Here is a 55,868-nt window from a genome sequence, read left to right on the forward strand (position 1 = left end):
CGAACCCCTGCTCGGTCACAGGCCGGGCCAGATACGCCACCCGCCCCTCGGCCACCCACTGCCGCGCCGTCTCCACCAGCTCACGCATCTGCGCCGCCCCATCCCTCATGCGAGCTCACTCCCCGCAAAGCACCAGGTCAACGGCACGCTGCGGCCTCACAACCCACCCTAAGCACCACCCCCATCCCTCCCCACCCCCCAAACCCACAGACCCATCCCCACCTCCCTCGTACAGACCACCGGACATCACCGGCGTCCACGGCGGTGCAGGCGCTCAAACCTGGGTCGCCGCGGGTGTGACCACGCGCAGGTCGTCGGTGCATGCCAGGGCGAGCCACGCGCTCATGTAGGGCCCACGAAAGGGAAATGCCTGGACCGGCGCCGCGGCCAGAGGCCGCAGGGTACCGCTCCGGCCGGCTGCGTGGGACAGGTTTGCGGGGAGGCGCGAGGCGCGCGACCATGGAGCTTCCGGGTGTGGTGGTGATCGGGGTGGGCGGGGAATGTCACGACGTGACGTGAAGGCAGCAGCGGCTGATCTTCAGCTGAAGGTCGTACTTCAGGGGACCAGGCCGCCCCTGTGGCGGCGGCTCGTCATGCCGTCCGACGCGTCGCTCGGCACTCTGCACGAGGCCATCCAGCTCGCTTTCGGCTGGAGCGACGATCATCTGCACGTCTTCGCCGACGAGTTCGGCCGCAGGTACGGCACCTTCGGATCAGACAGTGCGGACGAGGACGCGGCGGCGCTCGGCGACGTCTTCACCGAGGACGGAGCGCGGCTGCGCTACACCTACGACTTCGGGGACGACTGGGAACATCGGATCACCCTGGAGCGGACGTTGCCGCGTCCGCCGGGCATGCAGCGCGCGGTGCGGTGTACCGGCGGGCGTCGCGCCGACGTGCCGGGCGAGGATATCGGCGGCGTATGGGGACTGGCGGAGGTGCTGGACCTCCTGGGCGATCCCGACGGGGCCGAGCACGAGCTGCACGGAGAGCTCATCACCGGTCTGAGCGAGCGTGGTTACAACCCGTCCGCCTTCGACCAGGACGAGATCACCCGGCGGCTCGCGCGACTGGTGCCGGACACCGTGTCCGGCACGGGAAAGCCGTCGCGCCGGGGCCTGGCCGGGAGCACCCTCGGCCGGCGGCCCGCGGCCGAGGAGGTGACCGGATGCGCGTGCGGCCGGTGCGGGACCGGAGACCTGTTCGAGTTCGATTTCGAGGACCTGGACGAGGATGCCCCTCCGCTGCGCCCGGTCACCCTGGCCCCGCGCGAGGAGCTCGTCGAGGCCGCGCTGGAAGTGCCGCTGTTCGATGCGGCGCGGCGGCTCTCCTCCTGGTGTGCCGAGGGACGGCAGATCACTGCCGGCAAGGTACTGCGGCCCGCGGCCGCCCGTGCGGTGACGGAAGAACTCGAACTGTGGAAGCTGGCCGACAGCGGCTCGATGTGGGCCGATGAGCAATCACGGGCAGCCGCGTTGAAGTCGTTGCGCAGCGCCGCGGATGTGCCGGTGCTTGACGAGCCGTGGCGGCTCGCCCTGGACGGGGGGCTGATCACACTCAGTGGGAACCGTGCGTGGGGCGGCGATGCCGACGACTTCGCCGGCGAGGACTTGCTTGAGTTCTGGTCGGGCACGCTGAGTCGGCTGCTGGAGGAGATCACGGAGACCGGGGTGCTGAACGGCCTGCCCGGCACCCTGGACGCGGTGATCGGCGGGAACCTCGCCGACGGCGGCCTGGACGAGCTGACGGCCGAGATCACCGACGGCCTGGTCGGCCTGCTGTACGACGTCCCGGACGGCGACTGGCTCGACATGGACGACGTACTCGGCCGGGCCCGCGCGGACTACCGGGGCGGCGGGGAGTTCGCGCTCGTCGAGGCGCTCTTCACCACGTCCTTCCGGGAGCTGGGGGAGGGGCTCGCGCGCTGGGGCGCGGTGGAGTACGCACCAGGCGACCGCGAGGGTGCCACCCCGGTCGAGCTGCTGCGTGCCGTGATGAACGCCATGGGGGGCAGAGAGCCGAAGGCCTTGGAGGACCTGCCGGGCGGGCCGGGCCCGGACGGCGGGCGTGCGGCCCGGATGCGGCTCACCCCGCTGGGCCGCTACGGAGTGCGCGCCCACCTGATGGAATACGGCGTCCCCGCTCCGCTGCTGGGCGAGTACGCCGAAGCGGACGCGGACACCTTGCTCACCGGCATCCTGAGCTACCCTCCCGACGCCATGCGGCAGGAGGTGGACGGCTGGCTGGAGCGCCGGAGCGCGGCCGACGCCGCGGTGTCGCTGCTCGACGCCTGCGCGGGGGAGGGACCCGAGGCGGCTGCGAAGCGGAGCATCGCCCAGTTGGTGCTCGCCGACTTCGACGACCCGCGTGCACTGAAGGTGCTGCACAAGGCGGCCGCCGCCACGACCGAGGGATGCCGACAGGTGGCCGCGGCGACGCTGGGGACGCACCCCCGGGCCGGTGAGCGGATGGAGCCGCCGGTCGACAGGGACCGGGTGGAATCGAGCGCGCTCTGGCTGATGATCGACGGTCTCTCGGTCTTCGCCGGGGTGGTGGACAGCGAGGAGCTGGCCCAGGTCCTCCGCGAGAATCGCCTGATGACGGCCGAGGCGCTCGAACAGCGGGTGGACGACCTGTGGAGGGTGGTGCACCCGGCCACCGCGCGGGTCCTCGCCGAACTGGGCGAGGGTCTGCGCGGAGTCGACAAGCGGCTGGCCAAACGGATGCGTGTGGCCGCCAACAAAGCCCGCTCCCGCTCGTGAGGGGGAAGGGGGCGGTGGACTGAGGTGGTTGTGGTGGGGCCGGGTAGTGGGTGGAGGCCCGGACAGGCAGCGGGAAAGCGGCAGGAAAGCGGCAGGACGGAACGCACAGTGGCACGGATCGCCGTACAAGAGCCGGGATCGCGCGCGAGGACCGCGCCGCCGCCGGCTGCACCGGAAGCGGTCGCCTTCGCGCGGGGGCTCCTCGACGACGGCTGGTCGGCGGTGTTCCTGCCCGGTGAGCCGGCCCGGCTGGGGCGGCTGCTGCTGTGGAGGCCCACGGGGGCGAGCGCGCCGGACGCTTCGCCCGGTGCCGCCGCCAGTGCTGCTGCTGCCGCCGCTACCGCTGCCGCCGTCGGCGTCGAGAGCCAGTCGGCGGAACTCGCGCTCCCGCACGGCCGTGGAGCGCGGCGGCGCAGCGTCAAGGGATACGTGCTGCCCGTTCCCGTCGCCGTATCCGCCCTGCTCACATCGGCGCCACCGGATCCCTCCGGCGCCGGCTGGCAGGCCGCCACCCGCCTCGCGCTGCGGCTGCTCGCAGACGGCCGGCTCCACCCCTCCCTCACCCCCGAGGGCTACGACACCTGGCAGGCGGGCCCCTTCACCGCCGCGCAGCGCCAGGCGCTCGACGCCCTTGCCGCCGCCTTCCCGCCGCACGCCCACTGCCTGCCCGTACCAGGCCCCGCCCCGGTGCGGATCGCCGAACCGGCCACGCTCGTACGCCAGTTCTGTGACGCCGTCGCGGACGCCCTGGTCCGCACCCCGGCCACGCCGCTCGCCCTGGGCGCAATGCCCTACGCCCGGCACGAGACGCGCGCCGTACCCGCCTTGCGCGAATGGGCCGAGGAGACATCCGCCGCGCTCACCGCCGAGGTCGGCGTCTCGCTGCGCGTCGAGGTACCCGCGGGCCGGCGCACGCAGTTCCGGGCCGTGCTCCAGCTGCACACCGCGGCCGATCCGGCGCTCGTCGTCGAGGCCGCTCGCCTGTGGGACGAGCCGGTCGAGGTCGAGCGGCTCCTCGGCCCGAAGGCCGAGACCGAGACGCTGCTGGCCCTGCGCCGGGGCGCCCGCGCCTGGCCGCCCCTGACGCGGCTGCTGCGGGACGCGGCCCCCGACCAGCTCCGGCTCACCGACGAAGAGGCCTTCGAACTCCTGGGGGATGCCACCGACGCGCTGGGCGCGGTCGGGATCGCCGTGCACTGGCCGCGCGAACTGGTCAAGGCGCTCACCGCCACCGCCGAGATCGGGCAGCGCACCGCCCCCGGCTCCAGCGCGGGCGGCGGCCTCCTGGACGCCGACGCGCTCCTCGACTTCCGCTGGCAGGTCTCCCTCGGCGGCGAGCCGCTCACCGAGGCCGAGATGGACGCCCTCGCCGAGGCCCGCCGCCCGCTCATCCGGCTGCGTGACCAGTGGGTGGTCGCCGACCCCAAGCTGGTGGCCCGTGCCAAACGCCGCCGGATGGAACCGCTCACGCCCATGGAGGCGCTCGGCGCCGCGCTGACCGGCGAGGCGGAGCGCGGCGGCGAGACCTTCCGCTGCGAGGCGGTCGGCGCGCTCGGCGAACTCGCCGCCCGTATCCGCGACCCCGAGACCCGAACCCCCGTCGAACAGCCCGCCGCCCTCAAGGCCACACTGCGCGACTATCAGAAGCGCGGCCTCGCCTGGCTGGCCCAGATGTCCGAACTGGGCCTCGGCGGCTGCCTCGCCGACGACATGGGTCTCGGCAAGACCATCACCCTCCTCGCCCTCCACCTGCACCGCCAGAGCGCCCGCACGACGGCCGGGCCCACCCTCGTCGTCTGCCCCGCCTCACTGCTCGGCAACTGGCAGCGCGAGGCGGAGAGGTTCGCGCCCTCCACCCCCGTACGCCGCTACCACGGCGGCGGCCGCCACCTGGACGGCCTCGCCCACGACGAGATCGTCCTGGTCACCTACGGGGTGCTGCGCCGCGACCGCGCGGTGCTCGCCGAGACCGACTGGTCACTGGTGGCCGCCGACGAGGCCCAGCACGTCAAGAACCCCTATGCCGTCACCGCCCGCGAGCTGCGCGCCCTGCCCGCCCGCGCCCGCGTCGCGCTCACCGGCACCCCCGTGGAGAACAACCTCTCCGAACTGTGGGCGCTGCTCGACTGGACCACCCCCGGCCTGCTCGGCTCGCTCACCGCCTTCCGGGACCGGCACGCCCGCCCCGTCGAAGCGGGCGAGGACCCCGAGGCGGCGGCTCGTCTCTCGCGCCTCGTACGCCCCTTCCTGCTGCGCCGCAAGAAGTCCGACCCGGGCATCGCGCCCGAGCTGCCGCCCAAGACCGAGACCGACCGCATCGTGTCCCTCACGGCGGAACAGACCAGCCTGTACGAGGCGGTGGTCCGCGAGACCATGGAGAAGATCGGGCAGTCCGAGGGCATCGCCCGGCGCGGACTGGTCCTGAAGCTGCTCACCGCGCTGAAGCAGATCTGCAACCACCCCGCCCATTACCTGCGCCAGTCCACGCCGCTGACCGGCCGTTCCGGCAAGCTCGAACTGCTCGACGAACTCCTGGACACCATCACCGCCGAGGGCGAGTCGGTGCTGGTCTTCACCCAGTACAAGCAGATGGCGACCCTCCTGGAACGGCATCTCGCCGAGCGCGGCACCCCCACCCTCTTCCTGCACGGCGGCACTCCCGTCGCCCGCCGCGAAGAGCTGGTCGAGCGCTTCCAGTCCGGCGAGGTCCCGGTCTTCCTGCTCTCCCTGAAGGCGGCGGGCACCGGACTCAACCTCACCCGCGCCACCCATGTCGTGCACTACGACCGCTGGTGGAACCCGGCCGTCGAGGACCAGGCCACCGACCGCGCCTACCGCATCGGCCAGGACCGGCCGGTCCAGGTCCACAAACTCATCGCCGAGGGAACCGTGGAGGACAAGGTGGCCCGCCTCCTCGAATCCAAGCGGGCGCTCGCCGACGCCGTCGTCGGCTCCGGCGAAGCCGCCCTGACCGAACTGTCCGACGCCGATCTCGCCGAACTCGTTGCCCTGGGGAGGCAATCGTGACCCCTTCGCCCGCTGGACGGCCCTCCGTACCCGGCCGCGGCCGGCGTGCCTTCGCCGCCACATGGTGGGGCCAGGCCTGGGTCGCCGCCCTGGAGGACTCCACCCTGGACGCCGGCCGCCTCTCGCGCGGCCGCACCTACGCCCGCAAGGGCCTGGTCGGCGCGACCATCGTTGCCCCCGGCCAGGTCAAGGCCCCCGTCCAGGGCAGCCGCCCGCGCCCCTATCGCTCCTCGGTCCACCTGCCCGTACTGACCGACGCGCAGTGGGACACCCTCTTCGACACCATCGCGGCCCGCGCCGGACATCTCGCCGCGCTCCTCGACAGCGAGATGCCCGCCGAACTCGTCGACGACGCCCGGGAAGCGGGTGTACCGCTGCTGCCCCGGCCCACCGAGCTCGACCCCGAATGCTCCTGCCCTGACTGGGGCTACCCCTGCAAGCACGCTGCCGCACTCTGCTACGCCATCGCCGCCACCATCGACGCCGACCCGTTCGTCCTCTTCGCGCTGCGCGGCCGTACCCGCGAGGAGGTCTTCACCCAGCTGCGCGCTCGCCGCACGAAAACCCAGAACAGGGCGGCCTCACCAGCCGGCATCCCGGCCGCCGCCGCGTACGCCCGCTGGACCGCACACGCCCGTCAGCTCCCCGAACTCCAGGACCTCCCCGGCCCCGTCCCTCTCACAGCCGCGCTGCCCGTCGCCCCGCCACCCGAAAGCGGCCTGACCGCAGCCGACCTGGAGCGGCTCATGACCGACACCGCAGCACGGGCCGCGAGGCTCCTCGCCGGCGACACCACCAGCCTGCACCTGACCGTGCGACAGGACGCGGTACGGATCGCCGCGGGCCTGCCCGGACCGCAGTGGCCGCGCACCCTGATCCAGGGCACAGGAGCCAACCCGAACGAGCTCACCCGCCTCACTCGCGCCTGGCAGCACGGCGGCCCCACCGGCATCGTGGTCGCCGAGCAGCCCAGCACCCCTGCCCCCGCGGCGATGGCGGCCGCCCGTACCGCCCTTGCCGAAGCCCTCGCCGAGATGACCGACGGCCCCGTCCTCCTCAAGGCGTGGCGCAACCGCCTCACCCTCGCCGACCGGGACATTCAGCTGCGTCTGGGCCCCGACGCCCGCTGGTACCCCTACCTCCAACACGACGACGACTGGTGGCCCGCCGGCCCACCCGACCCGGACCCGGTCGCCGCCCTCACCACGGTCTGGCGGCAGACCGGAGGCTGACCTGAGGCCGTCATGCATCTGGAACGCAGTGAAAATGCAATCACCGCCTGGAGGTCACCGTGGGTACGCAGACGATTGGGTTCGCGGTGTCGGACGCGGACCGGGCGGCACTGGATGAGCTGGTCGAATACTTCGGTGGCGGGAACAGGTCGGCGTACCTCCGGGCCACGATAAAGATCATGAAGTCGGTGAAGCTGGCCGAGGAACTGCGGGAGGTCCAGGCTTACGGAGAGCGGAAGCTCGCGGAGCAGGGTGCCTCGCTGGCTGACGTCACGGCCATCACCCGCCGGGTCCTGAAGGGGCGGGAATGAGCGAGCCCGTACCGGTCGTCTACGACGTCAACGTCCTGGTGGGCGCGGCGGCCGGTGGCAACAGCCCCTTCCGTTCCTGGCCCTCGCCTCCGCCCACGTCGGGCAATCCGTTCGGTGGACGGCATGCGCCGGCACCGCCGCCGCTGACGATTCCGGCCAGTCGCGGCGACATGTGACGGGCCGTAGAAGGGTCAGGGGTTGGGCAGGCCCGCGGCGTCGAAGCGGCGCATCAGGGAGGGCTTGCCGCGGTGCGTTTCGCGCAGTGCGCCGGCGCGCTGGTCGAAGGCGGTGCCGGTGTCCGCGCGGGCGTGGATCTCTCGCAGGTCGGTGAGCAGGGTGACCGCGATGTCATAGGGGCCGGCCTTCTTCTCCGCGATCAACTTGTCAACGTCCTGCCATGCCTGTTCGGTGTCCTGGGCGAGCCGGTCCAGGTGTGCGTCCCGGGCCCGCGAGATGCCCAGGGCCCGCGCACGCGCGGCGGCGGCCTTGACTTCCGCTTCCTGTCGGGTGCGTTCGGCGCGGTGCAGGTGGGCGGCGTCCAACAGTTGGGCGGCGGTGCGGCGCTCGGCGCCGGCGGGCGGGCCGGGCAGGTGGGCGGCGCGGTAGCGGGCGAGGAGCTGTGGGCCGGGCTGCGGTGCGGTGCCGAGGGCGGCGTCCACGAGCAGGCTGTCCTTCTCCTCGGCGGGAAGCGCATGGATGAACGCGGCCAGGGCCTTGCGGTCCACGGCCGTCTGCGGGGCGGGGGCGGCGGCCTGGGCGGCGACGGTCAGAAGGTCGGGGTCCACGCGCAGGAAGTCGGCCAGGGCGCGCTGCGACCCGGTGAGTTCGCCGAGCCCGGCCGGTACCGGGGGCTCGGTCTCCCGGGCGTACTCCTCGTCTTCGTCCTCGGCCGGCTCCCACATGCCCAGAGCGGCGAGCCAGGCCAGATACAGGCCGCGTAGATCACCGGCCGCGAGTTCGGCGCGCAGTCCGATGAACGCGGACAGCGAGAAGGAGGACTCGAAGTCCCACTCGCCGCCGTCCTCGCCGGACAGCTGGAAGTCGAGGAGAGTGTGCCCGGAGCGGGTCCACACGCTCAGTGACTCCTCCAGGGCGTAGGGGGCGGCCGCCGTGGCGGGGAGGAGGGCGGCGGGCAGGCGCAGGACCAGACGGCGGCTGCCCCAGTTCGCGTAGTAGAGGTGGGCGTCGTAGAGCCGCTCGACCATCTTGGTCGTATCGCCCCGGAAGTCGCCCCACTGGTACTCGTTGCTGAAGCTCGTCGCCGTGATGTGGGCCCGTGTGGACAGGGCCCGCACCTGCGTCAGCTCGTCCTCGCTCAAGGGCCGGTCGACGGCCAGGAACTCGTAGTACTGATACTCGCTCACGGTCCCATACCCTACCGCCGCGGCGGGTGTGGTCGCATGGGGGGATGAACGAGGAGAGCGCCCCGACCGGGCTGGCAGGGCTGGTGGACGGCCTGCGCAGGGACCGGCGGCGCGGGCCGTACGCCGGCCATGGGGAGTACGTCCACACCGCGTGGGCCGTGCACGAGGCAGCCGGGCACCTGCTGGAGGCCGGACGGGCCGCCGAGGCCGCACCACAGCTCCGCAAGGCCGTCGACCGGATCACGGCCGCGCTGATGTACCTCGACGACTCCTCCGGCATGGCCGGGGACGCCCTGCGCGCCCTGACCCCGCTCTACGGGAAGGCCCTCGCCGCGGCCCCGCCCAAGAACCCCGCACCGCTCGCGAACTGGATCGCCAAGACCACCTTCGACGGACCCGGCTGGCCCGACATCCGCCTGGCCGACTTCCACGCCGCCCTCGGCCCGGCGGGTACCGCCCGGCTGGCCGCCCTCGTGGAGGAACGCGCCGCCACCCTCGCGGCCACCGAACGCTTCGGCCTCGGCTTCCACGTCCAGGACCTGCGCGAACAGCTCGCCGCGCTCTCCGGCGACACCGACGCCTACATCGCCGTGGTCGCCCGCTCCCTGACCAACCCCGGCCAGTACGGCAAGATCGTCCAGGCCCTGTGCGAGGCCGCCCGGAGTGCGGAAGCGCTCGACTGGGCACGCCGGGGCATCGAAGCCCACGCCACCAACCCGTACCTGCCGCCGCTGCGCGACCAGCTCGTCGCCCTCCTCATCGCCGACGGCCGGCGCGACGAGGCCCTGGCCGTGCGCCAGGACGCCTTCACCCGCACCCCCGTGCACAAGGCCTTCGTGTCCCTGGCCACCACCGCCGCCCGGCTGGACAGCCCCGAGACCGTCACCTGGGCCCTCGGTCACCTGAGGGAACGCCTCGCGGCCGACCCCGCCCACTCCTCCCCCCTCGTCCGCGAACTCATCGCCTGCCTCCGCGAGGTGGGTGATGCCGACGCGGCCTGGCAGGCCGCCACCACACACCTGCCGGACCTGTCGAAGTACACCCTCCAGGAGCTCATCGAGGAGCGCCGCACCACCCACCCCGCAGACGTGATCGGCCCCTACCGGCGACTGATCGACCTCTACCTCGCGGAGGGCGGCAACAAGTACCGCTACCAGTACGCCGCACGCCACCTGAAAGCTTTGCGCACCGTGCACCGCGAACTCGGCAACGAACCGGAGTTCACCGGCTACCTGGACGCCCTGCGGGCCGAACACAAGCGCAAGACCAGCTTCATCGCCCGCCTCGACCAGGCAGGCCTTGGCTGACCGAGGGGCAGGGCGTGACGTCCTCGGAGTTGGAAGGTGAGCGCGGTGACGGGCCCAGGAGCCGCGAGGGCCGAGGCACAGCACATGGCGTCGCCGGCGTCCGGGCCCGGCGGGTGGCCCTGAGACGGGACTCCGAGGGGCGGGCCGACAGGTCCCGCCCAGGACCGGCGGCCCGTGCGCCCCGCTCGGCGGATCAGTTCCCGCCGCGATCCGGGCCGCTGCTCAGCCCAGGCGAGAGACGAACGCCTGCCAGGCGTGGTGGCCGAAACCGATCACGGGCCCGGCGGGCCGCTTGCTGTCGCGGACGGGAACGACGCCGGGGAGGTTGTCGGCGACCTCGACGCACTCTCCCTGCCCGCCGCTGTAGCTGCTGACGCGCCACGCTGCTCCGGTGAGGTCAGGGAGGGGGGAGTGGGTCTGGCTCATGGTCGGTGCTCCTTGGCGATGCGGCGGATCAGCCCGAGCGATTCCGGGGGTGGCAGCGCGGAGATGCGAGCGTCATCGAAGAGTGCCCGGTACTGGGCGACTTCGGACTCCTGTTCCATCCAGATATTGCCCGTGGGCGTCTCCGTCAGTACCAGGTTCTGCGCCGAAACCCGTGGAAAGCTCATCAGCAGGTACGGGCCGAACATACCCGAGTGGGCGCCGCGCGAGTACGGGAGCACCTGGACGGTGACATTGGGCTGCTCGGCCATTTCCGCGAGGTGCTCCAACTGGTCGTGCATGACCTGGGGCCCGCCGACCTGCTGGTGCAACACTCCCTCGGCAAGGACGGCCCAGAGCTCCAACTGCCTCTCACCTGTGAGCCGCTCCTGCCGGGCCAGCCGCACCCGTACGAACTGCTCGACTTCCTCAGCGCTCTGCCAGGCCCGCGAGGCGACGGTTACGGCTCGCCCGTACTCCGCCGTCTGGAGGAGACCCGGCATGAGCTGGACCTGGAAGGTCCTGATGCTGTCGCAGATGTCCTCCATCTCGATGTAGTCGCGGTAGGTGTCGGCGAGTACAGGCCCGTACTCATGCCACCACCCTTCGCGGCGGCGCCGGTTGGCTCGCTGGGCCAGGGCGCCCAACCGCTCCCGGATCCCCGCATCGCCCACCGCGTACGCGTCCATGAGCGCGACGAGGTCTGGCGTCCGGACTGGGACATGGCCGTTCTCGATGCGGCTGATCTTGCCGCCGGTGCAGTCGAGGGCCTTCGCGGCTGCGGCGGTGGTGAGGCCCGCCGCCTCGCGCAGGCGCCGGAGTTCGTCGCCGAGCTGGCGCCCGAGCACGGTGGATGGCTTCACGTTCGGCATAGGTAACTCCCTATCAGAACCGTGCGCTTGGCGTTCGCCAGCTACTCGTATGAGTGAATCCCGCCGTCATGCGACATTCAATATTGCATCAATCGCATCTGCACGCCACGCTTCTCGTGGCCGATCCCAATCGCTCGGCCTGCAACGGGACTTGATCGACAGTCATCGACCCCCAGGGGGCTGCTGTGACCACACTCGACGACGTTTCCTTCCGCTTGCCCCGCCGTGCCCGGAGCGTGCCCAGGGCCCGCGCGGCACTGCACGCCGTACTCGGAGGCTGGGGCGCGGGCGACGACCTGCTCGACACCGCAGAACTCGTACTCTCCGAGCTCGTCACCAACGCCCTGCGCGTACGGGTACCCGCCGACCGCCAGGTCGGCGTACGCATCGCCCACTCATCCACCGACGGACTGCTCCGCCTGGAGGTGAGCGACGCCGGGTCCGGCCGGCCGGAGCTCACCCACCCCGCCACCGAAGACGAACACGGCCGCGGCCTCCACGTAGTCGACGCGCTCAGCCACCGCTGGGGCGTCAGCCCCCGCCCCGGCGGCATCGGCAAAACGGTCTGGTCGGAACTGAAGGCCCCCGCGCTCGACCCCGCACCCCCGGCCAGGCATCTCGCGGCGATCGCCATCCGAGCCGGTCAGCACGTCCGCGCCTGGGGAGCCTGGCACACGGTCCGCAGCGTGGCCACGCTCCGCCACACCACAGGCAGCCTGACGGTCACCCTCACCCTGGCCGACGGCCCCCCACTCCGCCTCCCCGCGGCAGAACCTGTCGCCGTCCGGGGGCTCCCGTAGAGTGAAACGAACCGCAGGCAAGGAGGCGTCACAGTGGCCGGCCCAGCCCAGCACCCCATCCCCGTCCGCCGCGGCCACCTGCGCGAGGCCGCCGAGCGCATCGAGCGGGCCACGGGCATGCGCGTGGAGATCATCGGCGGCACCCTCGTGATGTCCCCGAGCCCGAGCGGCAAGCACGCCGGCATCGTCATCGACCTGCGCGACGCGATCCGCCCAGGCCTCTCCACCGCCTACGAGGCGTACGAGAACGTCTCCATCCCCATGCCCGACGACCCCGACGACTACTCGACCCCGGACCTGACCATCGGACCCCGCGCCTTCAAAGAGGACGACGGCTGGCTCCTGGACGCCGACGCCATCGCGCTGGCAGTCGAGGTCATCTCCCCGAGCGAGCGCCTGAAAGGCATCAACGAGAAGACCGCCTGGTACGCGGCCGCCCGCGTCCCCCGCCTCCTCCAGATCGACCCCCGCACGGGCACGTGGTCCCTCTTCACCCGCCCCTCGGAGGACGAATACAAGGCCGTCACCCACGGCAAGTACGGCGACCCCGTCCCCCTCCCTACCGTCCTCGGCGGCAACCTCCCCACCTCCGACCTCCCCCAATACGGCCCACCCCCGGTCCGCTGACGGTGAACTTGTTCCAGTCCCCGTCATATGCGCCGATGACTGCACTTACGGTGAGCAGATCAACGGGCGGTACCCGTGACAGACGGGCTGATTGCTCCCGGTGTGGGAAGCGTCAGTTGACTCGGCGGTTGCCGGGAGGAACTTCGCTCCGGTGCATACCTACGACGACGGAGCCGGGACCCTCCGAGGACAGACTTCTCCGAATCAGTTCAATGACGTGATCCGAGCCGGTGCCGCGCGTGCCGATCCACCCATCCCTGAGCAGTGTGGTGAAGGTGGTGTTGTTCAGATATCGGGGGATTGACTGCTCGACGATGCGTGTCCCACCGGATGGCCCCTCGGCCTCGGGGCGCTGAAGCAGTTCCCAGAAGTGCTCTCGCGTGAGGTACATGCCAGGGATGAGCGCGGCGGAGTTCATCATGAAGGGAGTGGTTCGGCAAAGCTTGACCATGCTCGGCGTGGTGACCAGGCGCGGATCTCCGACCGCCTCGGGGGCGTGGCTCATACTCCACCACGCGTCCTCGGCCTCACAGTCGGCATCCACGGCCTCCATCCGCTTCAGCTCACGCTCGCCAGTGCCGTCGTGCCAGTAGACCCAGCGGCTCCCGCTCTGGCGCATGCGCTTGTATTGGACCACTGCCACGCTGTGCGCGTACTCGTTGACGTAGATCATGTCGACGCCCATCACGGACTCCGCGTTAGTGCGATTGGCGTTGAAGACGAACAACCGGTGAGGCGACTCGGTGCTGCGGCGGTAGATCCGCCAGCCGACCTGTACGGCGTTCTCCCCGCCCATGCCGGGAAAATGCATGTAATCATGGACGATCTGCTGGTCCTCGATCTGTCGGAGAGCGGGCAACCCTTCGAGGAATGGGATGGAGCGGGAGCGAGGGTCTTCCGCATGAAGCGGCGGCGGTTGCCACGCTTCGAGGGGATCGCGGTCCATTCCGGTCGCTTCCAGGAGGGTGCCCACAGCGTCCTTCTCAAGGCTCAGCCGTTCTCCGACCTCCCCTGTAGGAGGATTGGCACCCAGGCCGATCTCCAGGCCGTCCAACACCTCGCTCAGTTCTCGCCGCAGGTTTCGGACGGCGTCGAGCAGATTGCGGCCCGCCGCCGGCGGCATGCGCCCGTCATCCTTCAGGAACCGGCGGCCTGCCCCCATGGCACTCTCGAGCTCGACAAGCGGCAAAGGTCGCTCGAATACGGTGAAATCGCGTGCGATCAGTGCTCGCTCGTAGGTGCCTGATCGTCTGCCCGGGAAAACACTGCCCACTCCGATGATCTTGCGCTGCTCGTAGCTGGAATGGCGGTCGGTGAAGAAGGCGAGGCACCACACGCGTGGCTTCCTCCACTCCTTGTGCGGATAGGCGAAGGTCCGCTCACCACGCGTCAACCATGCCGGAGGCTTCTCGGGCAGCCGTTCCAGCATCAACGCGGTGCTGTGCACCAGAGCGACGGCGAGCATCTATGGCCTCCTGCGCGCGTCAGAGGGTTGACCTGCATTGTGGGTCCAGAACCGTTCAGCAAGTGAGCTACTGCCATTCGGCCACAGGCTGGCGGAAGCAAGCGGTCACGTGTCCGGGCCCCGGTCGTCCAGTTCACCTGCATGTACTTCGGCGGACTGCGTCCGGCTGAAACTATCGCCCCCCACTCGGCGCCCGAGCGTCAGCCCAGCACCTTGGCGATCGCGAGAGCGATCCGCTCGACCCAGTCGATCGCGTCGGTGACATCCGCGTCGGAGATGGGCCTGCGCTGCTTCAGAGACCCGTCGATCAGATCCGAGTAGTGAGCGATCTTGTTGCGGCGCTCGGTGATGGAGATGTACTGCTTCTTCAGGGTCTGCTCGGTCATCGAGGTGCGGCCGTGGTTCCACTCGTTGAGCTGGGCCGCAGCCTTGGCCCAGATGTTCTCCTCCGTCGCCAGCTTCAGCGCTTCGCTGATCTTGCGCGGGTTCTGGAGGGACGCGTTGCCCCACTTCGCCTTCACGCCCTCCAGGACGGCGTCCGCCAGCGTGGTGGTACCCCGCTGGACCTCCTCGATCTTCACGAGCGGGAGCTCGAACTGGCGCAGCTGGTACGGCATGTCCGGACTGTCCTGGGCCGCGAGCTCCGCCACCCGGCGGAACAGCTCCTCGTGGAACCAGTGGTCGATCGCGCTGACGGCCTGCACCCAGGCGGCACGGTAGAAGTCGCCGATGTCGAAGACGGGGGACTGGAACGCGGCCAGACTCTGGCCGGCCACGACCATCTTCCGGGCGTACTCGATGTTGGTGCGGAACGCCTGGAACTCGCGCGTCTGCGGATACGGAACTGCCATGGGATGCCCCCGTCTCGCTGCTTGAACTGTTTCAAGATCCCGGCGAGGACGGGGGCGGGTCAACCCGATTGATGTCAGTCGGCTTCGCCTGGCTGGATCTCATCCGTATCGGCCGAGATCTCGCCACCCAGCGCCTCCGCGATAGCAGCGAACTCGCTGAGGGCCGCCTGCAGATCCTCGACGATCTCCTGGGCGATCACCTCGGGCGGGAGCAGGCTGTCGGCGTCGTCGAGTGCCGGGTCCTTCATCCACGTGATGTCGAGGTTGACCTTGTCGCGGGCGATCAGCTCTTCATAGTCGAAGCACTTGAAGCGCTCGGTCTCGACGCGTTCGGTGCGCGACTTGCCCGGCAGGTACGCCTCGACGAACTCCTCCAGAGCGGCACGGGTGAGCGGGTGCTGCTTGAGGGTGAAGTGCTTGGCAGTGCGGAAGTCGTACACCCAGAGCTTGGAGGTGTTGGCCCCCTTGCTGCGGGGCGGCTTCTTCTCGAAGAATAGGACGTTGGCCTTCACGCCGCCCGCGTAGAAGATGCCAGTCGGGAGGCGCAGGATCGTGTGCAGGTCGAACTCTTCGAGCAGGCGACGGCGCACCTTCTCGCCCGCGCCGCCCTCGAAGAGGACGTTGTCGGGGAGGACCACGGCCGCGCGGCCGTTCATCTCCATCAGCGACATGATGTGCTGGAGGAAGTTGAGCTGCTTGTTTGTGGTGGTGGCGCGGAAATCGTCCCGCTCGTAGGAGATGTCTTCCTTGTCGGCCTTGCCGTCGGTACCGATGACGGTGATGGCCGACTTCTTGCCGAAGGGCGGGTTGGCGAGGACGAGGGAGGCGTGACGGGCGGGCTTGTCGGCGAGGGCGTCGCCTTCCGTGATGAGGGACTTGCCGTCGGCGTCACCGATGCCGTGGAGAAGCATGTTCATCGCGGCGAGCCGGGCGGTGCCGGTCACCAGCTCATTGCCCCAGATTTTGCCGTCGCCGAGGGCGAGCCGATCCTCGCGGGAGAGGTTCTGCATGTGGTGCTTGCGGATGTAGGAGTGCGCGGCGATCAGGAAGCCGGCGGTTCCGCAGGCGGGGTCGGTGATGGTGTCCTCGGGGCGGGGCTGCATGACGTCGACCATCGCGTCGATGAGCGCGCGAGGGGTGAAGTACTGGCCGGCGCCGGTCTTGGTGTCCTCGGCGCCCTTGGCGAGCAGGCCTTCGTAGGCGTCGCCCTTGAGGTCCGTGCCCTGGATCGTCCAGTCCTCCCTGCCAATGAGGTCGACGACCAACTTTTCCAGGAGGGCGGGCTCGGTGATGCGGTTCTGCGCCTTGGCGAAGATCGTGCCGAGGGTGGTGCCGGGATTCTTGCCGAGGGCGGCGAGGATCTCCCGGTAGTGGACTTCGAGGTCGATGCCCTTCTTGGAGGCGAGCGACTGCCAGTCGTACTCCGGAGGTACGACGGCCTTGGCCTCCTTCTCGGTGAAGGGGTCAGAGGTGATTTCGTCGGCCATCTTGAGGAAGAGCAGGTATGAGAGCTGCTCGACGTACTCGATGGTGGACAGGCCGTTGTCGCGCAGGACGTTGCAGTAGTTCCAGAGCTTGGCGACCAGGGTGTTGGTGTGGGCGTGGGCCTGGGCGGGGGATGCGGGGGTCACAGCGGAAGCTCCTGCTGAACGGCGGTGGTGGGGGCGGGGGTCGTGCTCGCGGGTGGCGGCGGAGCCGCTGCGGTGGCCGCCTGCTTCTGGGGCCTCCGCGCGGCCCGCTTGACCTTCCCGCCGTGCTGCGCCTCCCGTTCGCCCGTGATCCGCTCCAGCAGTACGGACGCGGGCTCGTCGGCGGGGTCCTGGGAAACGAGCTTGCCACTGAAGGCGTGCCTCAGCAGAGACTGTCGCAGGTGGGCGGATCGATGAAGCGCGCGGCTGGTGATGGCGGCAGTGCGATCAACTGTTTCGTGCCATTCGCGCAGCTCTCCAAGCAGCCTTAGCTGTTCGGCATGGGGTGGCACTGGGATTGGGAAGGCCGCCAGTTTGGTTCCGTTTACGTTGGCCTGTCCGACCTGCTGAGTAGCAACGGATGCCACGTACCGCCGTCCTTCAGGACTATTAATGCACAGGCTCACCCATTCTGGTTCGATGCCAGGGGCGAGCTGACATCTGATGAGATATGAGGCAAAAGTTGCAGGGCCCATGTTGGACCGGTATATGGCTGACTTGCCGACCAGTTCCGCACTGTTGGTGCGGTTGAACAGAAGATCGCCGTCAATTAGTGTTAGCTTCGTGATGTCCGGGTGATCAACCGGAAGATACTTGAGCTTCTGCAGATCCAAGTGGCCGTCCTGGATGTTTCCCATTCGCAGTACGGGCACGTCACCCTCAGCCGGATCTGTGTGTGCCTTGGCTGAGGTCCCGTACTCGATATTGCGGCAAAGTCTGCCTAGAGGTTGGACGGACCAGTGAGATGGCAGGCGGATATGCGGACTGAGGGCGGCTGGCTCTGCCCGCTTGCGGCGTCCACCCTTCGAGGCGGTAAGAGATAGATAGTCATTTACCCGTTCGAGCAGGTCATCGACCAACCCATCTTCATCACTAGGGCTGACCAAGGCGCCATTCATTGCCCGTTCGACGGCTGATCTCTGAAGAGCTCGGGAGCGGATCTGTGCCTTGTCAAGAGAAGCCGCAGAGGCATCGAGCCGGGAAAGGTGGTCTTCGAGGGCTTCGACGATGCGGTGCTGCTCAGTGAGCGGCGGTAGCGGGATCCTGATTGCTTCCAGGATCTCTTGGTTGATCTTGTAGATGCCTGCGGTGGTGCGTGCCGCCTTCTCGATCTGGGTCCGCACGATGGGAGACTCCCAGATTTGGCGCAAATAGCCCGGAGTAATTAGGTCGGGGTGCGTCCGAACCCGGATCATGGTGTCGGGAAATGCCGATGGAAACGGTACGCGGCGGACGAGAGCCCCTCGCCCCACCAATTTCAAGGACCCATTCCCGCGACTCAGGAGGAAATCTCCTTCGGATGCAAGGAAGGGCGCGGCCTGTTCTGCCGTCCACGCGCCCCTCTTGTGCTGAGAAAAGTCGATGCCTCCCGGCTTGAGGGCGGTAAGACGGAGAACGGGGAACCCGCCCTCCATGGTCTTGACCGAACGGCCATTGATGAGAGGCTCGCTCAACAGGTTCGCGAGGCGGACTGATGTCCATCCCGCTGGAAGTTCCACGTCACCCAACCCGCTCACGCCAACTCTCGATTCAGCTCACTCAGCAAAGACCGGACGTCCCGCCCCGGGAAGGCATGCTGGAAGCCCCGGCCGCCGCCCTCGCCCTTGAAGGGCTCCGCGTTAAATTCGGCCGGGCCGATACCCACATCGCTTGCCACGACATCCCGTATCGACCGCAGCCACCACAGCTGCTTCTCCGAGAACTCCGCTCCCGCCTGGCGCTGCTTCAGCAGCCAGCCCTCGAAGCGCTCCTCCACCGTATCCCGGTACGGCCGCAGCTCCGCGTCCATGCCCAGCTCGTACCGGATCAGCGAGATGAGGTCGGGGACGCCGGCCTCGCGGCTGGGGGAGTGGACCGCCGCGCCCAGGTCCTCGTAGTACGTCCAGAGGACCTTCGGGGTCCACGCGTAGTGCGGGCGGTGGATCTCCGTCGCCAGCTCACGCATGGCCGCGTACGCCTCGCCCGGCGAGACCGAACGCGGGCTGGTCAGCGCTATGCTGATCGCCGCGATCTCGTCGCGCTTGTCCTTCAGGAGCTGGCTCCACCGGTTGACCTGCTCTCGGGCCCGCACCTCGCGCGGGACCTCGTCCACATCGGTCACCTCGACCGCCGTGAACTCGTCGAAGACGTAGTCCTTGTCCCGGCGGATCTCCATGATGTGGCGCCGAAGGTCGGGACGCTCCGTCAGCGGCGCGATCGCGTTCTCGATCAGCGCACGGGCCGCCGCCGGGCCGCCTTCATCCCGTACTCGTTCCTGCCGGTCCGGGTCCACCGCCTTGACGATCGCGCCCGCGATCTCGGACAGGGTGACTCCGCCCGCCGCCTGTGTCAGCTGTTCCCGCTCGTCCGCCGTCAGCTGCTGGTTCAGCCGCGCCAGCCGTCCCGCCAGGATCTCCGCCTCGTTCGCGCTGATCGACTTCGTACCCGCCTTGTCCAGCAGCTTGGCCAGCGCTACCTGCCGCGGCCCGGCCGGTACCAAAGGCTTCGCGTCCACCAGCGGGGAGTCAGTCACCCCGACCGCGTCCACCAGCACGAAGCGGTCCTTGCGGACCGTCGAGTCGGACTCCGGGGTGACCTCCTGGAGCTCCGTCGCGTCGATGGTCCGGGCGCCGCGCCCCTTCATCTGCTCGAAGAGCACCGCGCTGCGGACCTCCCGGAGGAAGATCACGCACTCCAAGGCCTTGATGTCCGTCCCCGTGGCGATCATGTCGACGGTGACCGCCACCCGAAGCCGGGGCGAGGTCCGCAGCGAACGGATCAGCTCGTCGGGGTCCTCGCCAGCCTGGCGACTCTTGTACGTGATCTTCTTCGCGAAGTCGTCGCCCCGCCCGAAGACCTCCTTCACCTGGGCCAGAACGTCCTCGGCGTGATCCTCGCCGACCGCGAAGATCAGCGTCTTCGGAAGTTCCTTCCGGCCGGGGAACCAGCGCTGCCAGTTGTCCCGGTACAGCGTCAGCACGGCCCGGACCTCGTCCACCGCCACCACCGACCGGCCGATCTGCCCGGTCGTGTAGGTGAAGTCGTCGTCCAGTTCCTGGTAGCGCTGCTTCCGGGTCTTGCGGTCCTTGACCCGGACCGTCGTGCCCTCCTCGATCGTCGCGCCGCCGTTCTCCCGCAGGTCGGTCTTGACGCGCACGATGTCGAAGTCGACGTTCACGCCGTCTGCGACGGCCTGCGGGTAGGTGTACTCGGAGACGAGGTTGCGGCCGAAGAAGCCGAGGGTCTGGAGCGTGGGCGTGGCGGTCAGGCCGACCAGGTGAGCGTCGAAGTACTCCAGTACGCCCCGCCACAGCCCGTAGATCGACCGGTGGCACTCGTCCACGATGATCAGGTCGAAGGACTCGATCGGTACGGCCGCGTTGTAGGAGACCTCGATGGGCCGGTCGGTCGCGTACGTGTCCTCGTACGCCGCGTCGTCCGACGCCTCGTCCGCCTGATCGTCTTCGGGGAGCGCCTCCCCGCGCAGCAGGGAGTACATCTTCTGGATGGTGCAGATGGTCACCGACGACGCGTCCTGAAGGCCCGCCGCGCCGAGCCGCTCGACGTTGTAGATGTCGGAGAACTTGCGCCCGTCGTCCGGCGTCGTGAACTTGCGGAACTCGTCGTACGCCTGCCGACCCAGGTTGTTGCGGTCGACGAGGAACAGCACGCGTCGCGCCTTCGCGTACTTGAGCAGCCGGTACGTCTGCGCCACGGCGGTGAAAGTCTTGCCCGCGCCCGTCGCCATCTGGATCAGAGCCCGCGCCCGGTCCTCGCCCAGGGACTTCTCCAGCCCCGTGATCGCGTCGAGCTGGGCCAGCCGCAGGCCGTTCGGCTCCAGCACCGGCAGTCGGCGCAGCGCCGCACGGAACGTGGGCGCCGCCGGGTTCTCGTCAGCGCGCCGCATCCAGGCCGCCACCGTCTCCGGACGGTGGAAGGAGAACACCTCACGGGAGCGGGCGTCGGGGTCGAGCCGGTTGATGAAGTAGGTCTCCGTGCCGGTCGTCGCGTACCGGAAGGCGAACGGCTCCGCCTCGTGCCACACGGCCAGGCGGTGCTCCTTGAGGACTCCGGCCGCGTACCGGTCGTTCTGCTCGACCGCGCTGGACAGGTGATCACCCTCGCGCTTGGCCTCGATCACACCCACGATCCGGCCGTCGACGTACAGCACGTAGTCGGCACGGCCGGCGGCGAGGGTGAACTCGCGGACGGCTACACCGCTGTTCGCACCCGGGTTGATCTGGTCGCGGTCCTGGATGGTCCAGCCCGAGGCATGCAGCATCGCGTCGATGCTCTCGCGGGCCTGCACCTCGTTGAGCGGGGCGGGACGCTGCGCGCGGTGGATGATCGCCTCGCGCCGCTTGGCGTCGACCTGCCGCGGCGCGCGGCGCGCGGCCTCGTACTTCTCCCGCTGGACGCCGCGCAGCTCATCGATCTGGGCGGTCAGCTCGTCGACTCGGGCGGCCAGCGCGGCCGCCTTGTTGGCGTCGGCGCTGGTGATCAGACGCTCGGCCTCGGCCCGCGCCTTGCGTTCGGCCTCAAGGGCGCTGCTGGACTCGGTGAGCCGGATGCGCGCCTGTGTCAGAGCGTCGCGGTGGCCGGCCAGGGCTTCGCGAAGCTCGGCCAACTCGGCCGGGTCCGTGACCTGGGCGGTCTCACCCGGGTCGGTCGGCGGCACGAACTCGGCGACCGTACGGCGGCCCTCGATGGCGTCGTGGAACCAGAGGCCCAGCTTGTAGCAGACGCGTACGGCGGCCAGGGCGCGCGAGGTGTCGAACAGGTGGTTGTGGGCGGCCTTGTTGCGGTCGCGGCGCAGCTGGTCGAAGTCGTTGCGGACCTCGGGGACGAGAACCCCGGCCCGGGTCAGGGCGATCAGCCGGTCGACCTGCCGGTCACCTTCGATCCGCATGCCGATCCGGGTGACCAGCTCTTCCGCGAGTACTTCGCCGAACTGCCCCGCCTGAACCAGGGAAGAGTTGGGGTGCGTGAACACCGTTGCCTCTGCCGAGGCTCCGTACAGAGCGAGCAAGGGCTGATGCCGGTGCAGGAGCCCGAAGTTCGGTGATGCTTTCGCGAAGTCGCGAAGCCGGTCGTCCACGTGTCTGTCCCCCGAATCGTGGTCTCAGCGGGTATCCATCGTGCAGAACGCAAGAAGACCCTCCAACAGTACGAACACTGTTTGGAGGGTCTTCGGCACTTCCTGCGAAGTGCCCCCGGCAGGATTCGAACCTGCGCACACGGCTCCGGAGGCCGTTGCTCTATCCCCTGAGCTACGGGGGCGTGTCGTTCGCTGTGCGGCGACGGGTTGAACACTACCAGCTTCCGCGGGGTGATCAGGAACCCCTTTTGCGGGGGAGCGGGGGTGCGTCGCTCGGGCGGGGTGGAAGTGGCAAAAACCCGGACGCGGGGGCTCGGCTCGACCTACTCTCGAGTTGTGCCAGGCATCTCAGGCCGGGTGCTTGTTGTCGATGACAACAAGGTCATCCGGCAGCTGATCAAGGTCAATCTCGAGCTGGAGGGCTTCGAGGTCGTGACCGCGAACGATGGTGCCGAGTGTCTGGACGTCGTGCATCACGTGTGTCCCGACGTGATCACCCTTGATGTGGTCATGCCCCGGCTGGACGGGTTCGGGGCCGCCGCGCACTTGCGGGCCGATCCGCGGACCAGGGATGTGCCCGTCGTGATCGTGAGCGCCTGTACGCAGTACGAGGTGGAGGCCGGGATCGGGGCCGGGGTGGATGCCTTCGTCGCCAAGCCCTTCGAGCCGGCCGAGCTGGTGCGCGTCGTGTGGCGGCTGGTCGAGCGCAAGGACCGGCGCGACGGGAGGAAAGGGGCTCCCGCCGGGAGGGGGAGGGGCTGATCCCGTCCTTTGTATGTGGCGCCTTATTTCACATGGCGAAACCCTTCGCGGGGTGAGAGGGGGTCTCCCCTAGGCTGGTCCCGTGAACCCCGCCGACCTCCCCCGTACCGTCGTACGCGCCGTGCGCTGCGCCGTGGAGGACGGGGAGCTGGCGGCCGGTGTGGTCGTGCCCGAGCGGGTTGTCGTGGAGAGGACCCGGCCCGGTGGGGTGGGGGAGTATGCCACCCCCGTTGCTTTTCAGGTCGCCAAGGGGGCCGGATGTGCGCCCCGCGAGGTGGCGGACGTGCTGGCCCGCCGGCTCGGCCGGGAGCCGGGGATCGAGCGCGTTGCCGTCACGGGTGCCGGATTCCTCAATTTCGTACTGCCCCCGCCGTCCGCCCCCCTCGTCATCCAGGAAGCGATCGTCCAGGACATCGTGATCCGGGACGTGCGGGGAGGGGCCGCGGTCGTCACCGATGCCAATGCCGACACCGACGCCACCGTCGAAATCGGTCTCGGGCTGCGCGAGCGCGTCGTACGGGAGACCGTGCTGCGGCTCCTGAGCAGCCAGGGCGGCAGTGAGCAGGACGTGCCCGACGCCCTTCCCGTCGCGCCCCTCGCCAAGCGGGACGCGGACGTCGTCGAGCGCTACGGGGCCGACGCCGCGCGGTGGGGGATGCTGGCCGTGCCGGCCCGGGAGACCCCCGCGTTCTGCGACGTGCTGCTGCTCCAGGGCGAGGGGAGCGAGTTCTTCCGGGTGCGGTACGCCCATGCGCGCAGCCGGGCGCTGCTGAGGAATGCGGGGCAGCTGGGATTCGGGCCCGTCGTCGGGGACGTGGATGACGCCCCCGAGCTGCTGCGCGTGCTCGCCGGCCACCCCCTCGTACTCGAAGCCGCCGCGCACCACCGGGCGCCCGAGCGCCTCACCCGGCACCTCGTCGAGCTGGCGGACGCGCTGCTCGACTTCCAGTACCGCGTACTGCCCAAGGGGGACGAGAAACCCTCGGCCGCCCACCGCGCCCGGCTGGCTCTTGCCGAAGCCGCCGGGACGGTGCTGGCCGGCGGCCTGGCCCTCCTCGGCATAGATGCACCGACACGTTTGTGACCTGCGAAAAGAGATACCGATGAGCCGCTCCGCGCACCCCGCCGGGCCCCGCCACGCCGACGTCCTGCCCGAGGGGCACTACTCTCCGCCGCCCGCCGACCTGAACGCCCTCGACGAGAAGGTCTGGGCGCGGACCGTTCAGCGCAATGCCGATGGCGTGGTCGCCGTGGGCGGCATCGAAGTGACCCGGCTCGCCGAGGAGTTCGGGACTCCCGCCTTCTTCCTCGACGAAGAGGACTTCCGGGCTCGGTGCCGGGCCTGGGCGCACGCCTTCGGCAAGGACGCCGATGTCTTCTACGCGGGGAAGGCGTTTCTCTCCAAGGCCGTCGTGAAGTGGCTGAAGGAGGAAGGGCTGAATCTCGATGTGTGCTCGGGCGGGGAGCTGGCCACCGCCCTCGCCGCCGAGATGCCCGCCTCGCGCATCGCCTTCCACGGCAACAACAAGTCCGAGGCCGAGATCCGCCGCGCCATCGAGGCCGGCGTCGGGCGGATCGTGCTCGACTCCTTCCAGGAGATCGCCCGCGTCGCGCACATCGCCCGTGAGCTGGGCGTGCGCCAGCCCGTCCAGATCCGCGTGACGGTCGGGGTGGAAGCGCATACGCATGAGTTCATCGCAACCGCTCACGAAGACCAGAAGTTCGGGATCGCCGTAGCCGACGGGGCCGCCGCCGAGGCCGTGCGGCGGGCGCTCGGGCACGACAGCCTCGAGGTGCTCGGCGTCCACTCCCACATCGGCTCGCAGATCTTCGACATGGCCGGCTTCGAGGTCTCCGCCAAGCGGGTCGTCCAGCTGCTGGCCGCCGTGCGCGACGAGCACGGAGTCGAGCTTCCCGAGATCGACCTCGGAGGCGGGCTCGGCATCGCGTACACCCCCGACGACGACCCGCGCGAGCCCCACGAGATCGCCAAGGCGCTCACCGAGATCGTCGCGCGGGAGTGCGAGAGCGCGGGCCTGCGCGCGCCCCGCATCTCCGTCGAGCCCGGCCGCGCCATCGTCGGACCCACCGCCTTCACCCTCTACGAGGTCGGAACGATCAAGCCGCTCGAGGGCCTGCGGACGTACGTCTCCGTCGACGGCGGGATGTCCGACAACATCCGGACCGCCCTCTACGACGCCGAGTACTCCGTCACCCTCGTCTCCCGCACCTCCGACGCCGAGCCGATGCTCTCCCGCGTCGTCGGCAAGCACTGCGAGAGCGGCGACATCGTCGTCAAGGACGCGTTCCTGCCCGCCGACCTCGCCCCCGGCGACCTCCTCGCCGTGCCCGCCACCGGTGCCTACTGCCGCTCCATGGCCAGCAACTACAACCACGCGCTGCGTCCGCCCGTCGTCGCCGTGCGTGACGGACAGGCCCGGGTGATCGTCCGGCGCGAGACGGAGGAAGATCTCCTGCGCCTCGACCTCGGATGATCTCCATATTTCTGGGAGAAGGCCCCAGACCCCCAAAATAGGTGTCTCACTCAATGGACCGAGGGTGGAAACTGCTGTCCATTGAGTGAGACTGGTTCTCACCCCCCGCGCAAACCGCGCGCGGGGTACTGAAGGAAGACGAAAGGCGTAGGTCGAATGATGCGTACGCGTCCGCTGAAGGTGGCGCTGCTGGGCTGTGGAGTGGTCGGCTCAGAGGTGGCGCGCATCATGACGACGCACGCCGACGACCTCGCCCAGAGGATCGGCGCGCCCGTCGAGCTCGCCGGTGTGGCCGTACGGCGGCCCTCCAAGGTGCGCGAGGGCATCGACTCCGCGCTCATCACCACCGATGCGACCGCCCTCCTCAAACGCGGCGACATCGACGTGGCCATCGAGGTCATCGGCGGCATCGAGCCGGCCCGCACGCTGATCACCACCGCCTTCGAGAACGGCATCTCCGTCGTCTCCGCGAACAAGGCGCTCCTCGCCCAGGACGGCGCCGCGCTGCACGCCGCCGCCGAGACGCACGGGCTGGACCTGTACTACGAGGCCGCCGTCGCCGGCGCCATCCCGCTGGTCCGCCCGATGCGCGAGTCCCTGGCGGGCGACAAGATCAACCGCGTCATGGGCATCGTCAACGGCACGACGAACTTCATCCTCGACAAGATGGACTCCACCGGCGCCGGCTACCAGGAGGCGCTCGACGAGGCCACCGCCCTCGGGTACGCCGAGGCCGACCCCACCGCCGATGTCGAGGGCTACGACGCCGCCGCCAAGGCCGCGATCCTGGCCGGCATCGCCTTCCACACCCGGGTCCGCCTCGACGACGTCTACCGCGAGGGCATGACGGAGGTCAGCGCGTCCGACTTCGCCTCCGCCAAGCGGATGGGCTGCACCATCAAGCTCCTGGCGATCCTGGAGCGCGCCGCCGACGGTGAGTCCGTCACCGCCCGCGTGCACCCTGCGATGATCCCGCTGAGCCACCCGCTCGCCTCCGTCCGCGAGGCGTACAACGCCGTCTTCGTCGAGGCGGAGGCCGCCGGGCGGCTCATGTTCTACGGGCCCGGCGCGGGCGGTTCGCCGACCGCGTCCGCGGTGCTCGGCGACCTCGTCGCCGTCTGCCGCAACAAGCTCGCCGAGGCAACGGGGCCGGGCGAGTCGGCGTACACCCAGCTGCCGGTCAGTGCCATGGGCGAGGTCGTCACCCGCTACCACATCAGCCTCGATGTGGCCGACAAGCCGGGCGTCCTCGCCCAGGTGGCGACGGTCTTCGCGGAGCACGGCGTGTCCATCGACACCGTCACCCAGCAGGGCAAGGACGGCGAGGCCTCCCTCGTCGTCGTCACTCACCGAGCGCTCGACGCCGCCCTCTCCGGGACCGTCGACGCGCTGCGGAAGCTGGACACCGTCCGCGGTGTCGCCAGCATCATGCGTGTTGAAGGGGAGTAAGGACCCATGAGCAGCAATCGCACCCACCAGTGGCGCGGCATCATCGAGGAGTACCGGGACCGCCTGCCGGTGACGGACACGACTCCCGTGGTCACGCTCCGCGAGGGCGGCACTCCCCTCGTCCCCGCGCAGGTGCTCTCCGAGCGCACCGGCTGTGAGGTCCACCTGAAGGTCGAGGGGGCGAACCCCACCGGGTCCTTCAAGGACCGCGGTATGACCATGGCCATCACCCGGGCCAAGGAGGAAGGCGCCAAGGCGGTCATCTGCGCCTCCACCGGCAACACCTCGGCCTCCGCCGCCGCCTACGCGGTGCGCGCCGGGATGGTCTGCGCGGTGCTCGTGCCCCGCGGCAAGATCGCGCTCGGCAAGATGGGCCAGGCCCTGGTGCACGGCGCCAAGATCCTCCAGGTGGACGGCAACTTCGACGACTGCCTGAACCTGGCCCGCGCACTGTCCGACAACTACCCGGTGGCGCTGGTCAATTCGGTCAACCCGGTCCGCATCGAGGGCCAGAAGACGGCCGCGTTCGAGATCGTCGACGCGCTCGGCGACGCCCCCGACATCCACGTGCTGCCCGTCGGCAACGCCGGCAACATCACCGCGTACTGGAAGGGCTTCAAGGAGTACAAGGCCGACGGCCTGGCCTCCCGTACGCCCCGCGTGTGGGGTTTCCAGGCCTCCGGTTCCGCGCCCATCGTGCGCGGCGAGGTCGTCAAGGAGCCGCACACCATCGCCACCGCGATCCGCATCGGCAACCCGGCCTCCTGGGACTACGCGCTGGCCGCGCGCGACGAGTCGGGCGGCTTCATCGACGAGGTGACGGACCGCCAGATCCTCGCCGCCTACCGGCTGTTGGCCGCGCAGGAGGGCGTCTTCGTCGAGCCCGCCTCGGCCGCCTCCGTGGCCGGCCTGCTCAAGGCCGCCGAGCTGGGCCTGGTCGACCCGGGCCAGAAGATCGTGTGCACCGTCACCGGCAACGGCCTGAAGGACCCCGACTGGGCGATCGCCGGAGCTCCGCAGCCGGTGACCGTTCCGGTGGACGCCGAAGCCGCGGCCGTCCGCCTCGGCCTGGTCTGACGCACCACCCGAGAGCCGGGTTCCGGAGGCCCGCAAGACCCTCCGGAACCCGGCAACTCACCCCGTACGAAGACAAAAGTGCGGCCGAAGGCCGCGGCACCCGCGACACGCATCGTGCGCCTCCTGTGCGCCCTATGTCGCGAGAGAACCTTCCTTCGCTACGCTGTACTTACATCCGCCACCGCGCATATGACCGTGGTGCTGCCCCAAGGGCCTTCGGGTGTCGTACGTTCTCCAGTACATTCGCAGCGAGCCAGCGAAGAGCGAAGATCTCGCACAGTAACAAGGAGTGTCATCGGACGATGGCCGGTCCAGCGTTCCGCGCCGCCGCCGTACGGGTGCGCGTCCCCGCCAGCAGTGCCAACCTCGGCCCGGGCTTCGATGCCTTCGGCCTGGCCCTGGGGCTCTACGACGACGTCGTCGTCCGGGTGGCCGACTCCGGCCTGAACATCGACATCGCGGGCGAGGGCGCCGACACCCTCCCGCGGGACGAGAGCCACCTGCTCGTACGCTCCATGCGCACCGCCTTCGACCTGCTGGGCGGCCAGCCGCGCGGCCTCGAGGTCGTCTGCGCCAACCGCATCCCGCACGGCCGCGGCCTCGGCTCCTCCTCCGCCGCCATCTGCGCCGGCATCGTCGCCGCCCGCGCCGTGACCATAGGCGGAGAGGCCAAGCTCGACGACACGGCCCTCCTCGAGCTCGCCACCGAGATCGAGGGACACCCCGACAACGTCGCCGCCTGTCTGCTCGGCGGCTTCACCCTGGCGTGGATGGACGGCGGCAGCGCCAAGGCGATCCGGATGGAGCCCGCCGATTCCATCGTTCCGGTGGTCTTCGTCCCCTCCAAGCCGGTCCTGACGGAGACCGCGCGCGGCCTGCTGCCGCGCAGCGTCCCGCACGTGGACGCGGCCGTCAACGCGGGCCGCGCGGGCCTGCTCGTGGAGGCCCTGACCAGGCGTCCCGAGTTCCTGCTGCCCGCCACCGAAGACCGGCTCCACCAGGAGTACCGGTCCCCGGCGATGCCCGAGAGCGTGGCACTCGTGGGCCGACTGCGGGCGGACGGCATCCCCGCGGTCATCTCCGGCGCGGGCCCCACGGTCCTGGCGCTGGTCGACAACGGCGCGGCCGACAAGGTCGCGCAGCTCGCGGGCGAGGGGTGGGCGGCCAACCGGCTCGCGCTCGACGCCGCGGGCGCGAGCGTACTTCCGCTGGGCACCCAGGGCGGCTGAGCCCGGGCCGGTCAGGAGCGGGCGGCCAGGGCAGGCCGCCCGCGCGGAAGGGCGCGATTGCCGGTGATCGAGAGGGGGAATGTCTGTTGGATCCGGTAGTGTTAACCTCAAGTGCGTATCCGAAGCCGCCATGGCTCGGTGCTCAGCGTCCCCATTCGGGACCACATTTCTTCCGGGAGCCTCCCCGACTGCTTTGATCACTTCCAGCAGTTTCGAGCACGCTCCGGAATCGGCGTGACATTCCCACGCTTCCAGCTCGGGGGCTTCTCGCCGGAACCACCCATGCACGTATCTCTCCGCCGTATCTCTACCGGCGGACCACCGCCCCGGCTGCAGTCCATGACCCCTCAGGACATCGACTGTTGTCGGACAGCACAACCGGTCGCCGAGCCAGACAGGCCGACGTCCGCTCCAGGGAAGGACCCTTCGTGAGCGACACCACCGATCTGATGGGCGCTGCCGACACCACTGTCGACGCCAGTGCCCCCGCCGCGGGCGCCGCGCCCAAGCGCCGCCGCACCGGCACCGGCCTCGACGGCATGGTCCTGGCCGAGCTGCAGCAGGTCGCGTCGGGCCTCGGCATCAGGGGCACCGCGCGGATGCGCAAGAGCCAGCTGATCGAGGTCATCAAGGAGGCGCAGGCGGGTGGCGGCAGTGCCCCCAAGGCCGCGTCCTCCACCGCGGGCGCCGCCGACACCGCCGAGGCCAAGCCGAAGCGCCGTGCCACCAGCAAGGCCCGTACGGGCGAGGCCGCCGTCGAGGCGCCCGCCGAGAAGCCTGCCGCGCAGGCCCAGATCGAGATCCCCGGGCAGCCGGCTGGGGGCCCCTCCCGCGTGAGCGAAGCCGAGCGTGGGGGAGACGACGCCCCGGTCGGCGAGCGCCGCCGCCGTCGGGCCACCGCCCCCTCCGGCAGCCCGGAGGCCTCGGCCCCCGCCGCCGCCGTGCAGGTCGAGCAGAAGACCGAGACCGTCACCGTCGCCCCGCAGGCCGACGCCAAGGCGGAAGCGGCCACCGCCGTCTCCGCCCCGGCGCAGGGCCAGGACGGCGAGGGCCGCGGCCGTCGCGACCGCCGTGACCGCGGCGACCGTGCCGAGCGCGGGGACCGCCAGCGCGACCGCCGTGACCGTGGTGCCAAGGCCGACGACCAGGGCCAAGGCGGCCAGGGTCAGGGCGGCCAGGGCGGTCAGGGCCAGGGCGCGCAGGGCGGCCAGGGTCAGGGTGCGCCGGCCGTCCAGGGCCAGGGCGGCGGTCGTCAGGACCGTCAGGACCGTCAAGACCGTCAGCAGCAGGGCGGCCGTCAGGACCGCCAGCAGCAGGGCCAGCAGGGGCGTCAGGACCGCCAGGACACCGGTCCGCAGGACGACTTCGACGACGAGGGCGGCCGTCGCGGCCGTCGCGGCCGCTACCGCGACCGCCGGGGCCGTCGCGGCCGCGACGAGTTCGCCCCGACCGAGCAGCCGGTCGCCGACGACGACGTCCTGATCCCCGTCGCGGGCATCCTCGACATCCTCGACAACTACGCGTTCATCCGGACCTCGGGCTACCTGCCCGGCCCCAACGACGTGTACGTCTCCCTCGCCCAGGTCCGCAAGGCAGGCCTGCGCAAGGGCGACCACACCACCGGTGCCGTGCGCCAGCCCAAGGACGGCGAGCGTCGCGAGAAGTTCAACGCCCTGGTGCGGCTGGACTCGGTGAACGGCATGGCGCCCGAATCCGGGCGCGGCCGACCGGAGTTCCAGAAGCTGACCCCGCTCTACCCGCAGGACCGGCTCCGTCTGGAGACCGACCCGGGCGTGCTGACGACCCGCATCATCGACCTCGTGTCGCCGATCGGCAAGGGCCAGCGCGGCCTGATCGTGGCCCCGCCGAAGACCGGCAAGACCATGATCATGCAGGCGATCGCCAACGCGATCACCGTCAACAACCCCGAGTGCCACCTGATGGTCGTCCTGGTCGACGAGCGTCCGGAAGAGGTCACCGACATGCAGCGGTCGGTCAAGGGCGAGGTCATCTCCTCGACCTTCGACCGCCCGGCCGAGGACCACACCACCGTCGCCGAGCTGGCCATCGAGCGCGCCAAGCGTCTCGTCGAGCTGGGTCACGACGTGGTCGTCCTGCTGGACTCCATCACCCGTCTGGGCCGCGCGTACAACCTCGCGGCGCCCGCCTCCGGCCGCATCCTGTCCGGCGGTGTCGACTCGACCGCGCTGTACCCGCCGAAGCGCTTCTTCGGTGCCGCGCGCAACATCGAGGACGGCGGCTCGCTGACCATCCTGGCCACCGCGCTGGTCGACACCGGCTCGCGCATGGACGAGGTGATCTTCGAGGAGTTCAAGGGCACCGGCAACATGGAGCTCAAGCTCGACCGCAAGCTCGCCGACAAGCGCATCTTCCCGGCTGTCGACGTCGACCCGTCGGGCACCCGCAAGGAGGAGATCCTCCTCAACGCGGAGGAGCTCGCCATCGTCTGGAAGCTGCGCCGGGTGCTGCACGCGCTCGACTCGCAGCAGGCGATCGAGCTGCTTCTCGACAAGATGAAGCAGACGAAGTCGAACGCCGAGTTCCTGATGCAGATCGCGAAGACGACCCCGTCGGGCAAGAACGACGACTGACGGTAGTCCCCGGCATCACCACAGCCGCCCCCGCCGCACCCGCGGCGGGGGCGGCTGTGCTCTTGCGCACACGGCGGCTCCGGATGAGCCCTTCCCCTCCGTACGGAATCCGGTGGCAAAACCCCAGGTGGATGGGTCATGACGCAGCGCTCATCCCGGAAGGGGCGCGCTTTCGCACAGGTCGGGGGGCCGCGCCGGCCGTGGAACCCTGGAACGCGTTCCCCCGTCTGTGTCAGCAGACGCTGAGCACCGGGAACGGACCCAGGACTGAGGAGAGCATGAGCGAGGAGAGCAACGGCCGCGGCCGGCGAGCCGCGGGCCGGCGCCGACGGAAACCGCCGGCGCGCCGCAGAGCCCTCGTCATCGCCGCGTGGAGCGCAGCGGGCGTGGTGCTGCTCGGCGGGGCGGGCCTCGGCTACTTCTACGTCAAGTTCAACGGCAACCTGAAGACCGTCGACATCGACCAGGCGCTCGGCACCGACCGCCCGCAGAACGTGGACAACGGCTCGATGGACATCCTCGTCCTCGGCTCCGACTCCCGCGGCGGCGCCAACGGCGAATACGGCCAGGACGACGGCGGCTCCGCGCGCTCCGACACCGCGATGATCATCCACCTGTACGAGGGCCACAAGAAGGCCGGCGTGGTGTCGATACCCCGCGACACCATGGTCCCGCGGCCTTCCTGCGCGCTGCCCAACGGCAAGACCGACCCCGGCGGCTCGCGCACCCAGTTCAACGAGGCCTTCACGATCGGCGGGGCCGCCTGTGCGGTCAAGACCGTCGAGAAGATGTCGGGGATCCGCATGGACCACTACATCGAGGTCGACTTCACCGGCTTCAAGAAGATCATCGACACCCTCGGCGGCGTCGAGGTGACCACGACCAAGCCGATCAAGGACGGGGCCAGCCATCTCGACCTCGCCGCCGGCCCCAACAAGCTCAACGGCGAGCAGGCCCTCGGCCTCGTCCGCACCCGCAAGAGTGTCGGCGACGGCAGCGACCTGGGCCGAATACAGCTCCAGCAGGCCTTCATCAAGGCACTGATCAAGCAGGTCAAGAGCATCGGGCTGTTCGACAGCCCCAAGAGGCTGCTCGACCTCGCCGACAACGCGACCAAGGCGATCACCACCGACAAGGCGCTCGGTGACGTGAAATCCCTCATGGGCTTCGCCCAGGGCCTCCAGGGCATCGACGCCAAGGACATGCAGATGATCACGCTCCCGGTCACCACCGACGCCCGTGACAGCAACCGCGTCGCCCCGCTGGCCAAGGAGTCCACGATGGTCTGGAGCGCCCTGCTGGCCGACCAGCCGATCCCTGCCGAGGCCACCGTGAATTCGAGCGGCGACAAGAGCACCGCGGGCTCGATCGTCCAATGAGGACCCGCGCGGAATAGATGCCGGCCCCGCTCCGTTGAGGGAGGCGTCCTCAGAATTTTGACAGGCAGCCCCGTCCTGGCAGACTGGTCTGTCGGCCCCGGTTCACGCAGCGCGCAATTCGGCTCCTGCGACCCGGCGCCCTCCCGAATCTAGGAGACACCTTGAAGAGCGAGATCCACCCCGAGTACGTCGAGACCCAGGTCAGCTGCACCTGTGGCGCGTCGTTCACCACCCGCTCCACGCTGACCAACGGCTCCATCCGTGCCGAGGTCTGCTCCGAGTGCCACCCGTTCTACACGGGCAAGCAGAAGATCCTCGACACCGGTGGCCGCGTGGCCCGCTTCGAGGCTCGCTTCGGCAAGGGTGCGGCCAAGAAGTAGCGCGACCCAGGCGCCGGTCACCGGCCGCTCCCTGTCCATACGGGGGTGGCCGGACCGGCGCCTTTGTCGTCGTCCAGCCCGTTGCCCAAGCCCGTTTTTTCGTACTTTTCACCACAGGAGCCCCCGATGTTCGAGGCGGTCGAGGAACTGATCGGCGAGCACGCCGATCTTGAGAAGAAGCTCGCCGACCCTTCGGTCCACTCGGATCAGGCCAACGCGCGCAAGCTGAACAAGCGCTACGCGGAGCTGACGCCGATCGTCGCGACCTTCCGCGCCTGGAAGCAGTCCGCCGAGGACATCGAGACGGCCAAGGAGTACGCGGCCGTCGACCCCGACTTCGCAGCCGAGGTCAAGGAGCTGACAGCGGAGCGCGAGGAGCTCACCGAGAAGCTCCGCCTGCTGCTGGTCCCGCGCGACCCCAGCGACGACAAGGACGTGCTCCTCGAGGTCAAGGCGGGCGCGGGCGGCGACGAGTCGGCGCTGTTCGCCGGCGACCTGCTGCGCATGTACCTGCGCTACGCCGAGCGCGTGGGCTGGAAGACCGAGATCATCGACGCCACCGAGTCCGAGCTCGGCGGCTACAAGGACGTCCAGGTCTCCGTCCGCACCAAGGGCGGCAACGGCGCCACCGAGCCCGGCCAGGGCGTGTGGGCCCGCCTGAAGTACGAGGGCGGCGTGCACCGCGTCCAGCGGGTTCCGGCCACCGAGTCCCAGGGCCGCATCCACACCTCCGCCGCCGGCGTGCTCGTCACCCCGGAGGCCGAGGAGGTCGAGGTCGAGATCAACATGAACGACCTCCGCATCGACGTGTACCGCTCGTCGGGCCCCGGCGGCCAGTCCGTCAACACCACCGACTCGGCCGTGCGCATCACGCACCTGCCCACCGGTGTGGTCGCCTCCTGCCAGAACGAGAAGAGCCAGCTCCAGAACAAGGAGCAGGCCATGCGCATCCTGCGCTCGCGCCTGCTGGCCGCCGCGCAGGAAGCCGCCGAGCAGGAGGCCTCCGACGTGCGCCGCAGCCAGGTGCGCAGCGTGGACCGGTCCGAGAAGATCCGCACGTACAACTACCCGGAAAACCGGATCTCGGACCACCGGACCGGATTCAAGGCGTACAACTTGGACCAGGTGCTCGACGGCGACCTCGACGCGGTCATCCAGGCCTGTGTCGACACGGACTCCGCCGCGAAGCTCGCGGCCGCGCACTGACCACTGCTCCACCCCCCCCGTACGACAGCAGCCCGGAGGACCAGCGTGAACTTGCTGCTTGCCGAGGTGGCCCAGGCCACCCAGCGGCTGGCCGCCGCCGGCGTGCCCTCACCGCGCTTCGACGCGGAGGAGCTCGCGGCCTTCGTGCACGGCGTCAAGCGGGGGGAACTGCACCACGTCAAGGACGCGGACTTCGACGCCCGCTACTGGGAGGCCGTCGCCCGCCGCGAGGCGCGCGAGCCGCTCCAGCACATCACCGGCCGCGCCTTCTTCCGCTACCTGGAACTCCAGGTCGGGCCCGGGGTGTTCGTGCCCCGGCCGGAGACCGAGTCGGTCGTCGACTGGGCCATACACGCCGTCCGGGCGATGGACGTGGTCGAGCCGATGATCGTCGACCTGTGCACCGGCTCCGGCGCGATCGCGCTGGCCATGGCGCAGGAGGTGCCGCGCTCGCGCGTGCACGCGGTGGAGCTGTCCGAGGACGCCCTGCGGTGGACCCGCAAGAACGCCGAGGGCTCGCGGGTCGCCGTCCACCAGGGTGACGCGCTCAGCGCCCTGCCGGAGCTCGACGGACAGGTCGACCTGGTCATCTCCAACCCGCCGTACATCCCGCTCACCGAGTGGGAGTACGTGGCCCCCGAGGCCCGGGACCACGATCCGGAGATGGCGCTCTTCTCCGGCGAGGACGGCCTCGACACCATCCGCGGCCTCGAGCGCACCGCCCACCGGCTGCTGCGGCCCGGCGGCATCGTCGTCATCGAGCACGCCGACACCCAGGGCGGCCAGGTCCCCTGGATCTTCGCCGAGGAGCGGGGCTGGGCCGACGCGGCCGACCACCCGGACCTCAGCAACCGCCCGCGCTTCGCGACCGCCCGCAAGGCACTGCCGTGACCGGCGCGACCCTTCCCGTCACCCCCCTGCTGCTTGAGGAGGCCCGCTGATGGCCCGGCGATACGACTGCAACGACGCGACGGACCGCAAGACGGGCCTGCGTGAAGCCGCATCCGCCGTGCGCCGCGGCGAGCTCGTCGTGCTGCCCACCGACACCCTGTACGGGATCGGCGCGGACGCCTTCAGCCCGGAGGCCGTCCACGACCTGCTCGCCGCCAAGGGGCGGGGCCGCAGCATGCCCACCCCGGTGCTCATCGGCTCCCCGAACACCCTGCACGGCCTGGTCACCGACTTCTCCGAGCAGGCGTGGGAGCTCGTCGACGCCTTCTGGCCGGGCGCGCTGACCCTCGTCGCCAAGCACCAGCCCTCGCTGGCGTGGGACCTCGGCGACACCCGCGGCACCGTGGCCGTACGGATGCCCCTGCACCCCGTCGCGATCGAGCTGCTGACCGAGGTCGGCCCGATGGCGGTGTCCTCGGCCAACCTGTCGGGGCAGTCGGCGCCGGAGGACTGCGACGCGGCGCGCGAGATGCTCGGGGACTCCGTGTCCGTGTACCTGGACGGCGGGCCGACGCCCGGCATCCAGCCCTCGTCGATCGTCGATGTCACCGGGAAGGTTCCCGTACTGCTGCGCGAGGGCGCGCTCACCGCGGAGCAGCTGCGGGAGGTCGTACCCGACCTCGAGGTCGCCCCGTGAGCCCTGAGGGGCGTGGCATAGCGAAGGACTCTTTCCGCATACTCCACGTCAGCACCGGCAACGTGTGCCGCTCGCCCATCACCGAGCGGCTGACGCGGCACGCCCTCTCGCACCGCCTCGGCGGTCTCGTCAGCGGCGACCTCATCGTGGAGAGCGCCGGTACGTGGGGGCACGAAGGCGCCCCGATGGAGGCGAACGCGGCCGCCGTGCTGGCGGACTTCGGGGCGGACGCCTCCGGGTTCACCGGGCGGGAGCTGCTGGACGAGCACGTCATCCGGGCGGACCTGGTGCTGACCGCTACGCGGGACCACCGGGCGCAGGTCATCTCGATGGGGCACTCGGCGGGGCTGCGGACCTTCACGCTGAAGGAGTTCACGCGGCTGGTGCGGGCGATAGATCCGGCCACGCTGCCGCCGCTGGACGACGGGATGGCGGAGCGGGCGCGGGCGCTGGTACGGGCCGCGGCCGCGCTGCGGGGATGGCTGCTGGCGCCGTCGCCCGACGCGGACGAGGTGTACGACCCGTACGGGGCGCCGATCACCTTCTTCCGCTCGATCGGCGACGAGATCAACCAGGCGCTGGACCCGGTGGTCACGGCCCTGACGGGCGTCACCGCTTCCCGCTGACCCGCGGGCCGCTGCTGCCGCTGCTGCCAGGGGCGCTGCGCGGCGCCTTCCCCGCCCCCCTTCCACCTCCCCCAGACTCCGTCCGGGGGACCTGCACGCCTCACACGCCGGCGAGGCCGAACACGGCGGCGGCGCCGCGAGGCGGGATGGGCCGAGGCGGCCTACAGTGGCTCCTACCGGTACCCCCACAGCGCGGGAGTCGCGCCATGAGCGTCACCACCCAGGCCGCGGATGCCCTGCGGCAGCAGGACCCCCAGATGGCCGACGTCCTCGAAGGGGAGCGGCAGCGGCAGGCGACCACGCTGCAGCTGATCGCCGCCGAGAACTTCACCTCGCCCGCCGTGCTCGCCGCGCTCGGGTCCTCGCTCTCCAACAAGTACGCCGAGGGGTACCCCGGTGCCCGCTACCACGGCGGCTGCGAGTACGTCGACGCGGCCGAGCGCCTCGCCGTCGAGCGGGCCAAGGCGCTGTTCGGGGCCGAACACGCCAACGTCCAGCCGCACTCCGGGTCTTCGGCCGTGCTGGCCGCCTACGCGGCGCTGCTGCGCCCCGGGGACACCGTGCTGGCGATGGGCCTCCCGTACGGCGGCCACCTCACGCACGGCTCGCCCGCCAACTTCTCGGGCCGGTGGTTCGACTTCGTCGGGTACGGGGTCGACGCCCGGACGGGGCTCATCGACTACCACCAGGTGCAGCAGCTGGCCCAAGCGCACCGGCCCAAGGCCATCGTCTGCGGGTCCATCTCCTATCCCCGGCACCCCGAGTACTCCGCTTTCCGGGAGATCGCCGACGAGGTGGGGGCCTATCTCATCGCCGACGCCGCGCACCCGATCGGTCTGGTCGCGGGCGGGGCCGCGCCCAGCCCCGTCCCGTACGCCGACGTCGTCTGCGCGACCACCCACAAGGTGCTCCGCGGTCCGCGCGGCGGGATGATCCTGTGCGGCGCCGAGTTCGCCGAGCGCATCGACCGGGCGGTGTTCCCCTTCACCCAGGGCGGCGCCCAGATGCACACCATCGCCGCCAAGGCCGTGGCCTTCGGGGAGGCCGCGGGGCCCGCCTTCACCACGTACGCCCACCGGGTCGTCGCGCATGCCCGGGCGCTCGCCGAGGCGCTGGAGGGATACGGCTTCACCATCACCACCGGCGGGACCGACACGCATCTGATCACCGCAGACCCGGCGCCGCTCGGCGTCGACGGCCCGACCGCCCGCGGCCGGCTCGCCGCCGCCGGGATCGTGCTCGACACCTGTGCCCTCCCGTACGGGGACCAGCGCGGCATCCGGCTGGGCACGGCGGCCGTGACCACCCAGGGGATGGGGGAGGCGGAGATGGTCCGCATCGCCGGGCTGTTCGCCGCCGCACTGCACGGGGACGCCGCGAAGACACGTACGGAGGTCAACGAGCTGACGCAGGGATTTCCCCCGTACGGGGAGTAACTGGGACAAGAGGGACGTAGTGCAACCGGGATACGGCCCCCTCGCGTCCTCGGGGGAGGTGACATCGCAGCTAATGTGTGGGGCTGAGATGGCCGGCGATACATCTGGGGCAGCCCGTGCGTGAATATCTGCTGACGCTTTGCGTCACGGTCGCGGTGACCTACCTGCTGACCGGGCCCGTGCGGAAGTTCGCGATCGCGGCCGGGGCCATGCCGGAGATCCGCGCCCGCGACGTGCACCGCGAGCCCACACCGCGGCTCGGCGGCATCGCGATGTTCGGCGGACTGTGCGCCGGCCTGCTGGTCGCCGACCACCTGCGGAACCTCAACGGCGTCTTCGAACTGTCGAACGAGCCCCGCGCGCTGCTCTCCGGCGCTGCCCTGATCTGGCTGGTCGGCGTACTCGACGACAAGTTCGAGCTCGACGCCCTGATCAAGCTCGGCGCACAGATGATCTCCGCCGGCGTGATGGTCATGCAGGGTCTGACCATCCTGTGGATCCCCGTCCCGGGGATCGGCACGGTCCCGCTCACCCAGTGGCAGGGCAACCTGCTCACCGTGGCCCTCGTCGTGATCACCATCAACGCCGTGAACTTCGTGGACGGACTGGACGGCCTCGCCGCCGGCATGGTCTGCATCGCCGCCGCAGCGCTCTTCCTCTACGCGTACCGCATCTGGTTCGGCTACGGCATCGAGTCGGCCGCGCCCGCGACCCTCTTCGCCGCGATCCTGATGGGCATGTGCCTGGGCTTCCTGCCGCACAACATGCACCCCGCCCGGATCTTCATGGGCGACTCCGGCTCGATGCTCATCGGCCTGGTGCTGGCCGCCTCCGCGATCTCCCTCACCGGGCAGGTGGACCCGGACGCCCTGGCCCTCTTCGCGGGCGGTGAGCGCAACGCGACGCACGCGATGCTCCCCGCCTACATCCCGCTGATCCTGCCGCTGACGATCATCGCGATCCCGATGGCGGACCTGGTCCTGGCCATCGTGCGGCGGACATGGAATGGCCAGTCACCCTTCGCCGCCGACCGGGGGCACCTGCACCACCGGCTGCTGGAACTCGGGCATTCCCACAGCCGCGCGGTCCTCATCATGTACTTCTGGTCGGGGCTGATCGCCTTCGGCACGGTGGCCTATTCGGTGCATTCCGCCTCGATGTGGATCGTGCTGGCGATCGCCGCGCTGAGCGCGGTGGGCCTGACCCTGCTGCTCCTGCCGCGCTTCACCCCGCGCGCTCCGCGCTGGGCGTACGGGCTGGTGCCGCCGCGCTACCGGCACGCCGCACGGGCCGCCGAGGCCGCGGCGGAGGCGGCCGCGCGGAACGCCTCGGGTACCGAGCCGGAGCCCGTCAGGCCGATCGCCGCGGGTGTGTCCGGCGTCAACGGGGCGACCGCCGTAGGCCCCCGTTCGCGCTTCCCCGACCGGCGTAAGGCCGGCTCGACCCGCTGACAGCGGGGGTGCATGTCGGAAATGAACTCCCTTTACCAGACAAGTCGGTTGCCTGTCGCGCACACACGCGCAGGGTCCCTCTCATGTGTGACAGTCAGCACACCCGGCAGGTAAAGCTCTCATCAAATAGTTTGTGATACCGTTCACTAAACCCGGCGACAGAGCCGAAGGACCGTAGTGCGACGGTCCCTTGGCCCGAGGTTCCCTCTCGGACCGGGCTTACGCTCGTCCGGTACGAGTCCAGTGCCCCCACCACCACGCGGAGCAAACCGCCATGCGGTCAGATGACGTCCGATCCCTCCTGCAAACAGCCGTACCCACCGCTGTCGCCGGCGCTGTAGCCGCCGCGATCAGTGGCTTCGTGGTCGGCGGCAAGGGGGCGGTCGGAGCCGTTGTCGCGACCGTGGTCGTGATCCTGTTCATGGGCATCGGATTCGTCGTCCTGCAGCGCACCGCGAAATCGCTTCCGCATCTCTTCCAGGCCATGGGGCTCATGCTCTATACGGTCCAGATCCTGCTGCTCTTCGTGTTTCTCGCCGTGTTCAAGAACACGACGCTGTTCCACCCCAGGGCGTTCGCGATCACGCTCGTCGCCACCACCCTCGTGTGGATCGGCGCGCAGACCCGTGCTCACATGAAGGCCAAAATCCTTTACGTGGAACCGGACTCGGACAAGGGTGAAAAGCCCGGAAATCCGGGGTCGAAGTCGTGAAGGGTAGGGGCGGGATAAGTGCGCGTTCGGGATCCTGCTATCGTCCGGTGCCAACTGCGGCATTGCGGGCGCGGGCACACGAGCTGACGCCTGTTCCATCGCGAGGCTCGATGCCTGACTGCCGCCCCACCATCCGTAACACCAGTCCAGTGCCGAACCGCGGCTGCGCGCCGCGCCGACACAACGAGGTTGCCGTACCTATGCGCCACGCTGAAGGAGCCCGCGGTGAGTGCTGACCCGACGCAGGTCCTCGCTTTCGAGACCGACTGTCACATCTTTGACGGATGTGGCTTCCCCGGCCCGGGCCTGCACTCGTTCCTCTTCGAGCCGCTGTGGGGCGAAGCAGGCCTGACCAGTGCCTACTTCAACAAGCCGATGCTGCTGGCCCTGCTGGGCTCGATCATCATCGTGGGCTTCTTCTACGCCGCCTTCGCCAAGCCGAAGATGGTCCCGGGCAAGCTCCAGATGGTCGCCGAGGCCGGTTACGACTTCGTGCGCCGCGGCATCGTCTACGAGACGCTGGGCAAGAAGGAGGGCGAGAAGTACGTCCCCTTCATGGTCTCGCTGTTCTTCTTCGTCTGGATCCTGAACCTCTGGTCGATCATCCCGGTGGCGCAGTTCCCGGTCACCTCGATCATCGCGTACCCGGCGATCCTGGCGGTGCTCGTCTACGGCACCTGGATGTCGATCACCTTCAAGCGCCACGGCTTCGTCGGCGGCCTGAAGAACCTCACCGGCTACGACAAGACCCTCGGTGGCGTGCTGCCGCTGGTCATGGTCATCGAGTTCTTCTCGAACGTCCTGGTCCGCCCCTTCACCCACGCGGTCCGACTGTTCGCGAACATGTTCGCCGGCCACACCCTGCTGCTGCTCTTCACGATCGCCAGCTGGTACCTGCTGAACGGCATCGGCATCGCCTACGCGGGTGTCTCGTTCGTCATGGTCATCGTGATGACCGCCTTCGAGCTCTTCATCCAGGCCGTCCAGGCGTACGTCTTCGTCCTCCTGGCCTGCAGCTACATCCAGGGCGCGGTCGCCGAGCACCACTGAGCCAGGCCCGCCCCGCTCAGCCCCCATATCGTCCGGTGGCCAACCCCCACCGGTCCGTGAAAGAGAAGGAAGAACTGGCATGTCCCAGACCCTTGCCGCCGTCACCGGCTCCCTCAGCTCCGTTGGTTACGGTCTCGCGGCCATCGGCCCCGGCGTCGGCGTCGGCATCATCTTCGGTAACGGCACCCAGGCTCTCGCCCGTCAGCCCGAGGCTGCCGGCCTGATCCGCGCCAACCAGATCCTCGGCTTCGCCTTCTGTGAGGCGCTCGCCCTGATCGGTCTGGTCATGCCGTTCGTCTACCCGAGCTCCTGATCTTCGGTCTCGACGAACAGCCCATTAGACGAAAGGCACTGATGTGAACCTCATGGTTCTCGCGGCTGAGACGGAGAATCCGCTCTTCCCGCCGATCCCCGAGCTCGTCATCGGTCTGATCGCCTTCGTCATCGTCTTCGGTTTCCTCGCGAAGAAGCTCCTCCCGAACATCAACAAGGTTCTGGACGAGCGTCGCGAGGCCATCGAGGGCGGTATCGAGAAGGCTGAGGCCGCTCAGACCGAGGCTCAGAGCGTGCTGGAGCAGTACAAGGCCCAGCTCGCCGAAGCCCGGCACGAGGCCGCGCGCCTGCGCCAGGAAGCGCTGGAGCAGGGCACTGCGCTCAAGGAAGAACTGCGCGCAGAGGGCCAGCGGCAGCGTGAGGAGATCATCGCTGCCGGCCACGCCCAGATCGCGGCGGACCGCAAGGCCGCCTCTCAGGCGCTGCGTCAGGACGTGGGCAAGCTCGCCACCGACCTGGCCGGAAAGCTCGTCGGCGAGTCCCTTGAGGACCACGCCCGGCAGAGCCGCACGATCGACCGTTTCCTCAGCGAGCTCGAGGAGAAGGCCGAGGCCGCCCGATGAACGGAGCGAGCCGCGAGGCGCTGGCCTCCGCGCGCGAGCGTCTCGACGCACTGACGGACAACACGTCCGTCGACGCGGCGAAGCTCGCCGGTGAGCTGGCAGCCGTCACCGCGCTGCTCGACCGTGAGGTCTCGCTGCGTCGGGTCATCACGGACCCGGCGCAGTCCGGTGAGGCCAAGGCCGAGCTGGTGGGCCGACTGCTGTCCGGCCAGGTGGGCGGGGAGACCCTCGACCTGGTGTCCGGCATGGCCCGGTCCCGCTGGTCGCAGTCCCGTGACCTGGTGGACTCGCTGGAGGAGCTGGCGGCCACCGCCGACCTCACGGCGGCCCAGCAGGGCGACGCACTCGACAACGTCGAGGACGAGGTGTTCCGGTTCGGCCGGATCGTGTCCTCGAGCACCGAGCTGCGTTCCGCGCTGACCGACCGCGCGGCCACCGCCTCCGCCAAGAGCGAGCTGCTGCGCAGCCTGCTCGGCGGCAAGGTGAACGCCGTCACCGAGCGCCTGGTGATCCGTCTTGTCACGCTGCCGCGTGGACGTAGCCTGGAAGCGGGACTCGAGTCCCTTTCCACGCTCGCCGCCGAGCGCCGCAACCGGATGGTCGCCACCGTGACCAGCGCGGTTCCGCTCAGCGACGTGCAGAAGGCCCGTCTCGGCGCGGTGCTGGCCAAGCTGTACGGCCGCCAGATGCACCTGAACCTCGACGTGGACCCCGAGGTCCTCGGCGGGATCTCGGTGCGTGTCGGCGACGAGGTCATCGACGGCACCATCGCGGACCGCCTCGCCGAGGCGTCCCGCCGCATGGCCGGCTGACCAGCCACCAATAGAACAAAGCATTCCTAGCGGCCCGGTTGGGCCGTGCAGAACTTGCAGAAGATTCCTGGGGGTCGCCCCCAGACCCCAAAGAAGCTTCAGGCCCAACAAGGAGAGCAGGGAACCCAGATGGCGGAGCTCACGATCCGGCCGGAGGAGATCCGGGACGCACTGGAGAACTTCGTCCAGTCGTACCAGCCGGACGCGGCCTCGCGCGAGGAGGTCGGAACGGTCAGCGTTGCCGGCGACGGCATCGCGAAGGTGGAGGGCCTGCCCTCCGCCATGGCGAACGAGCTGCTGAAGTTCGAGGACGGCACCCTCGGTCTCGCCCTCAACCTCGAGGAGCGCGAGATCGGTGCGGTCGTCCTCGGCGAGTTCAGCGGTATCGAGGAGGGCCAGCCGGTGCAGCGCACCGGTGAGGTTCTCTCCGTAGGCGTCGGCGAGGGCTACCTCGGCCGCGTTGTCGACCCGCTCGGCAACCCGATCGACGGCCTCGGCGAGATCGCGACCGAGGGCCGCCGCGCCCTTGAGCTGCAGGCCCCCGGCGTCATGGTCCGCAAGTCGGTCCACGAGCCGATGCAGACCGGCTACAAGGCCATCGACGCGATGGTGCCGATCGGCCGCGGCCAGCGCCAGCTGATCATCGGTGACCGTCAGACGGGTAAGACCGCTCTGGCCGTCGACACGATCATCAACCAGCGCGACAACTGGCGCTCGGGCGACGTGAACAAGCAGGTCCGCTGCATCTACGTCGCCATCGGCCAGAAGGGCTCGACCATCGCGTCCGTTCGCGGCGCCCTGGAAGACGCCGGCGCGCTCGAGTACACGACGATCGTCGCCGCCCCGGCGTCCGACCCGGCCGGCTTCAAGTACCTGGCGCCGTACACCGGTTCCGCCATCGGCCAGCACTGGATGTACGCCGGCAAGCACGTCCTGATCATCTTCGACGACCTGTCGAAGCAGGCCGACGCCTACCGCGCCGTGTCGCTGCTGCTGCGCCGCCCGCCGGGCCGTGAGGCCTACCCGGGTGACGTCTTCTACCTGCACTCCCGCCTGCTGGAGCGCTGCGCGAAGCTCTCCGACGACATGGGTGCCGGTTCGATGACCGGTCTGCCGATCGTCGAGACGAAGGCGAACGACGTGTCGGCGTTCATCCCGACCAACGTCATCTCCATCACCGACGGCCAGTGCTTCCTGGAGTCCGACCTGTTCAACGCGGGCCAGCGCCCGGCGCTGAACGTCGGTATCTCGGTCTCCCGCGTCGGTGGCTCCGCCCAGCACAAGGCCATGAAGCAGGTTTCCGGCCGTCTGCGCCTGGACCTGGCCCAGTACCGCGAGCTGGAGGCGTTCGCCGCCTTCGGTTCCGACCTGGACGCCGCGTCGAAGGCCTCGCTGGAGCGCGGCAAGCGCCTGGTCGAGCTGCTGAAGCAGGGCCAGTACCAGCCGATGCCCGTCGAGGAGCAGGTCGTCTCCGTCTGGGCCGGTACCACCGGCAAGATGGACGACGTCCCGGTCAACGACATCCGTCGCTTCGAGTCGGAGCTGCTGGAGCACCTGCGCCGCGAGCGCAAGGACCTCCTCACCTCCATCGCCGAGGGCGGCAAGATGTCGGACGACACCCTGACGTCGATCGCCGACGCCATCGCCGCCTTCAAGCGCCAGTTCGAGACCTCGGACGGCAAGCTCCTGGGCGAGGACGCGCCGGCCGTCAACGTCTCCAAGTGACGACGGAAGGGACCTGACTCATGGGAGCGCAGCTCCGGGTCTACAAGCGTCGCATCCGTGCCGTCACGGCGACCAAGAAGATCACCAAGGCGATGGAGATGATCGCCGCCTCGCGCATCGTCAAGGCGCAGCGCAAGGTGGCGGCATCGATGCCGTACGCGACCGAGCTCACCCGTGCGGTGACCGCGGTGGCGACCGGTTCGAACACCAAGCACGCCCTGACCACCGAGGTCGAGGCGCCGACCCGCGCCGCGGTCCTGCTCATCACGAGCGACCGCGGTCTGGCCGGCGGCTACTCCTCGAACGCCATCAAGCAGGCGGAGCGGCTCACCGAGCGGCTGCGCGGCGAGGGCAAGGAGGTCGACACGTACATCGTCGGCCGTAAGGGTGTGGCCTACTTCGGCTTCCGCGAGCGCAAGGTCGCGGAGTCGTGGACCGGCTTCACCGACAGCCCGGCCTACGCCGACGCCAAGCGCGTCGCGGCGCCGCTGATCGAGGCCATCCAGACGGAAACGGCCGAGGGCGGCGTCGACGAGCTGCACATCGTCTACACGGAATTCGTGTCGATGATGACGCAGAACGCGGTGGACGGACGGATGCTGCCGCTCAGCCTCACGGAGACATCTGCTGGGGCTGCGGAGGAGAGTGGTACGAAGGGCGAGATCCTTCCGCTGTTCGACTTCGAGCCGTCGGCGGAGGACGTCCTCGACGCCCTGCTGCCGCGCTACGTCGAGAGCCGTATCTACAACGCACTGCTGCAGTCGGCTGCTTCCGAGCACGCCGCCCGCCGCCGCGCGATGAAGTCGGCGACCGACAACGCCGGGGATCTCATCAAGAGCCTCTCCCGGCTTGCCAACGCGGCCCGCCAGGCCGAAATCACCCAGGAAATCAGCGAGATCGTCGGTGGCGCGAGCGCCATGGCTGACGCGACCGCGGGGAGTGACAAGTAATGACGACCACTGTTGAGACGGCCGCCGCCACGGGCCGCGTCGCCCGGGTCATCGGCCCGGTCGTCGACGTGGAGTTCCCCGTCGACGCCATGCCCGAGATCTACAACGCCCTCAAGGTCCAGGTCGCCGACCCGGCCGAGGAGGGGAAGCTCAAGACCCTGACCCTCGAGGTCGCGCAGCACCTGGGTGACGGCATCGTCCGCACCATCTCGATGCAGCCGACCGACGGCCTGGTCCGCCAGGCCACGGTGACCGACACGGGCGAGGGCATCACCGTCCCCGTCGGCGACTTCACCAAGGGCAAGGTGTTCAACACCCTCGGTGAGGTGCTGAACTACCCCGAGGCGAACGCCGAGGTCACCGAGCGCTGGCCGATCCACCGCAAGGCGCCTCGCTTCGACGAGCTCGAGTCGAAGACCGAGATGTTCGAGACCGGCGTCAAGGTCATCGACCTTCTCACCCCGTACGTCAAGGGTGGAAAGATCGGTCTGTTCGGTGGTGCCGGTGTCGGCAAGACCGTTCTGATCCAGGAAATGATCTACCGCGTCGCCAACAACCACGACGGTGTGTCGGTCTTCGCGGGCGTCGGTGAGCGTACCCGTGAGGGCAACGACCTCATCGAGGAAATGGCCGACTCGGGCGTCATCGACAAGACGGCCCTCGTCTTCGGCCAGATGGACGAGCCCCCGGGCACCCGTCTGCGCGTCGCGCTCGCCGGTCTGACCATGGCGGAGTACTTCCGCGATGTGCAGAAGCAGGACGTGCTGTTCTTCATCGACAACATCTTCCGGTACACCCAGGCGGGTTCCGAGGTGTCGACCCTGCTCGGCCGTATGCCCTCCGCGGTGGGCTACCAGCCGAACCTGGCCGACGAGATGGGTCTCCTCCAGGAGCGCATCACCTCGACCCGTGGTCACTCGATCACCTCGATGCAGGCGATCTACGTCCCCGCGGACGACCTGACCGACCCGGCGCCGGCGACCACCTTCGCCCACCTCGACGCGACGACGGTTCTCTCCCGTCCGATCTCCGAGAAGGGCATCTACCCGGCCGTGGACCCGCTGGACTCGACGTCCCGCATCCTCGACCCGCGGTACATCACGGCGGACCACTACGCCACGGCGATGCGCGTCAAGGGGATCCTCCAGAAGTACAAGGACCTCCAGGACATCATCGCGATCCTCGGTATCGACGAGCTGGGCGAGGAGGACAAGCTCGTTGTCCACCGTGCCCGTCGCGTCGAGCGCTTCCTGTCGCAGAACACCCACGTGGCGAAGCAGTTCACCGGTGTGGACGGTTCGGACGTTCCGCTCGACGAGTCGATCACCGCGTTCAACGCGATCTGCGATGGTGACTACGACCACTTCCCCGAGCAGGCGTTCTTCCTGTGCGGTGGCATCGAGGACCTGAAGGCGAACGCCAAGGAGCTGGGCGTCTCCTGATCCGGCGCGCTCCGCGAGGGGCGCATCCGGTTCGAGATTCACGGAGAGGGGCGGGTATGTCCCGTCCCTCTCCCCCCGCCCATTAGAATTTGACCCAACACCCGGCCGACCCGCCGGGTGGTGACCCGAGGAGCCACCTTGGCTGCTGAGCTGCACGTCGAGCTGGTCGCGGCGGACCGCAATGTCTGGTCCGGCGAGGCCACCCTTGTTGTCGCCCGCACCACGTCCGGCGACATCGGCGTCATGCCCGGTCACCAGCCGCTTCTCGGTGTGCTGGAATCGGGCCCTGTGACCATCCGTACCAGCGAGGGCAACACTGTCGTCGCCGCGGTGCACGGCGGTTTCATCTCGTTCGCGGACAACAAGCTGTCCCTGCTGGCCGAGATCGCCGAGCTCGCGGACGAAATTGACGTCCAGCGTGCGGAGCGGGCACTGGAGCGCGCCAAGTCGGAGACCGACGCGGCCTCCGAGCGGCGCGCCGAAGTCCGTCTGCGCGCGGTCGCGGGGCACTGAGCGCCGTACCAAACGTGTGAAACCTCAGCCGCGGTCCCTTCCGGAATTTTCCGGAGCGGGTCGCGGCTGAGGCGATGCAGGTCCTTTTTTCGTCTGTATTCGATGAGCGAGGAGGTCGGTGAAGATGCTCCTCGCTCTGCTTGTGAGCGGCCTGGTCGTAGCCCTGGTGGTGATCGGGCTGTTTGCCTTCGGCCTGCGCCGCAGACTGATCCAGCGCTCCGGCGGCACCTTCGACTGCAGCATGCGCTGGGACGTGGCCGAGGAGCCCGACGTCTCCGGCAAGGGCTGGGTCTACGGGGTCGCGCGCTACAGCGGTGACCGCATCGACTGGTTCCGCGTCTTCAGCTACTCGCCGCGACCGCGCCGGCTGCTGGAGCGGTCCTCCATCGAGGTCGTCGCCCGCCGCGCCCCCGAGGGCGAGGAGGAGCTGGCGCTGCTCTCCGATGCCGTCGTGCTGGGCTGTGTCCACCGGGGCACGCGCCTGGAGCTGGCGATGAGCGATGACGCGCTGACCGGGTTCCTGGCCTGGCTGGAGGCGGCACCTCCCGGCCAGAGGGTGAATGTGGCCTGATCGACTCCAGACATGGAGAAGCCGGGGAGACGGGGGCGGACCCGTCTCCCCGGCTTCGGTCTTTACTGGAGTCCGGTGTGGATCGCGTTCGCGAGCTCACCGTTCGCGGTGTCGCCGCTGAACTCCCAGAAGAAGGCTCCCTTGAGGCCCTGCTGCTTGGCCCAGGTCATCTTCCCGGCGATGGTGGCGGGGGTGTCGTAGCTCCACCAGTTGCTGCCGCACTTGGCGTAGGCGGTGCCGGCGACGGTGCCGGTGGCCGGGCAGCTGCCCTTGAGGACCTTGTAGTCCTCGATGCCCTGCTCGTACGTGCCCTGCGCGGGTCCCGTGGCGGTGCCGCCGGGGGCGGCCTGGGTGACTCCGGTCCAGCCGCGGCCGTAGAAGCCGATGCCGAGGTTGAGCTTGGAGCCGGGGATGCCCTTGCCCTTGAGCTTGGTGATGGCGGCCTCGGAGTTGAAGCCGGCGATCGGGATGCCGGTGTACGAGGTGAGCGGGGAGTGCGGGGCGGTCGGGCCCTTGGCGTCCCAGGCGCCGAAGAAGTCGTACGTCATGACGTTGTAGAAGTCGGCGTACTGCGCGGCGCCCGCGTAGTCGGCGAGGTCGAGCTTGCCGCCGTTGGAGCCGTCCGCGGAGATCGCGGCGGTGACCAGGTTGGAGCCGCCGAACTTGGTGCGCAGCGCGGACATCAGGTTCTTGAAGGCCGCCGCTCCGCTGGTGTCGCAGGACAGGCCGCAGGCGTTCGGGTACTCCCAGTCGATGTCGATGCCGTCGAAGACATCGGCCCAGCGCGGGTCCTCGACCAGGCTGTAGCAGGACTGGGCGAAGGCGGCCGGGTTGGCCGCGGCCTGGCCGAAGCCGCCGGACCAGGTCCAGCCGCCGAAGGACCACAGGATCTTGATGTTCGGGTACTTGGCCTTGAGCTTGCGCAGCTGGTTGAAGTTGCCGCGCAGCGGCTGGTCCCAGGTGTCGGCGACGCCGTCGACGCTCTGGTCGGCGGTGTAGGCCTTGTCGTAGTCGGCGTAGGCGTCACCGATGGTGCACTGGCCGTTCTGGACGTTGCCGAAGGCGTAGTTGATGTGGGTGATCTTCGCGGCGGAGCCCGAGGTGACCAGGTTCTTCACGTGGTAGTTGCGGCCGTAGACGCCCCACTCGGTGAAGTAGCCCAGCTTGACCTTGCCGCCCGGGTCCGGGGGAATGGTGCCGCCGCCCGTGGTGGTCACCGACAGGGTGCCGGAGGAGGGGCCGGTCTGGTCGATGGTGTCGCGCGCGGTGACGGTGTAGCTGTACGTCGTGCCCTTGGTCAGGCCCGAGTCCGTGTAGGTGGTGCCGGTGACGGTAGCGATCTTGGCGCCGCCGCGGTACACGTCGTAGTTCTTGATGCCCTTGTCGTCGGTGGCCGCCGACCAGCCCAGGGTCAGGCCGGTGTCCGTGACGCCGCCGGCCGTGGGGGTGCCGGGGGCGGAGGGCGGGTTGTCGCCGGGCTGGGAGGTGCCGTCGCAGGGGCCGCCGTTGACCTTGCAGCCGCTGGGGGCGCCGGGGCCGGCGCCGTTGAAGCCGAAGCTGATGGTGGCGCCGGGGGAGAGGGTGCCGTTCCAGCCGACGTTCTTGCCGGTCCAGTGGGTGCCCGAGCTGGTGACGGTGGCGTCCCAGGCCGAGGTGACGGTGGTGCCGGCCGGGTAGTCCCACTCCACGGTCCAGCTGGTGAGGGTGGTGGTGCCGGTGTTCTTCACCGTCCACTTGCCCTCGAAGCCGGTGCCCCAGTCGGAGACCTTGGTGTACGTCGCGGTCGCGGATGTCGCGGCCTGCGCGGGGCCGGCCAGCGCCACGAGTCCGGTGACGGGCACGGCGAGGGCGGCCACGATTGCCGCGACCCGGGTGAAGAACCGGGTGCGCCGGATGCGCCCGGTACGGGGTGGGGATGCTGTGCTCAAGGGTGCTCCTCCGTAGGTCCGCGGCAGTCGTGGGGCCGACTGCCACATGGGGGTGGGACCTGCGCCGCCCGTGAGCACGCTTGTCATGGCACGCTCACCACAGTGTTGCGGTGAGATTAGAAAGGTCTGGACCAACCGTCAAGAGGTCCAGACCGGTTGGCCCCGACCCGGCCTCTGGATCATCGTTGGCGACCACGCCGAGCGTGCCGACGACCAGGGCCACCGACGGCCCTGGAGCGGCGCAGCAGCTCCATCGCGCTGAGGACCACCAGGGGGACCAGGGCGGCCCACTCGGGCAGGAGGCGCCGCTCGGAGCTGTTGTAGACGCCCAGCGACCACCATCACCAGGCCGGCTGTGCGAGCCGCTGATGGAGCTGGTCCTGCTGGTGGTCACCACGCTGGACCTCAAGAACGGCGCCGCCGACTGGAAGCACGGTCTGGCCGCCCTGTACATCGGCTACACCGTCGCCTACGGGCACTACACGGTGAAGTGGCTCGACGGCCACGCCGCGTACCGGCTGGCCGGAGGGGACAACCCGGCCGGCCCCGGCTGGGGGAAGGTGCGGGCCGTCCACGCGTGGAAGCTGTGGCTCCGTACCGTCGTCGCGGCGGCCGCGGCCCTCGGCCTGCTCCAGACGGCGATCTGGTACGTCGGCGGCGCGGGCGGCGTCAGCTCGCTCAAGGCGTGGCAGTTCGGTGCCCTGCGGGCGGTCGGCATCCACGCTCTGATCGCCGCCACCTGCACGCTCTGGCCGAAGAAGGCCGCGGCGGGCGCCGAGGAGCGGCCCGCCCTCGCCACGACGGAGCGTTGAAGGCGGAGCGCTAGCGCTCGCCGCCCGGCACCCACAGCACGTCCCCGACCTCCTTGTTGGCCGTACGCGCCAGGATGAACAGGAGGTCGGAGAGGCGGTTCAGGTAGGTCGCCGTCAGCGGGTTCATCACCTCGCCGTGCACCTCCAGCGCCGCCCACGTAGAGCGCTCGGCGCGCCGGACCACCGTGCAGGCCTGGTGCAGGAGGGCCGCGCCCGGGGTGCCGCCGGGGAGGATGAAGCTGCGCAGCTTCTCCAGCTGCTCGTTGAAGGCGTCGCAGTCCGCCTCCAGCTTGTCCACGTAGAACTGCTCCACGCGCAGCGGCGGGTACTGCGGGTCCTCGACCACCGGGGTGCACAGGTCCGCGCCCACGTCGAACAGGTCGTTCTGCACCCGTACCAGGACCTTCACGACTTCCGGCGCCAGCCGGCCGAGCGCGATCGCCGTCCCGATGGCCGCGTTGGCCTCGTTGGCGTCGGCGTACGCCGAGATCCGCAGGTCGGTCTTGGCCGTGCGGCTCATGTCGCCGAGGGCGGTCGTGCCCTTGTCACCGGTGCGGGTGTAGATGCGCGTGAGGTTCACCATGGCGCCAGCGTAGTCCGCACCCAACTGCGCGCCCCTCGGGGACCGGTGGGCCGTACCGGTGTGATGTCCGTCATCTGAGACGTGACGCGTGTTACTTCGAGGTCACACCGCACCGCCCGGGCGCTAGTCTCCGCCGGAGAGGCCGCATGACCGGGCCGAATCGAGACTGCGCCGGGTGAAGTGTGAAGAACGTGGGGTGTGAAGTGGCTGGGAAGCTCGCCGTCATCGGTGCCGGACTGATGGGGTCCGGAATCGCTCAGGTTTCCGCTCAGGCGGGCTGGGACGTCGTACTGAGGGACGTCACCGATGCCGCGCTGACCCGTGGCACGGACGGGATCAAGGCCTCGTACGACAAGTTCGTCTCCAAGGGGAAGATGACGGCCGAGGACGCCGAGGCCGCGCTCGCCCGCATCACGACCACCACCGACCTCGACGCCGTCGCCGACGTGGACATCCTGGTCGAGGCCGTCTTCGAGAAGATCGAGATCAAGCACGAGATCTTCCGCACCCTCGACAAGATCGTCCGCGAGGACACGATCCTCGCCTCCAACACCTCCGCCATCCCGATCACCAAGATCGCGGCCGCGACGGAGCGCCCGGAGCGGGTCGTCGGCGCGCACTTCTTCTCTCCCGTCCCGATGATGCAGCTCTGCGAGCTCGTACGCGGCTACAAGACGAGCGACGAAACCCTCGCCGCGACCCGCGCGTTCGCCGAGTCCGTCGGCAAGACCTGCATCGTCGTCAACCGCGACGTCGCCGGCTTCGTGACGACCCGTCTGATCTCCGCCCTCGTCGTCGAGGCCGCAAAGCTCTACGAATCGGGCGTGGCCTCCGCCGAGGACATCGACATCGCGTGCAAGCTGGGCTTCGGGCACGCGATGGGTCCGCTGGCCACGGCGGACCTCACGGGCGTCGACATCCTGCTGCACGCCACCAGCAACATTTACACCGAATCCCAGGACGAGAAGTTCGCGCCGCCGGAGCTCATGCGCCGCATGGTCGACGCGGGCGACATCGGCCGCAAGAGCGGACAGGGCTTCTACAAGCACTGAGGCCGAACCGGGCCGGACCGCTGAGCACCATCGTTCGAACGCCTTCACCCCACGGGGTGAATTAGGTATCGGTTCGCTCACGGTCGGCAACTTCCCTGCCCGTGCGGCAGTCAGTTGCAGTGAGAGTTGCCGACCAAGGACCAGCCGGACCATACGTACGCAGTACTGCCGGGAGTACACATGCACATCAGGGGCGACCACGCCGAACTCGCTGTCGGGGGCCGCCTCGACGTGCGCAGCGCGGCGGACGCCCGTACCGCCCTCCACGCCGCCCTCGACGACGGCCACGGCGACCTCGTGCTCGACCTCACCGGGCTCGACTCCTGGGACGCGACCGGCCTCGGCGTGATCATGGGCGCGCACCGGAGGGCCGGCCGGACCGGACGGCGGCTCGTCCTGCGCGGGGTGCCCCCGCAGATGCAGCGACTGCTCGTCGCCACCCGGCTGCACCGGATCCTCGCGATCGAGGGCGGCCTGGAGGCGGAGTCCCTGCCCCGAGTGTGAACGGGGTGTTCCGGTTTCCTGCGGAAACGTAACGGTCCGGTGGTGATGGCCACCCTGCGGTTCCGGCGCGTCCGGCCACGGTCTAGGGTTCGGGCGGAAAACCGGACCAGTAGCGATAGCGGCGTGCGAAGGCCGGGTGGTACGACGGCGAGGCGCACGGCCCGCGATCGGGGGACTTGGTCATGGACCGAACACAGGGGCAGACCCACCCGCAGGAGCAGTCCGGGCCGGCGAACCCCGCGGCCGTGAACCCCGCGGCCGTGAACCCCCCGGCCGCGGCACCCGCACGGATCGTCAGCCTGACCGCGGGCGACTTCACCCTCACCGTCAACCCGGTCGACGGCAGCGAGATGGCGCCGGTCCGGCCCGACACCGCCACCGGCCGCCCCGCCAAGCGCGGCCCGGCCGCCCGCAGCGCCCGGGACGCCGCCGCGCGCCCGCCCGTACTGCCGGGGGCTCCCGCGTCCGCCCCGCCCCTGCGCGGGCGCGAGGAGGAGCGGGAGCGGCTCGTACGGCTGCTGGCCCGAGGACGGTCCGTACGTCTGACCGGGCCCGCCGGATCGGGTCGTACCTCGCTGCTCGACGCGGTCGCCGCCCGGTGCGACGGCCTCGCCCCCGACGGCGTCGTACGGCTCTCCGGATACGGCCACCAGCAGCCCGGCGAACTGCTGCACGCCCTGTACGCCACCGTGTACGAGGCTTCGGACCAGCGGCCCGACCGCATCGAACTCCTCTCCCGGATACGGGACATCGGCGCCGTCGTCCTCCTCGACGACCTGGAGATGGGCGGCCCCGCCCTCGACGAACTGCTGCGGGCCACCCCCGAATGCGCCTACCTGCTCGCCGCGACCCCCGAGACCCGGGCCCCCTCCGACGACTCGCACCTGGAGGAGGTCTTCCTCGGCGGACTCGGCAAGGCCGACTGCCTGAACCTCCTCGAAGCCGGCATCGGGCGGCCCCTGACGGACCTGGAGACGGCCTGGGCGGGAGATCTCGCCTTCGCCTCCGAGGGGCTGCCGCTGCGCTTCGTACAGGCCGTCTCGCTGCTGCGGCAGCGCGACGAGCTCAACCACACCGACGAGGACGGCGACGAGGAGGAGCCCGGCGTCTTCGAGGAGCGCCCGCGCGACGCCGTCGAGGTGCCGCTGCCGACGCTCGCCGAGGGCGCCGCCCCGGCGGAGCTGCTGGCCTCGCGGGTCAGCGAGTCGGCGCGCGCCGCGCTGCGGATCGCGTGCGCGCTGGGCGGGGAGATGCCGCACCACGCGCACCTGCCGGCGCTGGTCGGGGACACCCATGCCGACTCGGCGGTGGCGGAACTGCTGGCCTGCGGGCTGCTGACCCCGGTCGGGACCCGCTACCGGCTCGCCGCGGGAGTCGCCCGGCAGCTGGAGGAGGCCGGGTACGGGGACACCGCGGCGGAGGGGGCCCGAACGGCCGCCCGGCACTACGCCTGGTGGACCGGGCACACCTCGGTGAGCCCGGAGCGGGTCGCGGCGGAGACCGACGCGGTACTGGCCGCGCTGGCCGGTGCGGACGTGGTGGCGGCGGTGCTGCTGGCGCGGACGGCGGCTCCCGCGTTCGCGGCCTCGCTGCACTGGGAGGCCTGGGAGCGGGTGCTGCGCTCGGGCGCCGAGGCCGCGCGCAAGGCGGGGGAGGTCGCCGAGCAGGCGTACTTCCACCACGAACTCGGCGTGCTCGCGCTGTGCGAGGGGCGGGTGGACCGGGCGCGGGCCGAGCTGGAGACCTCGATCGGGCTGAAGGGGGCGCTGGCGGACAAGCGGGGCACCGTGGCGGGGCGGCGGGCGCTGGCGCTCGTCGTGGACCGGGAGGCGGCGGGGGTGGCGGCTTCGCCGCCGCTGCGGCTGGAGGCGCCGGCTGCGGGTGCCGCTTCGGCTGCCGCCGGCCCGCCTGCCCTGCCGGCTGCGTTGCCGGCGGGCCCGGAGGCGGTGACGACGGCGCTCCCGGCCGCCCCGCGGGCGGTGCCGGGCGTGACCGGCGTGGTCGCCCCGGGGGCGTCGGAGGCGGTGACGCGGGTGACCCCGGTGGCTACGGGGACCCCGGTGACCCCCGGGGCTAAGGGGACGCCGGGGATCCCGGGGACGCCGGTGACCCCCGGGGCTAAGGGGACGCCGGGGATCCCGGGGACGCCGGTGACCCCTATATCCCCTGTGGTGCCGGTGATCCGGCGCCCGGATGCTCCCTCGACGCTGTCGGAGGTGTTCGAGGACGCCTTCCCGCTCTCCCCGAAGCCGGCCGCGGATCCTGTCCCGGCCACCCGGCCGCCGTACGCCGAGCCCGCCGCGGACTCGGTCCGGCGACGGCGGATCCTGCTGGCCGGTGCGGGGGTGCTGACGGTGGTGGCCCTGGGCACGGTGGTGAGCCTGGCCATGGGCTCCTCGGACACCCCGGCGCCGACGCAGGGCCCGGCGGTGTCGTCCACCCCGACGCGGGTGGCTCCGCCGGTGGTGCCGGGGGCGAGCGGGAACGATCCTGCGCCGGCGCCGTCGGATCCGGCCGCGCCGTCGGACTCCGCTGCGGCGGAGCCGGGCGCCACGGGCAGCGCGGGGCCGACGGGGTCCACGCGCGCCACTCCGTCGCGCAAGCCGTCCGCGACGCCGCCGTCGGCCCGGCCGTCGCCGGCCAAGCCGACGCCTACGCCGCCGGATCCGGGAAGCCCGGCGCCGACGCCGACTCCCACCACCCCGCCGACGCCTACGCCGGTACCGACCGAGACCACCGGGCCGCAGTCGCCGACCGCCACCAGCTAGTGCTGTGACCGGAAAGGTTGACCGGGTCGCGACGTCCGGCACGGCACCTCGCCG

At 70.0% G+C, this 55,868-nt stretch carries 47 protein-coding genes and 1 tRNA gene; 37 read left to right on the forward strand and 11 right to left on the reverse strand.

Features of this window, described 5'->3' with window-relative positions:
• Nucleotides 1-500 precede the first annotated feature (500 nt).
• The 5 genes from J7E94_RS22065 to J7E94_RS22085 all read left to right on the forward strand — a co-directional run bounded on the left by J7E94_RS22065 (nucleotide 501) and on the right by J7E94_RS22085 (nucleotide 7,508).
• Nucleotides 501-2,762 (forward strand): plasmid pRiA4b ORF-3 family protein, encoded by a 2,262-nt coding sequence (locus tag J7E94_RS22065; RefSeq protein ID WP_215018095.1) that lies wholly within the window; start codon nucleotides 501-503, stop codon nucleotides 2,760-2,762.
• 108 nt (nucleotides 2,763-2,870) lie between these two features.
• Nucleotides 2,871-5,789, forward strand: a complete 2,919-nt coding sequence (locus tag J7E94_RS22070) for a DEAD/DEAH box helicase (protein ID WP_215018097.1) — start codon at nucleotides 2,871-2,873, stop codon at nucleotides 5,787-5,789.
• A complete protein-coding gene (locus tag J7E94_RS22075; RefSeq protein WP_215018099.1) occupies nucleotides 5,786-7,021 on the forward strand; it encodes an SWIM zinc finger family protein in 1,236 nt (411 codons plus the stop codon). Before J7E94_RS22070 ends, J7E94_RS22075 begins: the two co-directional genes overlap by 4 nt.
• A 59-nt stretch (nucleotides 7,022-7,080) precedes the next feature.
• The gene (locus tag J7E94_RS22080; RefSeq protein WP_215018100.1) at nucleotides 7,081-7,332 is read left to right on the forward strand and encodes a hypothetical protein; all 252 of its coding nucleotides are present in this window, start codon (nucleotides 7,081-7,083) and stop codon (nucleotides 7,330-7,332) included.
• The gene (locus J7E94_RS22085; RefSeq protein WP_215018102.1) at nucleotides 7,329-7,508 is read left to right on the forward strand and encodes a hypothetical protein; all 180 of its coding nucleotides are present in this window, start codon (nucleotides 7,329-7,331) and stop codon (nucleotides 7,506-7,508) included. The genes J7E94_RS22080 and J7E94_RS22085 overlap by 4 nt, the downstream gene beginning before the upstream one ends.
• A 15-nt stretch (nucleotides 7,509-7,523) precedes the next feature.
• Here J7E94_RS22085 and J7E94_RS22090 read toward each other — a convergent pair whose 3' ends face one another.
• Nucleotides 7,524-8,696: a hypothetical protein gene (locus J7E94_RS22090; RefSeq protein WP_215018104.1), complete on the reverse strand. Its 1,173-nt coding sequence runs from the start codon at nucleotides 8,694-8,696 to the stop codon at nucleotides 7,524-7,526.
• Between the two features lie 44 nt (nucleotides 8,697-8,740).
• Between J7E94_RS22090 and J7E94_RS22095 the strand changes: the two genes are divergently transcribed.
• A complete protein-coding gene (locus tag J7E94_RS22095; RefSeq protein ID WP_215018106.1) occupies nucleotides 8,741-10,003 on the forward strand; it encodes a DUF6880 family protein in 1,263 nt (420 codons plus the stop codon).
• Nucleotides 10,004-10,225: 222 nt separating this feature from the next.
• Here J7E94_RS22095 and J7E94_RS22100 read toward each other — a convergent pair whose 3' ends face one another.
• A complete protein-coding gene (locus J7E94_RS22100) occupies nucleotides 10,226-10,429 on the reverse strand; it encodes a DUF397 domain-containing protein (protein ID WP_215018108.1) in 204 nt (67 codons plus the stop codon).
• Nucleotides 10,426-11,298, reverse strand: coding sequence for a helix-turn-helix transcriptional regulator (locus tag J7E94_RS22105; protein WP_215018110.1), 873 nt, complete (start codon nucleotides 11,296-11,298; stop codon nucleotides 10,426-10,428). The genes J7E94_RS22100 and J7E94_RS22105 overlap by 4 nt, the downstream gene beginning before the upstream one ends.
• A 185-nt stretch (nucleotides 11,299-11,483) precedes the next feature.
• Here J7E94_RS22105 and J7E94_RS22110 point away from each other — a divergent pair, with 185 nt between their 5' ends.
• Nucleotides 11,484-12,098 (forward strand): ATP-binding protein, encoded by a 615-nt coding sequence (locus J7E94_RS22110; RefSeq protein ID WP_215018112.1) that lies wholly within the window; start codon nucleotides 11,484-11,486, stop codon nucleotides 12,096-12,098.
• A gap of 33 nt (nucleotides 12,099-12,131) precedes the next feature.
• The gene (locus J7E94_RS22115; RefSeq protein WP_215018114.1) at nucleotides 12,132-12,725 is read left to right on the forward strand and encodes a Uma2 family endonuclease; all 594 of its coding nucleotides are present in this window, start codon (nucleotides 12,132-12,134) and stop codon (nucleotides 12,723-12,725) included.
• A 112-nt stretch (nucleotides 12,726-12,837) separates the two neighbouring features.
• On the opposite strand, the gene J7E94_RS22120 is transcribed toward J7E94_RS22115, so the two are convergent.
• From J7E94_RS22120 to J7E94_RS22145, 6 genes are all read right to left on the reverse strand, one after another.
• On the reverse strand, nucleotides 12,838-14,190 hold the full coding sequence (locus J7E94_RS22120) for a hypothetical protein (RefSeq protein WP_215018116.1): 1,353 nt from the start codon (nucleotides 14,188-14,190) through the stop codon (nucleotides 12,838-12,840).
• A 200-nt stretch (nucleotides 14,191-14,390) separates the two neighbouring features.
• Complete coding sequence (locus tag J7E94_RS22125) at nucleotides 14,391-15,041, reverse strand: hypothetical protein (protein WP_215018117.1); 651 nt, start codon at nucleotides 15,039-15,041, stop codon at nucleotides 14,391-14,393.
• 74 nt (nucleotides 15,042-15,115) lie between these two features.
• Entirely contained in the window at nucleotides 15,116-16,672 is a 1,557-nt protein-coding gene (locus J7E94_RS22130; RefSeq protein ID WP_215018119.1) for a class I SAM-dependent DNA methyltransferase, read from the reverse strand.
• A complete protein-coding gene (locus J7E94_RS22135) occupies nucleotides 16,669-17,853 on the reverse strand; it encodes a restriction endonuclease subunit S (protein ID WP_215018120.1) in 1,185 nt (394 codons plus the stop codon). The genes J7E94_RS22130 and J7E94_RS22135 overlap by 4 nt, the downstream gene beginning before the upstream one ends.
• A gap of 389 nt (nucleotides 17,854-18,242) precedes the next feature.
• Nucleotides 18,243-21,806 carry a DEAD/DEAH box helicase family protein gene (locus J7E94_RS22140; RefSeq protein WP_215018122.1) on the reverse strand — a complete coding sequence of 1,188 codons (3,564 nt, stop codon included), beginning with the start codon at nucleotides 21,804-21,806 and terminating at the stop codon, nucleotides 18,243-18,245.
• A gap of 110 nt (nucleotides 21,807-21,916) precedes the next feature.
• A tRNA-Arg gene (locus tag J7E94_RS22145) sits at nucleotides 21,917-21,988 on the reverse strand.
• 106 nt (nucleotides 21,989-22,094) lie between these two features.
• Here J7E94_RS22145 and J7E94_RS22150 point away from each other — a divergent pair.
• The 25 genes from J7E94_RS22150 (at nucleotide 22,095) to J7E94_RS22270 (ending at nucleotide 48,167) form a co-directional block, all read left to right on the forward strand.
• Nucleotides 22,095-22,568: a response regulator gene (locus J7E94_RS22150; protein ID WP_308345421.1), complete on the forward strand. Its 474-nt coding sequence runs from the start codon at nucleotides 22,095-22,097 to the stop codon at nucleotides 22,566-22,568.
• Between the two features lie 82 nt (nucleotides 22,569-22,650).
• Entirely contained in the window at nucleotides 22,651-23,652 is a 1,002-nt protein-coding gene (gene nrtL, locus J7E94_RS22155) for an ArgS-related anticodon-binding protein NrtL (protein ID WP_215018127.1), read from the forward strand.
• Between the two features lie 19 nt (nucleotides 23,653-23,671).
• Nucleotides 23,672-25,063: a diaminopimelate decarboxylase gene (gene lysA, locus J7E94_RS22160; RefSeq protein WP_215018130.1), complete on the forward strand. Its 1,392-nt coding sequence runs from the start codon at nucleotides 23,672-23,674 to the stop codon at nucleotides 25,061-25,063.
• A 159-nt stretch (nucleotides 25,064-25,222) separates the two neighbouring features.
• The gene (locus J7E94_RS22165) at nucleotides 25,223-26,512 is read left to right on the forward strand and encodes a homoserine dehydrogenase (protein ID WP_215018172.1); all 1,290 of its coding nucleotides are present in this window, start codon (nucleotides 25,223-25,225) and stop codon (nucleotides 26,510-26,512) included.
• Between the two features lie 6 nt (nucleotides 26,513-26,518).
• Nucleotides 26,519-27,589, forward strand: a complete 1,071-nt coding sequence (gene thrC / locus J7E94_RS22170) for a threonine synthase (RefSeq protein ID WP_215018132.1) — start codon at nucleotides 26,519-26,521, stop codon at nucleotides 27,587-27,589.
• Nucleotides 27,590-27,891: 302 nt separating this feature from the next.
• Entirely contained in the window at nucleotides 27,892-28,818 is a 927-nt protein-coding gene (gene thrB, locus J7E94_RS22175; RefSeq protein ID WP_215018135.1) for a homoserine kinase, read from the forward strand.
• Between the two features lie 428 nt (nucleotides 28,819-29,246).
• The gene (gene rho, locus J7E94_RS22180) at nucleotides 29,247-31,430 is read left to right on the forward strand and encodes a transcription termination factor Rho (RefSeq protein WP_215018136.1); all 2,184 of its coding nucleotides are present in this window, start codon (nucleotides 29,247-29,249) and stop codon (nucleotides 31,428-31,430) included.
• Between the two features lie 278 nt (nucleotides 31,431-31,708).
• On the forward strand, nucleotides 31,709-32,809 hold the full coding sequence (locus J7E94_RS22185) for an LCP family protein (protein WP_215018138.1): 1,101 nt from the start codon (nucleotides 31,709-31,711) through the stop codon (nucleotides 32,807-32,809).
• A 161-nt stretch (nucleotides 32,810-32,970) separates the two neighbouring features.
• Nucleotides 32,971-33,189: a 50S ribosomal protein L31 gene (gene rpmE, locus J7E94_RS22190; protein ID WP_215018140.1), complete on the forward strand. Its 219-nt coding sequence runs from the start codon at nucleotides 32,971-32,973 to the stop codon at nucleotides 33,187-33,189.
• A gap of 126 nt (nucleotides 33,190-33,315) precedes the next feature.
• Complete coding sequence (gene prfA, locus J7E94_RS22195; RefSeq protein WP_215018142.1) at nucleotides 33,316-34,395, forward strand: peptide chain release factor 1; 1,080 nt, start codon at nucleotides 33,316-33,318, stop codon at nucleotides 34,393-34,395.
• Nucleotides 34,396-34,440: 45 nt separating this feature from the next.
• Nucleotides 34,441-35,286: a peptide chain release factor N(5)-glutamine methyltransferase gene (gene prmC, locus J7E94_RS22200; protein ID WP_215018144.1), complete on the forward strand. Its 846-nt coding sequence runs from the start codon at nucleotides 34,441-34,443 to the stop codon at nucleotides 35,284-35,286.
• Between the two features lie 49 nt (nucleotides 35,287-35,335).
• Complete coding sequence (locus J7E94_RS22205; protein ID WP_215018146.1) at nucleotides 35,336-35,983, forward strand: L-threonylcarbamoyladenylate synthase; 648 nt, start codon at nucleotides 35,336-35,338, stop codon at nucleotides 35,981-35,983.
• Entirely contained in the window at nucleotides 35,980-36,609 is a 630-nt protein-coding gene (locus J7E94_RS22210; protein WP_215018148.1) for a protein-tyrosine-phosphatase, read from the forward strand. The genes J7E94_RS22205 and J7E94_RS22210 overlap by 4 nt, the downstream gene beginning before the upstream one ends.
• A 206-nt stretch (nucleotides 36,610-36,815) precedes the next feature.
• A complete protein-coding gene (gene glyA, locus J7E94_RS22215) occupies nucleotides 36,816-38,045 on the forward strand; it encodes a serine hydroxymethyltransferase (protein WP_215018150.1) in 1,230 nt (409 codons plus the stop codon).
• A gap of 104 nt (nucleotides 38,046-38,149) precedes the next feature.
• Nucleotides 38,150-39,496 carry an MraY family glycosyltransferase gene (locus J7E94_RS22220; protein ID WP_215018174.1) on the forward strand — a complete coding sequence of 449 codons (1,347 nt, stop codon included), beginning with the start codon at nucleotides 38,150-38,152 and terminating at the stop codon, nucleotides 39,494-39,496.
• Nucleotides 39,497-39,770: 274 nt separating this feature from the next.
• On the forward strand, nucleotides 39,771-40,208 hold the full coding sequence (locus J7E94_RS22225; RefSeq protein WP_215018152.1) for a hypothetical protein: 438 nt from the start codon (nucleotides 39,771-39,773) through the stop codon (nucleotides 40,206-40,208).
• Between the two features lie 210 nt (nucleotides 40,209-40,418).
• Nucleotides 40,419-41,258 carry a F0F1 ATP synthase subunit A gene (atpB, locus tag J7E94_RS22230; RefSeq protein WP_215018176.1) on the forward strand — a complete coding sequence of 280 codons (840 nt, stop codon included), beginning with the start codon at nucleotides 40,419-40,421 and terminating at the stop codon, nucleotides 41,256-41,258.
• A gap of 79 nt (nucleotides 41,259-41,337) precedes the next feature.
• Nucleotides 41,338-41,571 carry an ATP synthase F0 subunit C gene (gene atpE / locus J7E94_RS22235; protein ID WP_007266589.1) on the forward strand — a complete coding sequence of 78 codons (234 nt, stop codon included), beginning with the start codon at nucleotides 41,338-41,340 and terminating at the stop codon, nucleotides 41,569-41,571.
• Between the two features lie 52 nt (nucleotides 41,572-41,623).
• Entirely contained in the window at nucleotides 41,624-42,154 is a 531-nt protein-coding gene (locus J7E94_RS22240; protein ID WP_215018154.1) for a F0F1 ATP synthase subunit B, read from the forward strand.
• Entirely contained in the window at nucleotides 42,151-42,966 is an 816-nt protein-coding gene (locus tag J7E94_RS22245; protein WP_215018156.1) for a F0F1 ATP synthase subunit delta, read from the forward strand. The genes J7E94_RS22240 and J7E94_RS22245 overlap by 4 nt, the downstream gene beginning before the upstream one ends.
• Nucleotides 42,967-43,095: 129 nt before the next feature.
• Nucleotides 43,096-44,691, forward strand: a complete 1,596-nt coding sequence (atpA, locus tag J7E94_RS22250; protein ID WP_069921967.1) for a F0F1 ATP synthase subunit alpha — start codon at nucleotides 43,096-43,098, stop codon at nucleotides 44,689-44,691.
• Nucleotides 44,692-44,711: 20 nt separating this feature from the next.
• Nucleotides 44,712-45,641 carry a F0F1 ATP synthase subunit gamma gene (locus J7E94_RS22255; RefSeq protein WP_215018157.1) on the forward strand — a complete coding sequence of 310 codons (930 nt, stop codon included), beginning with the start codon at nucleotides 44,712-44,714 and terminating at the stop codon, nucleotides 45,639-45,641.
• Complete coding sequence (gene atpD, locus J7E94_RS22260; RefSeq protein WP_215018160.1) at nucleotides 45,641-47,083, forward strand: F0F1 ATP synthase subunit beta; 1,443 nt, start codon at nucleotides 45,641-45,643, stop codon at nucleotides 47,081-47,083. Before J7E94_RS22255 ends, atpD begins: the two co-directional genes overlap by 1 nt.
• Nucleotides 47,084-47,221: 138 nt before the next feature.
• Entirely contained in the window at nucleotides 47,222-47,596 is a 375-nt protein-coding gene (locus J7E94_RS22265; protein ID WP_215018162.1) for a F0F1 ATP synthase subunit epsilon, read from the forward strand.
• Between the two features lie 124 nt (nucleotides 47,597-47,720).
• The gene (locus tag J7E94_RS22270) at nucleotides 47,721-48,167 is read left to right on the forward strand and encodes a DUF2550 domain-containing protein (protein WP_215018164.1); all 447 of its coding nucleotides are present in this window, start codon (nucleotides 47,721-47,723) and stop codon (nucleotides 48,165-48,167) included.
• Between the two features lie 62 nt (nucleotides 48,168-48,229).
• Here the strand turns inward: J7E94_RS22270 and J7E94_RS22275 are convergent, their stop codons facing one another.
• Complete coding sequence (locus J7E94_RS22275) at nucleotides 48,230-50,143, reverse strand: glycoside hydrolase family 18 chitinase (RefSeq protein WP_215018178.1); 1,914 nt, start codon at nucleotides 50,141-50,143, stop codon at nucleotides 48,230-48,232.
• 155 nt (nucleotides 50,144-50,298) lie between these two features.
• On the opposite strand from J7E94_RS22275, the gene J7E94_RS22280 reads away from it, so the two are divergent.
• Nucleotides 50,299-50,907 (forward strand): hypothetical protein, encoded by a 609-nt coding sequence (locus J7E94_RS22280; RefSeq protein WP_215018165.1) that lies wholly within the window; start codon nucleotides 50,299-50,301, stop codon nucleotides 50,905-50,907.
• A gap of 10 nt (nucleotides 50,908-50,917) precedes the next feature.
• On the opposite strand, the gene J7E94_RS22285 is transcribed toward J7E94_RS22280, so the two are convergent.
• Nucleotides 50,918-51,490, reverse strand: coding sequence for a cob(I)yrinic acid a,c-diamide adenosyltransferase (locus J7E94_RS22285; protein ID WP_215018167.1), 573 nt, complete (start codon nucleotides 51,488-51,490; stop codon nucleotides 50,918-50,920).
• Between the two features lie 203 nt (nucleotides 51,491-51,693).
• Between J7E94_RS22285 and J7E94_RS22290 the strand changes: the two genes are divergently transcribed.
• The 3 genes from J7E94_RS22290 (at nucleotide 51,694) to J7E94_RS22300 (ending at nucleotide 55,814) form a co-directional block, all read left to right on the forward strand.
• Entirely contained in the window at nucleotides 51,694-52,542 is an 849-nt protein-coding gene (locus J7E94_RS22290) for a 3-hydroxyacyl-CoA dehydrogenase family protein (RefSeq protein ID WP_215018169.1), read from the forward strand.
• Between the two features lie 180 nt (nucleotides 52,543-52,722).
• A complete protein-coding gene (locus J7E94_RS22295; protein ID WP_133896866.1) occupies nucleotides 52,723-53,046 on the forward strand; it encodes an STAS domain-containing protein in 324 nt (107 codons plus the stop codon).
• Between the two features lie 182 nt (nucleotides 53,047-53,228).
• Nucleotides 53,229-55,814, forward strand: coding sequence for an ATP-binding protein (locus tag J7E94_RS22300; RefSeq protein WP_215018170.1), 2,586 nt, complete (start codon nucleotides 53,229-53,231; stop codon nucleotides 55,812-55,814).
• Nucleotides 55,815-55,868: the final 54 nt, after the last annotated feature.

Origin of the sequence: Streptomyces sp. ISL-94, from assembly GCF_018614075.1 — a bacterium.
GTDB lineage: Bacteria > Actinomycetota > Actinomycetes > Streptomycetales > Streptomycetaceae > Streptomyces.

Coding starts and splice junctions, on each gene's coding strand:
- J7E94_RS22225 (WP_215018152.1), top strand. CDS start 39,771: ATGCGGTCAGATGACGTCCGATCCCTCCTGCAAACAGCCGTACCCACC.
- J7E94_RS22285 (WP_215018167.1), bottom strand. CDS start 51,490: ATGGTGAACCTCACGCGCATCTACACCCGCACCGGTGACAAGGGCACG.
- J7E94_RS22300 (WP_215018170.1), top strand. CDS start 53,229: ATGGACCGAACACAGGGGCAGACCCACCCGCAGGAGCAGTCCGGGCCG.
- J7E94_RS22095 (WP_215018106.1), top strand. CDS start 8,741: ATGAACGAGGAGAGCGCCCCGACCGGGCTGGCAGGGCTGGTGGACGGC.
- lysA (WP_215018130.1), top strand. CDS start 23,672: ATGAGCCGCTCCGCGCACCCCGCCGGGCCCCGCCACGCCGACGTCCTG.
- J7E94_RS22270 (WP_215018164.1), top strand. CDS start 47,721: ATGCTCCTCGCTCTGCTTGTGAGCGGCCTGGTCGTAGCCCTGGTGGTG.
- atpA (WP_069921967.1), top strand. CDS start 43,096: ATGGCGGAGCTCACGATCCGGCCGGAGGAGATCCGGGACGCACTGGAG.
- J7E94_RS22255 (WP_215018157.1), top strand. CDS start 44,712: ATGGGAGCGCAGCTCCGGGTCTACAAGCGTCGCATCCGTGCCGTCACG.
- J7E94_RS22185 (WP_215018138.1), top strand. CDS start 31,709: ATGAGCGAGGAGAGCAACGGCCGCGGCCGGCGAGCCGCGGGCCGGCGC.
- J7E94_RS22125 (WP_215018117.1), bottom strand. CDS start 15,041: ATGGCAGTTCCGTATCCGCAGACGCGCGAGTTCCAGGCGTTCCGCACC.
- atpD (WP_215018160.1), top strand. CDS start 45,641: ATGACGACCACTGTTGAGACGGCCGCCGCCACGGGCCGCGTCGCCCGG.
- J7E94_RS22240 (WP_215018154.1), top strand. CDS start 41,624: ATGGTTCTCGCGGCTGAGACGGAGAATCCGCTCTTCCCGCCGATCCCC.
- prfA (WP_215018142.1), top strand. CDS start 33,316: ATGTTCGAGGCGGTCGAGGAACTGATCGGCGAGCACGCCGATCTTGAG.
- atpE (WP_007266589.1), top strand. CDS start 41,338: ATGTCCCAGACCCTTGCCGCCGTCACCGGCTCCCTCAGCTCCGTTGGT.
- J7E94_RS22165 (WP_215018172.1), top strand. CDS start 25,223: ATGCGTACGCGTCCGCTGAAGGTGGCGCTGCTGGGCTGTGGAGTGGTC.
- thrC (WP_215018132.1), top strand. CDS start 26,519: ATGAGCAGCAATCGCACCCACCAGTGGCGCGGCATCATCGAGGAGTAC.
- J7E94_RS22245 (WP_215018156.1), top strand. CDS start 42,151: ATGAACGGAGCGAGCCGCGAGGCGCTGGCCTCCGCGCGCGAGCGTCTC.
- J7E94_RS22205 (WP_215018146.1), top strand. CDS start 35,336: ATGGCCCGGCGATACGACTGCAACGACGCGACGGACCGCAAGACGGGC.
- J7E94_RS22105 (WP_215018110.1), bottom strand. CDS start 11,298: ATGCCGAACGTGAAGCCATCCACCGTGCTCGGGCGCCAGCTCGGCGAC.
- J7E94_RS22085 (WP_215018102.1), top strand. CDS start 7,329: ATGAGCGAGCCCGTACCGGTCGTCTACGACGTCAACGTCCTGGTGGGC.
- J7E94_RS22295 (WP_133896866.1), top strand. CDS start 52,723: ATGCACATCAGGGGCGACCACGCCGAACTCGCTGTCGGGGGCCGCCTC.
- J7E94_RS22100 (WP_215018108.1), bottom strand. CDS start 10,429: ATGAGCCAGACCCACTCCCCCCTCCCTGACCTCACCGGAGCAGCGTGG.
- J7E94_RS22275 (WP_215018178.1), bottom strand. CDS start 50,143: ATGTGGCAGTCGGCCCCACGACTGCCGCGGACCTACGGAGGAGCACCC.
- J7E94_RS22065 (WP_215018095.1), top strand. CDS start 501: ATGTCACGACGTGACGTGAAGGCAGCAGCGGCTGATCTTCAGCTGAAG.
- J7E94_RS22120 (WP_215018116.1), bottom strand. CDS start 14,190: ATGCTCGCCGTCGCTCTGGTGCACAGCACCGCGTTGATGCTGGAACGG.
- thrB (WP_215018135.1), top strand. CDS start 27,892: ATGGCCGGTCCAGCGTTCCGCGCCGCCGCCGTACGGGTGCGCGTCCCC.
- glyA (WP_215018150.1), top strand. CDS start 36,816: ATGAGCGTCACCACCCAGGCCGCGGATGCCCTGCGGCAGCAGGACCCC.